Below are 57,671 nucleotides of genomic sequence, written 5' to 3' on the forward strand. Positions count from 1 at the left end.
GGTACACGGGACCGTTGAAGTCGGCGGCCAGCAGGTTGCGCAGAACGGTCTGCCCGACGCCGCCCGCCTCGCGGCCCGCGCCCACCACCACGACCGACGTGGGGCTCAGCAACCGCTCGATCGACCGGGCCTCGGCGCGGTGCTCGCGGGCCATCGTGACCTCGCGCGAGGTCTCCGTCGCCGCCAGGTCCAAGGTCATGCGCACGACGCCGTCCTCGAACTGGCTCTGCGCGGTGTACCCCGCCTGGCGGAAGAACGCCATCATGCGCGCGTTGTTCGGCAGCACGTCGGCCACGAAGCGCTTGATGCCGCGCTCCCTGGCCGCCGCGCGCAGGTGCTCCATCAGCACCGACGCCACTCCCCTGCCCTGGTGGGCGTCCTCGACCAGGAACGCCACCTCGGCGCTGTCGGCATCGTCGGTGTCGTCGGTGTCGTTCATGCGGTCGAACCGGACGACCGCCACCATCTCCGTGCCGAGCGTCGCGATCAGCGCGACCCGGTCGACGTAGTCGACGGTGGTGAACCAGGTCACCTCGCGGTCCGAGAGCCGCGGGTGGGGGCCGAAGAAACGGAAGTAGATCGACTGGTCGGAGAGCCGGGAGTAGAACGCGCGGAGGATGCCCGCGTCCTGCGGGCGGATCGGCCGCAGATGCGCCGTGCCCCCGTCCGCCAGGACGACGTCGGCCTCCCAGTGGGCGGGGTAACGAGGTTCCACAGACCTGAGCGTAAGGGCGCTCGTGTCTGGTTTGTTGGGCAACGCTTGTGCATCGACTATGTCCGGGTGTCCGCTGTATGCCCCACGCCCCCGCTTGAAGCTGTTAGGTTTTCTGTCAGCAGCCTCCTGTAGTGCCAACAAGGTGGTGACATCATGACGCGGGTTGTCGTGGTGGGCGATCTGATGACCGATGCGGTCGCACGTGCCCGCTACCCTCTCGCCAGGGCGAGCGACACTCCTGCCGTCGTCACCATGCACGGTGGCGGCTCTGGGGCCAACGTCGCATCCTGGCTGGCCGTCGAGGGCGCGGAGGTGGCCTTCGTCGGCCGCAGAGGCGCCGACATCACCGGCCGCAACCGCGACATGGAGCTCATGGGCTACGGCGTGGACGCCCGGCTCGTCATGGATCCCGAGCGCCCCACCGGCACCTGCGTCGTGCTGGTCACGCACAAGGGCGAGCGCACGCTGCTGTCCGACCCCGGCGCCAACGCCGCCCTGTCTCCCGAGGACCTTCCGCGCGACCTGTTCCATCAGGGCGGCCACCTCCACATCTCCGGGTACACGCTGCTGAACGAGGGCTCGCGCGAGGCCGGCCTCGCCGCGCTCGACCACGCGCGCCGGGCGGGCATGTCGATCTCCGTGGACTGCGCATCCGCCGCGCCGCTGGAGCGCACCGGCGCCGAGCCGTTCCTGGAGTGGACCCACAGCGCCAAGCTGTTGTTCGCCAACGAGGCCCAGGCCAAGGTGCTCACCGGCCGTGACGACCCCGCCTCCGCCGCCAAGGTGCTCACGGCATGGTTCCCCCAGGTCGTGATCAAGCTCGGGGCCGAAGGCTCGCTGTGGTACACCAACAACCGCGCCGAGCCCGTCCGGGCGCCCGCCGAGCACATCGAGCGCGTGGTCGACGGCACCGGTGCCGGGGACGCGTTCGCCGCGGGCTTCCTCCAGCCGTGGCTCGAGGGCAAGCAGCCCGCCGACGCCCTCGCCGCCGGCAACGCCCTCGCCGCCCGCGCCATAGCCAACCTCGGCGCCCGTCCCCGCCTCTAACTCCCTCCCCCGCTGCCGCCTCCGGTTCAGGGGCCGACGGGACGCCGATGGCACCGCATCGGATGGGGGATCGAGGGGATCGTTCACCGGTACCGGTGTGCGCTGAAGATTGGCTGCCAATGGCGCGCCTCGGAAGATGCGATCGGTCCGACCTGCGACTTGCCGACGCGGGCGGCTCACACTTGCCGAAGTCGGCCCCCAGCAGAGCCTCGCGTTGGGCACCATGACACCCATCTGATCATCGTCGGCTCTACGGTGTTCTTCTGCATGCCGGGCCCGCGCCCCGGCCTCGGCTGCGATTCAGTCGGGTCGGACGGCGCGGTTCAGCAGGACCATGAGCTGCCGCAGTTCGCTGTCGGTCAGCACCGCCAGCGGGGTCTTCTCCAGCGCCGTCCGGACCAGCTCGTCGCGGACCCGGCGGCCCTTGGCGGTCAGGACCAGGACGCGGGAGCGGCGGTCGGCCGGGTCCACGGCGCGCTCCACCAGGCCCCGGTCGGCGAGCTGGTTGGTGATGAAGGTCAGGTTCGGGGCGTTGCAGTACAAGCGCTCGGTCATCACCTTCATCGAGGGTGGCGGCTCGGCCGGGTCGATGGCCCACAGCGCCTGGAACGTCGCCGATGTCAGTTGGTGCCCGGCCAGCGCCTGCACGATCAGGGCGTTGGTCCGCATCCAGATGTCGTGGGTCGCGGCGACCACCGCGATGAGCTCGGGCGTGGTCATGCCGCCATTCTATCGACGTTTCGAGTATCGAAGGATCATGCTACGTTGATGCTTCGAGATTCGAAACAATGGTGGACAGCTGGTCGGTGGACCTCAGCTTGTGACGGCCAGGGCGAGGGGGAGCACGGCAGGGGCGCCGGAGCGGCGGAGGAGGGCCGTGGCCATGGTCATGGTCCAGCCGGTGTCGATGCGGTCGTCGACCAGCAGGACCGGACCGGCGGACAGCCGGGCCCGCGCCGCCGGTAAGAGGCCCCGGGCGTCGGACGGGTCATCGTGTGCGACCGCCAGGGTGTGTTCGAGGGCGCGGACGCGCTGGGCGCTGTTGTGCTGGCGGCCGGGCGGGCCGGCGGTGTAGGTGAGAGAGCCCAGGTAGTCGAGCCTGCCGACGGCGGCCAGCCGTTCGCCCAGGCTGGTGATCAAGATCGGGCGGGCGACCGAGGGAAGGGTGACCACCGACACCGGGCGTCGCGCCCACGCCCAGGCGGACAGCACCTTGACCACGGCGTCGAAGACCTCGCCGGGCACGGGCCCGTCGGGGGCGCCCTCCGCCAGCAGCCGTCTCAGCGTGGTGCCCCAGCCGATGTCGGTGAGCCGCCCGAGCGCCCGCCCGGGCTCTGCGGCGATCTCGGGGCGGACGCGCCCGGACAGGCCGAGCTCCTTCAGCCCGACGGGCCACTGCCGCCGGGGCTCGACGTCCACCCCGGGACGTTGAAGCCGCTCGCGCGCCCGGCCCACGGCCTCGGCAGGGATGTCCGCCGAGGGGTGCGCCCCCGTGCAGTTGTCGCAGCGCCCGCAGGGCCGGGCCGTCTCGTCGTCGAGATGGCGCCGCAGGAACTCCTCGCGGCACCGGTCGGTGGCGATGTAGTCGAGCATGGCGCGCTGCTCGGCGGCGCGCTCGGCCGCGACCCGGGCGTACCTGCCCTCGTCGTACCGCCACGGGCGGCCGGTGGAGCGCCAGCCGCCCTTGACCCGCTCGACCGCGCCGTCGACGTCGAGGACCTTGAGCATCGTCTCCAGCCGGGCACGGCCGAGGTCGACCCGCGTCTCCAGCGCGGCCGTGGACATCGTGCCCTCTTCGGCCAGGACGCGGAGCGTCGTCCACACCACGGACTCGGGGGGAAACGCCAGCGACGCGAAGTACGCCCAGATGTCGCGGTCTTCGGGGCCGGGAAGCAGGATGACCTCGGCACGCTCGACGCCGCGGCCCGCCCGGCCGATCTGCTGGTAGTACGCCACCGGAGACGCGGGGGCGCCGAGGTGGATCACGAAGCCGAGATCGGGCTTGTCGAAGCCCATGCCCAGCGCGGAGGTCGCGACCAGCGCCTTCAGCCGGTTGTCGAGCAGGGCCTGCTCGGCGGCGAGGCGGTCGGCCTGCTCGGTCTGGCCCGAATAGGCGGCCACCTCCTGGCCCTGGTCGCGCAGGTACGCCGCGACCTCCTGCGCGGCGGCGACGGTGAGCGTGTAGACGATGCCGGAGCCGGGCAGGTCGCGCAGCGCCTCGGCGAGCCAGGCCAGCCTGCGCTCGGCGGTCGGATGGCGGACGACGGCGAGACGCAGGCTGTCGCGTTCGAGCGGCCCCCGCAACACGAGCGTGTCACCGAAACCGCTCCGCGGGACGTCGCCGCCGGACGCCGATGGCCGGACGCCGCCCGACGTCCCCGGATCGCCGCCCGGTCTCCCCGCTCGGTCGGCGTCCGGCGACTGCCCGAGCCCCGCCGCGGGAGAGGGGACGTGGCCGAGTTGCTCGGCGATGTCGTGGGTGACGCGGGCGTTGGCCGTCGCCGTGGTGGCGAGGACGGGCACTCCGGACGGCAGGCCGGCGAGCAGGCTGCGCAGCCTGCGGTAGTCAGGCCGGAAGTCGTGGCCCCAGTCGGAGATGCAGTGGGCCTCGTCGACGACCACCAGCCCGGCGCTCGCCGCCAGCTTGGGCAGGACCAGGTCGCGGAAGTCGGGGTTGTTGAGCCGCTCCGGGCTGACCAGCAGGACGTCGACCTCGCCGCGCTCGACCGCGGCGTGGATGAGATGCCACTCGTCCACATTGGCGGAGTTGATCGTGGCGGCGTGCACCCCGGCACGGGCCGCGGCGGCGATCTGGTTGCGCATCAGCGCGAGCAGCGGCGAGACGATGACCGTGGGGCCCGCGCCCCGCGCCCGCAGGAGGGCGGTGGCGATGAAATACACCGCCGACTTGCCCCAGCCGGTGCGCTGCACGACCAGGGCGCGCCGCCGCTCGACGACCAGCGCCCGGATGGCCGACCACTGGTCGTCGCGCAGCCGGGCCCCGTCACCGGCGAGGGACCGCAGCCGCTGTTCCGCCTCGGCCCGCAGGCCGCTCTCGTCACGCATGGCTCCTTGGTATCAGGTCCGGGCGACGGTTTGCGGACGCCGGCGCCCGGCTGTGGATAACTTCCGCCCGTCCACAGCCGGGCCGCCCCGCCAGGACAGGCGCCACAGCGGGCGCGCGTGACCGTAAGGGCGTAAAAGGTCTTCGAGTCGCGGAGCACCTTGAACCTTCGGCACAATGTTCGATATGGCCCGACGCACCACCACACCCCCGCTGGAAGACGACTTCGAGGAGCGCATCGTCGACATCGACGTGTCGACCGAGATGCGCACGAGCTTCCTTGAGTACGCCTATTCGGTGATCTACCAGCGCGCGCTCCCCGACGCGCGCGATGGTCTGAAGCCGGTCCAGCGCCGCATCCTGTACTCGATGAGCGAGATGGGCCTGCGGCCCGACCGCGGGCATGTGAAGTCCTCGCGCGTCGTCGGTGACGTGATGGGCAAGCTCCACCCGCACGGCGACACCGCGATCTACGACGCGCTGGTGCGCATGGCGCAGCCGTTCTCGATGCGGCTGCCGCTGGTGGACGGCCACGGGAACTTCGGCTCCCCCGACGACCTGCCCGCCGCGATGCGGTACACCGAGGCGCGGCTGGCGCCGGCGGCCATGCTGATGGTGCAGTCCATCGACGAGGAGACCGTCGACTTCAAGCCGAACTACGACGGTCAGGAGACCGAGCCGACGGTCCTGCCGAGCGCCTTCCCCAACCTGCTGGTGAACGGCGCCGCGGGCATCGCGGTCGGCATGGCGACCAACATGGCGCCGCACAACCTCGTCGAGGTCATCGCGGCCGCGCGGCACCTGATCAAGAACCCGGACGCCTCGCTGGACGAGCTCATGCGGTTCGTGCCCGGCCCCGACCTCCCCACCGGCGGCTCGATCATCGGCCTCTCGGGCGTGCGGGACGCCTACGAGACCGGGCGCGGCACGTTCCGCATGCGCGCGAGGGCCACGATCGAGCAGGTCACCCCCCGCCGCAAGGGCATCGTTGTCACCGAGCTGCCCTTCAACGTGGGCCCCGAGCGCGTGATCACCAAGATCAAGGAGCTCGTGACCGCCAAGAGGCTGTCCGGCATCTCCGACCTGAAGGACCTCACCGACCGGCACAAGGGCCTGCGCCTGGTCATCGAGGTCAAGAACGGCTTCCACCCCGAGGCCGTGCTGGCCGAGCTGTACCGCCTGACCCCGATGGAGGAGACCTTCGGGATCAACAACGTGGCGCTGGTCGACGGCCAGCCCCGCACGCTCGGCCTGCGCGAGCTGCTCCAGGTCTACGTCGACCACCGCGTCGACGTCGTGCGCCGCCGCTCCGCCTACCGCCGCCGCAAGCGCGAGGAACGGCTCCACCTGGTCGACGGCCTGATCGTCGCGCTGCTCAACATCGACGAGGTCATCGAGGTCATCCGCTCCTCGGAGGACTCCGCCGAAGCGCGCACCCGCCTGATGCAGGTCTTCGAGCTGTCGGAGACCCAGGCCGTCTACATCCTCGACACGCCGCTGCGCCGTCTGACCAAGTACGACAAGCTGGAGCTCGAACGCGAGCGCCAGACGCTGAACGACGAGATCGCCGAGCTCACCGCCATCCTCTCGTCGGAGGACAAGCTGCGCCGGGTCGTGTCCGGCGAGCTCGCCGACGTCGCCAAGACCTACGGCACGCCGCGCCGCACGGTCCTGCTGGAGGACGGCGCCGCGGTGACGGCCGGGGCCATCCCGCTGGAGGTCGCCGACGACCCGTGCCTGGTGCTGCTCTCCTCGACGGGCCTGCTCGCCCGCACGGGCGACGCCTCGCCGCTCGGCTCGGGCGACGAGCGCTCGGCGCACGACGTTCTGGTGGCGGTGGTGCGGTCGACGGTGCGGGGCGAGGTCGGCGTGGTGACCTCCGCCGGGCGGGTGATCCGGGTCTCGGTCCTCGATCTGCCCACGCTGCCGCCCACCGCGAACCCGCCGTCCCTGTCGGGCGGCCACCCGGTCAGCGAGTACGTGACGCTGAACGCCGGCGAGGTCGTCGTGGGCCTCGGCTCGCTCGATCCGGAGGGGCTCGGCCTCGCGCTCGGCACCGCCCAGGGCGCCGTCAAACGGGTCGTGCCCGAGTATCCGGTGAACCGCGACGACTTCGAGGTCATCGGCCTGAAACCCGGCGACAGCGTGGCCGGGGCCGTCGAGGTGACCTCCGAAGACCACGACCTGGTGTTCATCTCCTCGGACGCACAGGTCCTGCGCTACCCCGCCTCCTCGGTGCGGCCCCAGGGGCGTCCCGCCGGCGGCATGGCCGGCATCCGGCTGAACGACGGCGCCAAGGTCATCTGGTTCGGCGCGGTCGACCCGGCCGTCGAGTCCCGGGTCGTGACGATCGCCGGCTCGGCCACCGCCCTGCCGGGCACCGAGGTCGGCGGCGGCAAGGTGTCCGACTACGCCGACTTCCCGCCCAAGGGCCGGGCCACCGGAGGTGTCCGCGCGCAGCGCTTCCTCAAGGGCGAAGACCTGCTGGTGCTCGCGTGGGCCGGCCCCGCGCCGGTCAAGGCCGTGACCTCCACGGGCAAACCGATCACGCTGCCGGCCGAGCTCGGACGCCGTGACGGCTCGGGCGTTCACGTGACCTCCGACATCGCCGCGATCGGCGGGGCGCTCGGCGGCGGCGCGATCGAGGCCGCCGCCCCGCCCGAGGTCCCTGACGAGGAGTAGCGAGGGGCCACGTCCGAGAGGCCACGTCGCGAGGGGCCTTGGCGGGCGGCGTCACGCCCTCGCGGGCCCGCGCCGATCACGGGACCCCGCGACGCTCAGAGATCCCCGTCGGCCTGGGATCGCCGAGCGTCAGGGATCCCGGACGATCAAGGGTTGCGGCCGGTCCGAGGCCGCGGCCGGTCCGAGGCCACGACGGCGGCCGGGGTCAGCCCCTGGTGGGGACCGAGCCGCCGCGCGCCACGAGCGGGATCGCGGTGAGCAGCTCCCACGGCTCCCCCGAGTCCCAGAAGTCGATGAGCTTGGCGACCGCCTCGCCCGGCTCGAAGTCGCCGACCCCGTACTGGCCGAAGCATCCGGCGTCCTTCAGCGCGGTGATCAGTGGGTCGTCGTCCGGGAGGGACTCGGCGTAGGAGGCGGCGTCGAGCAGCGCCAAGGCGCAGCGCGCGTTCCAGCCGCCGTCGGCGCTCTGGACCCGGTCGAGCCGCCACCTGGCCCGGCCGCGTAGATAGCCGGCGAGCGAATCCGTCGTCCCCACCCTGAACCCTCTCCACGATCGTCCACACACAGTAAGGCAATCATCACCAACGGTGACGCCAGATCGCGGGCTCTTTACGAAGCCCATTACGTCCACCCTCCGTGTACTGACGAAAGGGGCGTAAGGGAATATGAACAACATGACGGGAGCCTTCGACGATCTGCTGACCGCTAACGAGGACTTCTCACGGACCTTCGAGTACTCCGGCCTGAGCGGGCGCGCGGCGCGCGGCCTGGCCGTGGTCACGTGCATGGATTCTCGAATCGACCCGCTGAAGTTGCTCGGCCTCAAGCCCGGGGACGCCAAGATCCTGCGCAACGCCGGGGCGCGGGTCACCGACGACGTGCTGCGCACGCTGATCCTCGCGGTCTACCTGCTCAACGTGGACCGCGTCCTCGTGATGCCCCACACCGACTGCCGGATGGCCAAGTCCACCGACGAGGACGTCCACGAGCTGATCAGCCGGGAGTACGGGATCGACACGCGGAGCCTGGAGTTCCACACCGTGGCCAACCAGGACGCGGCCCTGCGCCGCGACCTCGTCCGCATCCGAACCTATCCATACCTGCCGGACCGGCTGAACATCGGCGGCGCGGTGTACGACGTGCACACCGGCAAGCTCATGCCCGTCGAGCTGTGACGACGGGCCGCTTACCACGGCCAGGTGAACGGGGGCCCGGACGCGACCGCGTCCGGGGCCCGTCAGGCGTCGATCGCGTCGCGGTCGACCTCCGCCGCGCTGCCGACGATGAACTCGCGGCGCGGGGCGACGTCGCTGCCCATCAGCAGCGCGAAGATCTGCTCGGCCGTCTCGGCGTCCTCGATGCGGACGCGCCGCAGCGTGCGGTGGCGCGGCTCCATCGTGGTCTCGGCGAGCTGGTCGGCGTCCATCTCACCGAGGCCCTTGTAGCGCTGGATCGGGTCCTTCCAGCGCTTGCCTCGGCGCTCGAGGTCGCGCAGGACCTTGAGCAGCTCGGCGTCGGAATAGGTGTAGATGTACTTGTCCTTGCCGCGGCCCGGGTTGGTGACCTCGATGCGGTGCAGCGGCGGGACTGCGGCGAACACGCGCCCCGCCTCGATCATGGGCCGCATGTAGCGGTGGAACAGCGTGAGCAGCAGGCAGCGGATGTGCGCGCCGTCGACGTCGGCGTCGGCCATCAGGATGACCTTGCCGTACCGCGCGGCGTCCAGGTCGAAGCCGCGGCCCGAGCCCGCGCCGATGACCTGGATGATCGCGGCGCACTCGGCGTTCTTCAGCATGTCGGCCACGGAGGCCTTCTGCACGTTGAGGATCTTGCCGCGGATCGGCAGCAGGGCCTGGAACTCCGAGTCGCGCGCCGCGCGGGCCGTGCCGAGCGCCGAGTCGCCCTCGACGATGAACAGCTCGCTGCGGTCGACGTCGTCGCTGCGGCAGTCGACCAGCTTGGCCGGCAGGGCGGAGTTCTCCAGGGCGCTCTTGCGGCGCTGGTTGTCACGGTGCTCACGGGCCGCGATGCGGGCCTTGGCCGCCGCGACGATCTTCTCCAGGACGGCGCGGAGCTGCAGCTTGTGGGCCCGCTTGGTGCTCGCGAAGAGCTGCTTGAGCTCGCGCGACACGACGTGGGCGACGATGCGGGTGGCCGCGGAGGTGCCCAGGACCTCCTTGGTCTGGCCCTCGAACTGCGGCTCGGGCACCCGCACGGTGACCACGGCGGTGAGGCCCTCGAGGATGTCCTCCTTGGTGACCGGGTCGTCGCCGTTCTTGAGCAGGCGCGTCTCGCGCAGCTGCTCGTTGATCGTGCGCACCAGGGCTCGCTCGAAGCCGCTGACGTGGGTGCCGCCCTTGGGGGTGGCGATCACGTTGACGAACGAGCGGACGGTGGTGTCGTAGCCCTTGCCCCAGCGGACCGCGACGTCGACCGTGAGCTCGCGCTCGACCTCGGTGGAGGTCATGTGGCCCTGCTCGTCCAGGACCGGGACGGTCTCGTGGAAGTGGCCGAGGCCCTGCAGCCGCATGACGTCGCAGACGGCCTCGTCGCGGGCCAGGAACTCGGTGAACTCCGAGATGCCGCCCTCGAAGCGGAACTCGTCCTCGACGACCTCCTCCAGGCGGCTGTCGCGCACCGCGATCGTCAGGCCGGGGACCAGGAACGCGGTCTGCCGGGCGCGGACGTGCAGCTCGTCCAGCGAGACCTCGGCGTCGGGCAGGAAGATCTGCTTGTCGAGCCACCAGCGGACGCGGGTGCCGGTGACCCGGGCGCGCAGGGCGCCGCCGTCGCGCAGGCCGGACTTCTTCTTGAACTTGGCCGTCGGCCCGTCACCGTCGAACACGCCGGGCACGCCACGGCGGAAGCTGATCTCGTGGACCCGCCCGTCGCGGTCGACCTCGACGTCCAGCCGGGCGGACAGGGCGTTGACCACCGAGGCGCCGACGCCGTGCAGGCCGCCGGAGGCGCCGTAGGACCCGCCGCCGAACTTGCCGCCCGCGTGGAGCTTGGTGTAGACGAGCTCGACGCCGGCCAGGCCGCTCTTGGGCTCGATGTCGACCGGGATGCCGCGCCCGTCGTCGCGGACCTCGATGGAGCCGTCGGCGAACAGCTCGACCTCGATGCGCGTGCAGAAGCCGGCCAGGGCCTCGTCGACGGCGTTGTCCACGATCTCCCAGAGGCAGTGCATGAGGCCGCGGCTGTCAGTGGACCCGATGTACATTCCGGGGCGCTTACGGACGGCCTCAAGGCCCTCCAGCACCGACAGGTGACGGGCGGTGTAGCCCGTCTCCGTGCTGACTGCGGTCACTCCCACTCCCACCGAGCATCGAACATGTGTGCGTAGCCTACCGTCTTCTTGATGTTCCTCCGTGCCTAGAGTGCCACCATCAGGCGGTTCCGCGGCAGCCGGAGGTTCATTGCCATCACCTAACGACACATTCTGCTCTCGGCGTATCCCGAAGGCGATTGGGAACGTCCGCATCGGGTTAGATGTTGAGCCAAGTGACTGACGCCAAATCCCCACGTCAGTGGGGTGACCCGAAAGGCGATACGTGACTGGAGCTCTCGCCCCCACCAAGCCGCTTACCGCCGTGGACCGCTGCGACCGGTGCGGCGCCCAGGCGTACATCCGCGCGTCCCTCCCCATGGGCGGGGAGCTGCTGTTCTGCGCCCACCACGGGCGTCGGCACATCTCGGCCCTCCGTGAGAAGGGCGCCGACATCCAGGACGAGTCGGCCCGCCTCAGTGAGACCCCGACCTCGAACACCAACGAGCGGTGAGCACCCGCCCACCACTCTGACCCCCATACGGACAACCTCATACAGCGAACGCGGCGGCCTCGGCGGCGCCTCTGATCGGCCCGCCCGAGCCGCTGCGCGTATCCCCCTGATGCGCGGCGTGAGGGCGCCCCTGAGCCTCACGCGGCCGTGATCCCGGTCACGCCGGGGACTAGGCTGCCGCCCGTGAGTGCGGCGAGTCCCGATTTCGATCTTCTTGTTCATCAGGCCTGGCCCGCGCCGTATCAGCGCACGATCGGCGGCTGGGTTCTCCGTCACGCCGACGGGGTGACCAAACGGGCCAACTCCGTCCTCCCGCTCGGGGAGCCGGCGGACCTTGACCAGGCGATCCGCGCCGCTGAGCGCTTCTACGCCGAGCACGGGCTGCCGTGTGTGTTCTCCACATGGGGCCCGGCGCGCTTCGGGGCCTGGACGAGCGTCTGGAGGCGCGCGGATACCGCGTGGTCGACCGCACGACGTACATGACCGCCTCCCTGCAGAGCCCTCTGGACGGGCCCTCCGAGAAGGCCGCCCAGGTTGGTCTGTCCGGCGAACCGTCACAGGAGTGGCTCACCGCCTGGTGGGCGGTGGACGGACGCTACGACGGCGAGGGGCCGGCCTCCGCCACGTGCATCCTGCGCGGCGTGCCCGCCACGTACGCGGAGGTCCGGCAGGACGGCAGGACGCTCGCCGTGGGTCGTTCCGTCCTCCAGGGCGACACGCTGGGGATCTACTGCATGGCCACGCTGCCGGAGGCCCGCCGGAGGGGGCTCGCCGGGGCCGTCCTGCGCGCCCTGACCGCCGACGGCCGCGCGCGCGGAGCCGTCCGCGCGTACCTGGTCGTGATCGCCTCCAACTCGCCGGTCATCGCCCTCTACACCCGGCACGGCTTCACCCCTACCGGCGCGTACCATTACCGCGTCCGCTGAGCCGCCCCGAGGGCCGCGACGCCCCGTTCCCAGGGGTCCCCCCTGCGTTCCCTGGCCGCCCCCGACCGCGCCGTGATCCACCCCGGCCGCGCCCGGCGCGCCCACGCCGGAGGGCGCAATAAGCTCGGGTCTCGTGCTGATTCTGTTGCCGCCGTCCGAGGGGAAGGCCTCCGAAGGAGACGGGCAGAAGCTCGCGCTGGGGCGTCTGAGCTTCCCGGCGCTGACGTCCGCGCGGGAGAAGGCCCTGGACGCGCTGACCGCCCTGGTCCACGGGCCGGAGGACGAGGCGCTGGCGGTGCTGGGGCTGACGCCGGGGCAGGCCGGTGAGCTGCGGCGGAATCAGGTCCTGCGCACCGCACCCACGCTGACCGCCGGCGATCTCTACACCGGCGTGCTGTACGACAACCTCGGCCTGCCGGCGCTGAGCGCCGCCGCCCGGCGCAGGGCCCAGCGTTCGGTGATCGTGTTCTCGGGGCTGTGGGGGGCGCTGCGCCTCTCCGATCGCGTCCCGCCGTATCGCCTGTCCATGGGCGTGCGGCTGCCGCCCCTGGGCGGGCTGGCGGCCTACTGGCGGCAGCCCCTCACCGAGGCGCTCGCCGAGCAGGCCACGGGCGTGATCATCGACATGCGTTCCTCGACGTACGCGCAGGCGTGGCAGCCGGGCTCGCGGGCCGTGACCGTCCGCGTGCTGCGGGAGTCCGGCGGAGCCCGCACGGTGGTCAGCCACATGGCCAAGGCCACGCGCGGCACCGTCGCGCGGTCGCTGCTGGAGTCCGGGGAGAACCCCCGCACGCCGAAGCGGCTGGCCGCGCTTCTGGCCGATCTCGGCCATGTCGCCGAGCTCGGCCCGGCCCCCCGTGACGGCAGGCCGTGGACGCTGGACATCGTCGTCCCCGCGTGACGGCGGTTACCCGTTCGTGATCACATTCAGCCGGGAACACGCCTCGTGGTACTCCCTGCCGGGATCGCCCAGATAGGACCACGGCGTGGTGCCGAACCGGCCGTAGGTGCGGGCCAGGTGCCCGCGGGCCTGGCCCTCTGCCCGCAGCGCGCGCACCTCGGGTTCTCCCCGGGTGGCCACCAGCGCGGGAATGGCGGGTTCCAGATATCCACGCCCGAGGGCGTCCACCGCGTCGTCGAGCACGGTGTCCGCCCAGGGACGGCTTGCGATCAGTCGTGGCCCCCGAGCACGCGCCCGATCCACTTCGATCACACCCATGCCGCGTGAGCCTAGGGATCGTCAAGACTCTTACGGCTACCGCCGCGTTACGCTCGCGTTAAACGGCTTATTACACAGGTTTTACGACCGTGCGGGACGGGGACGCGCGTCGGCCCCCGCCGCGGGACGGCGGGGGCCTGGAACGCCCGTCAGTCGAGGTAGTCGCGCAGGACCTGCGAGCGCGATGGGTGGCGCAGCTTGGACATGGTCTTGGACTCGATCTGGCGGATGCGCTCGCGCGTCACGCCGTAGACCTTGCCGATCTCGTCCAGGGTCTTGGGCTGGCCGTCGGTGAGGCCGAACCGCATGGACACCACGCCCGCCTCGCGCTCCGACAGCGTGTCGAGAACGGAGTGGAGCTGCTCCTGCAGCAGCGTGAAGCTGACCGCGTCGGCGGGGACGATCGCCTCGGAGTCCTCGATGAGGTCGCCGAACTCGCTGTCGCCCTCCTCCCCGAGGGGGGTGTGCAGGGAGATCGGCTCCCGGCCGTACTTCTGGACCTCGACGACCTTCTCCGGGGTCATGTCGAGCTCGCGCGCGAGCTCCTCAGGGGTCGGCTCGCGGCCGAGGTCCTGGAGCATCTGGCGCTGCACGCGGGCCAGCTTGTTGATCACTTCGACCATGTGGACCGGGATGCGGATCGTGCGCGCCTGGTCGGCCATGGCGCGGGTGATCGCCTGGCGGATCCACCAGGTGGCGTAGGTCGAGAACTTGTAGCCCTTGGTGTAGTCGAACTTCTCGACCGCGCGGATCAGGCCCAGGTTGCCCTCCTGGATCAGGTCCAGGAAGAGCATGCCGCGGCCGGTGTAGCGCTTGGCCAGCGAGACCACGAGGCGGAGGTTGGCCTCCAGCAGGTGGTTCTTGGCGCGGCGGCCGTCCTCGGCGATCCACTCCAGCTCGGCGCGGACGTCGACGGGAAGACGCTCGCCGTCGTTGGCGAGCTGCTCCTCGGCGAACAGGCCGGCCTCGATGCGCTTGGCCAGCTCGACCTCCTGCTCGGCGTTGAGCAGGGGGACCTTGCCGATCTGCTTCAGGTAGTCCTTCACCGGGTCGGCGGTGGCGCCGGCGGCGGCGACCTGCGCCACGGGGGCGTCGTCGTCGTCATCGGAGAGGATCAGGACCTCGTCGTCGCTCTGGACCTCGGCGCCCGGCTTCGGCTCCTCTTCGGCCTCGGCCTCGGTCTCGGCTTCCGCCTCGATCTCGGGCTCGGCGTCGGCGTCGGCATCGGCGTCGGCATCGGCCTCCGCCTCGACATCGAGGTCGAAGTCCTCGAGCTCGATGTCGCCCTCGATGTCGAGGTCCTCGTCGTCTTCGGAAGAGGCCTTGGGCTTGGTTTCGATCTTGGGCGTGGGCGACGCGGGCACGGCGACCTCCGGCTTGGCCTTCTTGGCGAGGGCGGCAGGGGTGGCGACCTTGGCGGGAGCGTCAGGGGCGGGCGCGGCCTTCTTCACCGGCGCGGCCTTCTTGGCCACGGGCTTCTTGGCGGCCGGCTTCTCGACCGGCGCGGCTGCCTCGTCCCCGGCACCGCTCACCACGGCCGTGACGGTATCGGGCTGCTCCTTGGCCGCCGCGGTGGTGGCGGTCTTTGTCTTCTTGACGGGGGCGGCTGTGCGACGCTTGGCCGGGCCACGCGACCTCTTGGGCGCAGCCGAGTCCGCAGCGGTCACCACGACGGTCACACCCTCTTTGCTGAGGTTCCGGAGGAACACAGCGGCGTGCGACATCGGGATGTCCGCCTCCTCGAAGGCCTTGCGGACATCCTCAGACTCGAGGAAACCCTGCGAGCGCCCACGCTCGATGAGCCGCTGAATGACGGGCTCGTTCAGCTCAGACGGCTTCGAGCGAGTCGAACTTGCAGGCGACACGAACACCTCTCGAACGAACGCATGGTGAGAATGGACCCAGGTGCCCGCTAGGGGCGCTTGCTTCTTTCGTGGTGGGCCGTGCGAACCGCGACGTACCTGCCCAGCATTGTGGCATGACCCCGCAGTCCATACGGCCGCCTCACAGCGGTTGCCTTCCACCCTAGGCCGACCGGAACAGTAGTGCGTACGGAAGCGGGTCACCGATACCCGAAAGCAACCCTTATGACTGTTTCATTCAGTCACTCTTTGTGGCGGCCGGCACGTGGACGGCGAGCACCGTGACGTCATCGTCCTGCTCATACCCCGCCAGCATCCTGTCCACCAGGAAGTCAAGCAACATATGCGGATTTCCTAGGACTTCGGGGGGTGCCTCGGCGACGACCGACGAGAGTTCCGCCAGCCCGGCGTCCAGGCCGCGCTTGCGGTTCTCGACCAGGCCGTCGGAGTAGAGCACGGCCGTGTGCCCCGGCGGGACGCAGAACCGGAACTGCTTGCGGACGGCGGGCCAGCCCAGCGGCGTGCCGGGCTCTCCGTCGGACAGGACCGCGGTACCCTGCGGCGACACCAGCAGGGGCGGCGGGTGACCGGCCAGCGCGAGGGTGCCCTCGCCGGTGCCGGGCTCGACGACCATGTAGGCCAGGGTGGTGACCTGCTCTTCTTCCTCGGTCGCGTCGAAAACCCTGTCAAGGCCGGTCAGGACGGCGGCGGGCGGCGGGTTGGTCAGCGCCAGGGCCCGCATGGCGTTGCGGATGCGGCCCATGCCCGCAGCGGCCTTGACGCCCTTGCCCATGACATCGCCGACGACCGCCGCCACCCGGGCGTCCTGCAGGACGAAGGCGTCATACCAGTCGCCGCCGACCTGGACGTGCCTGCTGCCCGAGCGGAACCGCTGGGCCAGCACCAGCCCGGGGATCACCGGCAGGCGGTCGGGCAGGAGGCTGCGCTGCAGCGTCTCGGCCGTGCGGTGCTCGCGCTCGAACAGGGTGGCCCGCTCCACGGCCAGCGCGCACTGGCCCGCCAGGGCCTCCAGGAACACCCCGTCCTCCTGGGAGATCTTGTACGGGCGGGTGAAGGCGAACCGCAGCGCCCCGAGCGCCCGCCCCGCCGCCAGCAGCGGCAGGCCGACCCAGGCGCGCTCGTCGCTGTGGGCGAGGAACCCGCCGATCACGGCCTCGTCGGCGCCGGCCTCGACGAGCTGGGCCTTCAGGCTCTCGGGGGACTCGGCGAACACCGGCCTGCGGCTGTTGACGGCCATGGTCATGATGCTGGTCTGCGAGAGCGGGATCTCCTCGCCGTCGGACGGCACGTCCGGGAGGCCACCGCTGTTGGTCAGTTTGAGGGCGGCGCGGTCGGTGTCGAGCAGGGCCACCGACGACCTGTCGGCGGCCAGCGCGGTGCGGCCGACGTCGATGATCACCTGGACGACCTGCTCGACCGTCAGGGCCTCGGCCAGCATGGCGGTGGCGCCCTGGAGCCGGGCGGTGCGCAGGGCTGCGGCGCCGAGCTGGTCGGTCAGGCGGCCGCGCATCTCTTCGGCCTCGCGCTGCGGGGTGACGTCGCTGTTGGCGCCGACCCACTCGATCACGCGGCCGAGCCGGATGATCGGGACGGCGCGCACCTCGAAGTGGCGGTAACCGCTTGCCCGCGTGCGGACGCGGTAGCTCCACTCGAACATCGTGCGCCCGCGCAGGGCCTCGCGCCACGCCTCGTCGGCGGCCGGGCGGTCGTCGGGGTGGACGGCGTCGAGCCAGCCGTAGGCGAGGTATTCCTCCAGGCTCTGGCCGGTGATCGCGCGCCACTCCGGGGCGTCCTCGACGACGGCGCCGTTGGGCAAGGTGATCCACACGAGCTGCTGCTGGGACTGGACCAGCGAGCGGTAGCGCTCCTCGCTGCGGCGCAGTTCCTCCTCGGTGAGCTGGCGCTCGGTGACGTCCACGCCGAACACGGCGACCCCGACGACGGCGCCCTTGTCGCCGTGGACGGGGTAGAACGAGAGGTTCCAGTGGCGCAGCTCGCCGGCGGGAGACATGCCGCGATAGCGCTGGTCGCCGCCCGAGACGGCCCGGTGCTCGTCGACGACTCTGCGCAGGGCGCCGTCGACCAGTGCGGAGAGATCGGCGGAGAGCAGCTCGGAGGCCGTTCGCCCGGCGTGCTCCTCGGCCGCGACGCCGCTCAGGTCGGCGAAGCTCTGGTTGACCCTCAGGAACCTGGTGGACGTGTCGAAGAACGCGAAGGCGAACGGGGCCTCCGCGAGCAGGCCCTCCAGTAGGGCGGGGTCTGAGATGTCCACACCCGACTCCCGGGGACGGGGCACGGAGGTTTCGGCGCTCATGGTCGGCACCTCCGTCGCGTGCCAGGGTCTCCCACGAGGCACATCTCCATAACTGTGATTGGTAGCGCAGAACTGCACTACATCATCGGTGATGGGCACGCGCGGACGGAAGCCCCGGCCGCGATGCGGTCAACGCATCCTGTCAAAAACGCGCCACGGTGCGCAGCGAGATCGGCCCACTTTCTCGGCCCCCGGCACATCGCGCGCCGGGCGATCACCTGCTCGATCAAGCCGCCACCTTCCCGCCGTCCCCGCCGTCGTCGAGCGAACGGTACCGTTTCCGTGCCGGGCGGCACGAGGCCCGCCCGAAGTCCGGACGCGCTGGGCACCAGCTTCCCACGATGAGGGGGTCCATGGTGCCGGATGTGCCGGGTAGCCCTTACGGCGCAAGGGGTTGACACCTGCGTGATACAGGATGGAATGAGTACGCACGCTCCCTCAGAGGCCTGGTCCGGGGGATGGATGCCCCCCGGCTCACCGGAGGATGCGAAACCGCCCATGCCTGCTCTTGCGACGCGCCAGACCGGACCCACCGCCGAGTCGCGACCCGCCGGACCGCGCGAGATCCGGTCCCGGGCGTCCGGGCCGCCGGGGCACGTGAGCGAACGCCTTTTCCACGAGTTCGTGACCATCCCCGCCGAGACGGTGGACCGGTGCGTGGAGGACGTCTGGGCGTGCGCGGCGCACCTCGGCGTGGACGCCACTCCGACCGTCGTGGAGCGCATCGCCCGCGAGCGCCTGCTCGCCGTCGCCGGCTCGGCGCCGCTCATCGCCTCGCGCGGGTAACGCGGGGCAAAGGGCCGCGGGTGACGGGCATCAGTCCCCGAGGTGACACTCCTGGGCCCTGGAGGGCCGTAACCGGGGCCTTCGGGTAACAGCGGGGTCACCACACGGCGTTCCGTGCATCGTTCGGGCCCGGAATGCGAGAAGGTAAGGGGCGTGAGCCGCCGACGACGCCGAGACCCCAGGGGGACCCCGCCGCCGGACGACGTGTTCGCCGAGATGCTCGTGGCGGCGCGCGAGCTGCTGGCCGTCCGCAGCCCGCTGGACGCCGAGCTGATGGTGTCCGACATGCTGGGCGCCTGGTGGGGCCGGCGGCTGCGCCGGGGCGACGTCGAGGAGTTCCTCGGCGAGGGCCTCGTCGACTACGCCGCCAAGGCCGGCACGCCCGCCGCGCTCACGCTGCTGGTCGCGGTGGCCTATCTGGGCACCGCCCGGCAGGCCGCCAAGGCCGAGGGTGCCGCGCTGGCGCTGATGGAGTCGGACGTCGCCAGGCCGCGGTGGGCCGAGCGCGTCGGGGCGGTCAAGCCGCAGGGCTGCTACGTCTCCAGGGACGCCTACGGCGACCAGGACACGGTGGTGTGCACGTTCGCCTACCGCGGCGTCCCGCGGACGGCTCCTGGCGCCGTGGAGGCCGCGGGCGAGGGCGAGCGGGACGCCGAGGGCTGCGCGGCGCCGCAGTGCCCGGCCGAGGATCCGCACGCCCTGGTGGTGATCGTCGACTACAACATGCGGGGCATGGCCCGGGACGCCTGGGTCTCCTCCCAGGTGGACACGCTGCTGGAGAAGGCCGGCATCGAGGCGGCGGGCAACCCGATGCTGCGCTTCGAGGAGCTGGAGCCCCAGCAGGCGCGGGCGCTCCTGGAGTTCGCGATGAAGGCCACGGCCGAGACCCTGGGCCGCCGCAGGTCGACCAACGTCGTCAGCGACAGCTACAGCGCCTACCACGCCTTCGCCAGGGCCCGCATCAAGGCCCTGCCCCCGGGCCGCAAGCGTCCCGCCCCTCTGCTCAGCGAGGCCCCGTACAGCCGCGACCGGCGGGCGATGCTGGCGGCCGAGTTCCTGGCCTCCGACGCCGCCGAGCACCTGTCGGACCCCTCGGCGGCCTCGCGGTGCGCCGACCACATCATCGACTACGGCTGCGACCAGGACTTCAACCGGCCGCTGCGGGTCAGCCCGACCAAGTGCGAGACGTTCCTGCTGGACTGGCTGCCCCGCAAGGTGCTCCTGGACCCGGCCGAGCAGGACGCCATGCCGCACGTCCTGCTGTCCTGGGTGCGATTCGCGGCCCCGAAGACCGGCCTGCCCGACGAAGGGCTCAGGGCGACGCTGGACGCCGTCTACGAGGCGATGGGGCGCTTCACCGAGGCCTACCGCGACCCGACGACGTTCGGTCTGGACCGCTCCCTCGTGCGCAGACTGCTGCCGGACGGCGATCTGTCCGCGCTGCCGCGACGCGCGTTCGCCTTCCCGTTCCTGGACGGCACGCGCGGCGAGATCGACCTGTCGTCCCTGCACCCGGCCGAGGACGCCGACCGGCGCGTCCTTCTGGAGATCGACCACGCCGATGAGCGCGACCGGCCGGACTTCGCCGAGCACCTGGCCTGGCACGAGGAGATCGCGACCCGCCTGTGGAACGGCGATCCCGAGCAGCTGTGGGAGGCCGCGCAGCGGCTGCTCGACCTCGGCCACGACCGCCACGACGTGCTGCACGTGCTCATGGAGATCGCCGAGCGCATCGGCGACCACCCGGACGAGCTGGCCGCCGCGCTCGACGACATCGCCGACATCCCCGACGAGCCTCCGCCGGCGCCCTGAGGACGAAGCGGATCATCACCGGGGCCGTCGAGGCGCCCGCGCCGGCCCGCCGGGCCTGGAGGGGTTCACCTACATCCTCACTGTCAGCGCAGGAAGCCGATGTCGGCGTATTTCAGGGTGTAGAAGCCCGGGGCGCCGATGTTGGCCAGCGTGGACTTGACCCCCCAGTTCTGCGGCCGCTGGTAGAGCGGCAGGACGTTGACCTTCTGCCAGATCAGCCGGTCGGCCTCGTTGGCGTCGCCCCGGGCCCGCTCCGGGTTGAGGTTGGAAGACGCCCGCCGCATGGCCAGGTCGATCTCAGGCGAGCCGGTCCTGCCGAAGTTGGCGTTCCACTGGACCTTGCCGCCCGGGCCCTTGGTGGCGTCGGCGTAGGTGCCGTAGCTGCTGGAGATCGGGAAGGGCGTGCCGATGTAGGAGAATGGCGCGATGTCGAAGTTGCCGGGGATGATGTATTTGGCGAAGAAGTCGTCGCTCGGGACCGACTGGATCGTCACCTTGACGCCGATCTTGCCCAGCATCGCCTGGGTCAGCTCGGCCTCCCCCTTGCTGAGCGGCAGCCCGGACGGGATCACGAACCGCACGCCGAGCTCCTTGCCGGACTTCACGCGGGTCGGGCTCGCCCGGTGCCAGCCGGCGGCGTCCAGCATCTTCTCGGCCTTGGCCGGGTCGTACTTGCCGAGCGCGCCGGCGTTGTCCTGGTAGCCCTCCTGGGTGTTCATGTAGAAGTGGTTGTTGAGCAGGGCTCCGTTCCAGCCCAGCCCCTGCAGGTCGGACCGTGTGATCGCCGCCCGGTCGAGGCCGAGGACGATCGCCTGCCGCACGCGCGGGTCGGCCAGGGCCGGGCTCTCGCCGTTGAAGGTGAAGTGCCGGAAGTCCGGGCCGGCGGCCTGCCGGATGACCGCTCCCCTGGCGTTCCTGGCCCGGGCGTAGTCGGGGGCGGACGGGCCGACGTCGAACACGTCGAGCTCGCCGTTGGTGAACGCCCCGACCAGCGCGTCCGTGGCCAGTGACCGGTAAATGATCTTGTCGAGCTTGGCCCTCGCCCCCCACCACTGGTCGTCGCGGACGACGGTGATCGTCTTGGCGGTCGGGTCGAACCCGCCGAACTTGAACGGCCCGGCGGTCACCGGTACGCGGTTCAGCCAGCCGGTGTTGAACGCGTCGGGCGTGGCGTTGGTGGACCTGGGGTAGAGCGGCCAGAACAGCGACTGCCACTCGCTGAAGGGGTTGTCGAAGGTCACCAGCACCTCGTGGTCGTCCCGGCCGCGCTCCACCCTGCCGATGTCCTGGTAGCCGGTGGTCGCCGCGACGTGGAAGTCCAGGCTGCGGCCGCTCAGCGCCTTCCACTGCGCCTGGTAGTCCTGCCAGGTGATCGGCCTGCCGTCCGACCAGCGGGCCCTGGGGTTGAGGCGGTAGGCCACCACCTGGCGCGGGTTGGTGGCGATCACCCGGGCGTCCAGGACGTAGTCGGTGTTCGGCACCGGAGTGCCCTTCTTGTCGGAGCGGAAGGCGGCGGGCATCAGGGCGTCGATGACCTTCTTGACCTCGGCGAGGTTGCCGTCCACGTGGTTGAGGTTCCACTGGGTGGGCGACTCGGTGATGCCCCAGCGCAGCGTGCCGCCGTCACGGACGCGCTCGCGCGGCGCGGGGTTGATGTCGAAGGCCTTGATGACCTTGGGCATGCGGGCGGGGACCGCTTTTCCCGCGTCGCCGCCCCCGCACCCCGGAAGGGCGGCCACGAGCAGGGCGAGCGCGACGGGCGCGCCCGCCACCCTGACGCGCCCGCGACGGCCCGCCGGCGAGGGCCGGCCCGCGCGGGGCTTCGGCGGTACTTCCACGTTCTCCTCCAGAGATGGCCGGATCGGTAGGTCTCGCTCGCGCCGCCGGCTAGACGACGCGGAGCTTCTCCGCGTAGTGGCAGGAGGCTCCGTGGTCGCCCTCCATCGGGCGTACGGCGGGCTCCTCCTCGACGCAGCGGACCCGCTGCGCGTCCGTGAGGACCTTGAACTTCGGGCACCGGGTGCGGAACCGGCAGCCGGAAGGGGGGTCTGCGGGGCTCGGGAGGTCGCCGTCGAGCAGGATGCGGCGGCGCTCCCGCTCCTTGTCGGGGTCGGGGATCGGCACGGCCGACAGCAGGGCCTGCGTGTACGGGTGCATCGGCGACCGGTACACCTGGTCGGTCCCGCCGATCTCGGCGATCCTGCCGAGGTACATGACGGCCACGCGGTGGGCGATGTGGCGGACGACGGCGAGGTCGTGGGCCACGAAGAGGTAGGACAGCCCGAGCCGGTCGGCCAGGCCCGCGAGCAGGTTGATCACCCCGGCCTGGATCGACACGTCCAGCGCGGACACCGGCTCGTCCAGGACGATCAGCCGCGGCTCCAGGGCGAGGGCCCGCGCGACGGCGATGCGCTGCCGCTGGCCGCCCGAGAAGTCCTGCGGATAGCGGGCCGCGTGGGAGGGGTCGAGCCCGACGAGTCTGAGCAGGCGGCGCACCCGGGGCCCGGTGTCGGTGTGCCCGTGGGTGACGAGGGGCTCGCCGACGATGTCGTGGACGGTCATGCGGGGGTCGAGCGAGGCGAGCGGATCCTGGAAGACGACCTGCAGGTGACGGCGGACGGCGAAGCGGTCGGGCGGGGTGAGGGCGGCGGTGTCGCGCCCGAACACCACGACGCGGCCGTGCTGGGGCCGGGTGAGCTCCAGGATCTCCATGAGCGCGGTGGTCTTCCCGCAGCCGGACTCCCCCACCAGGCCGAGCGTCTCACCCTCGCGGATGTCGAAGGAGACGCCGTCGACGGCGTGGACGGTGCCGACGCGGCGCCGGAACACCGCGCCCTTCGTCAGCGGATGGTGCTTGACCAGCCCGTCGACCTCCAGCACCACGTCACTCGCCCGGCGGGGTCGCGGCGCGGGGACGGCGGCCGGGGCGGCGGGGACGGGCCGCGGCTCGCCGATCTCGCCGGCGCGGACGCACGCGGCGCGGTGGCCCGGGGCGACCTCGGCGAGCGGGGGCTCGGCCTCGGCGCACCGGGGGATCGCCATGGGGCACCGCGGCTCGAAGGGACAGCCCGGCGGCAGCGCGGCGGCCGAGGGAGGGCTGCCGTCGATGGGCACCAGGGGGACGTCCCGGCCCGTGTCCAGGCGCGGCACCGAGCCGAGCAGGCCGATGGTGTAGGGCATGCGGGAGCGGTGGTAGACGTCGCGGACGGTTCCGGACTCGACCGCGCGCCCGGCGTACATGACCAGCACGCGGTCGGCGAGCCCCGCGACGACGCCGAGGTCGTGGGTGATCAGGACGATGGCGGCGCCGGTCTCGCGTTGCGCGCTCTTCAGGACCTCGAGGACCTGAGCCTGGATCGTGACGTCCAGGGCGGTGGTCGGCTCATCGCAGATGATCAGATCGGGGTCGTTGGCGATGGCCATGGCGATCATCGCGCGCTGGCGCATGCCCCCGGAGAACTCGTGCGGGAAGGCGCGGGCCCGCTGCCGGGGGTTGGGGATGCCGACCAGGTCGAGCAGTTCGACCGCCCGCCCGGCCGCGCGTTCCCTGCTCACCCGCTGGTGGACGCGCACGGCCTCGGCGATCTGGTCGCCCACCCGGTAGACGGGGGTGAGCGCCGAGAGCGGGTCCTGGAAGATCATGGACATCGTGTCGCCCCGGACCGCGGCGAGTTCCCTCTCGGGCGCGCCGATCAGCTCTCTGCCGTGCAGCAGGACCGAGCCGCTCACCTTGGCGTGCCGCGGCAGCAGCCCCATGACGGCGAGTGCGGTGACCGACTTGCCGGCCCCGGACTCGCCGACGACGCCGAGCACCTCGCCGGGCTCGACGGTGAAGCCCGCCCCGCGCACCACCGGGACGTCGCCGAAGCGCACCTCCAGGTCGCCGACCTCCAGAACAGGCGGCGTCATGCCCGTCCCCCGGCGCCGGGGTCGAGCGCGTCCCGCAGGGAGTCGCCGACGAGGTTGACCGCGAGGATGGTGACGACCAGACCGCCGGCCGCGAACCAGAACGTCCAGGGCGCGTAGAGCGCCGTCCGGGAGCCGTCGGCGATCAGGCCGCCGAGCGAGACGTCGGGCGGCTGGATGCCGAACCCGAAGTACGAGAGCGTCGTCTCGGTGAGGATGGCCGCGCTGACGTTCAGCGTGGCGTCCACGACCAGCAGCGAGGCGAGGTTGGGGATGACGTGCCGGTAGATGATCTTCGCGGGCGGCACGCCCATGAACCGCGCCGCCGTGACGTACTCGCGCTCCTTGATCGCCTTGGTCATGCCCCGGACGATCTTCGAGGTGATCATCCACAGGAACAGCGCCAGCATGATGACGAACAGCAGCCACCGCCCGCCCGCCAGCAGCGGTGACATGATCGCGAGGATCAGGAACGCGGGAAGGACCAGCAGCAGGTCGGCCACCCACATGAGCGTGCGGTCGGTCCAGCCCAGGAAGTAGCCGGCGACCGAGCCGACGGCCGCCGCGACGCCGGTGGACACCACGGCCACCAGCAGGCCGACGATCAGCGACTTCTGCGCGCCACGCATGGTGACGGCGAAGACGTCCGAGCCGGTCTGCAGCGTGCCGAACCAGTGGGCGGGCGAGGGCGGCCGCATGAACGCCGAGAAGTCCATGTCGGTGTAGGACCAGGGGTAGGCCAGCGGCCCGGCGAACGCCAGCAGGAACATGAGCGCCAGCAGCGCGAAGCCGAGGCGTCCCTGACCGGTGGCGAAGAACCGCGCGGCCACGACGCGCGTCCTCGACGGGACGCGGCCCTGCCCGGCGCCGGCCGCGACCTCGGCGAACTCCTCCTCCGGGAGCGTCATCATCTAGGCCACCCTGACCCTCGGGTCGAGGACGGCCTGCAGGACGTCCGAGGCCAGCGAGGCGGTCAGCACGGCGAGCGCGGCGAAGCAGCTGATCGCCGCGACCATGTTGACGTCGTTGGAGCGGATGGAGGCGACCAGTTCCTCCCCCATGCCGTGCCAGCCGAAGACCGACTCGGTGATCGTGGTGCCCACGAGCAGCGAGCCGAACGTGAACGCGAAGTAGGTGACCGCGGGGATCAGCGCGGTGCGCAGGGCGTGCTTGACCAGGGCCGTGCGCCGGCGCAGCCCCTTGGCCATCGCGGTGCGGACGAAGTCTGCGTCCATCACGTCGAGCATCATGTTGCGCTGGTAGCGGCTGAAGACGGCGATCTGCCCGACCGCGAGCGAGAGCGTGGGCAGGGCGAGGTGCTTGACGCGGTCGAGCACGCCCGCGCCCAGCCCGCCCTCCAGGCCCGGGGTCTGCTCGCCGCTGACCAGGAAGACCTGGACGCCGAGGCGGTCGTTCAGCCACACGGCGGCGATGATCAGCATATTGGCCAGCACGACGGTGGGGATGGCGAGCACGACGAACGCGGCGACGGTGGACAGCCGGTCGAACCAGCCGTACTGCCGCACGGCGGCCAGCGCGCCGATCAGCACGCCCGCCACCCCGCCGATCACCAGCCCGAGCAGGATCAGCCGCGCGGTGACCCCGAGGCGGCGCCGCAGCTCGGCGTTCACGCGCTCGCCGTTCCACGTCCTGCCGAGGTCGCCGCGCGCGATGTCCCCGGCCCACCTGAGGTAGCGCTGGATCAGTGGGGTGTGGTCGTTGAGGTTGTACAGCGACAACTGGGCGTCGACCACCGCGGCCGGCGGGCGCGGGCTGCGCCCCTCGTAATTGGAGCGCGGGTCCAGGGCGAGAGCCGCCAGGACGTAGGCCAGGCTCGTGGCGACGGCGATCAGCACCCCGTAGTTGACCAACCGGCGGAGCAGGAAACCTGCCATCGCCCCCCTTCCGCCGATCTCCGTGTCTGTCCGGATCCGCAACCGTCAGGGCCGGTGTCACGACCCCGCGTGCCCATCCTGCTACATCGCGTAACCACATGGTGACAAGAATGTCGTCAGCCGGGCCGGGTGTCGGCCCGGGCCGCCTCAGAGGCGGCCTCGGGGACCTCGGGAAGGGGCTCCGGGGGAGCGGCGGTTCTAGCGGTCGGCCAGCTCGTCCACGGCGGTGCGCACGTCGGCGCTGGTGATCGTGGTCAGTTCCTCCGCGCTGGCGGTCCCTCCGCGGCCGGCCAGGCGGACGTCGCGCCCGAGCGCCGCCCGCTCGAACAGCGACCGCGCGAAGCGGCCGTTGCCCAGCTCGTCGATCAGGCCCTCGGCGCAGACCCACGCGAACACGTCGGCGACGTCGCGCTCGGCGGAGGCGTCGAAGCGGTCTCCCGCGCCCTCGGCGAGCAGGCCCGCGATCTCGGTCAGCTCGGCGGGGCTGTAGGACGGGAACGTCACGCGCTGGTTGAACCGGCTCGCCAGGCCGGGGTTGGTGGCGAGGAAGCGCTCCATCTCGGAGGCGTACCCGGCGAGGATGATGACCAGCCGGTCGCGGTCGTCCTCGGCGCGCTTGAGCAGGGTCTGCACGGCCTCGGCGCCGAAGGCGTCCCCGCCCTGGTAGCCGCTGTTGACCAGGCTGTAGGCCTCGTCCACGAACAGCACGCCGCCGAGCGCGCGGTCGACCAGCTCGTTGGTCTTGATGGCGGTCGCGCCGAGATGCTGGCCGACCAGGTCGGCGCGGGACGCCTCCACCACGTCGGGCCGCGAGAGCAGGCCGAGCGCGGCGAAGACCCGGCCGATCACCCGGGCCACGGTGGTCTTCCCCGTGCCCGGAGGCCCGACGAAGACGAAGTGCCGCATCTGCGGCGGCGCGGGCAGGCCCTGCTCCTGGCGCATCCGCGCGACGCGGAGCTGGGCCGCGATGGCGCGGACCTGCCGTTTCACCGGCTCCAGCCCGGCCATGCGGTCGAGGTCGCCGAGGGCCTCCTCCAGGCTCGGGGTGGCCTGGTAGCCGCGGAACCGCGCGGTGATCTCGTTGAACGCCTTGGTCAGGTCGGCTGTGGTGGTGGTGACGAGGTCCTCACGACTCGGCGCGCCGCCCGCGCCGACCACGCGGACGTCCCTGGCCTGGGCCGCCGCCTCGATCAGGCTGCGCGCGAACCGGGCGTTGCCGAGCTCGTCGATGAGCCCGCGCCGGTGGACGTCCTCGAACAGGCCGAGCAGCACGCCCGGGGCGTCCGGCGACAGCCGCTCGCCGCGGCGGACGCTCAGGAGCTGGACGATGCGCAGCAGCTCGGGCGGTGAGTAGGTGGGGAACTTGATGCGGGTCGAGAAGCGGGACGACAGGCCGGGGTTGGAGGACAGGAAACCCGCCATCTCCTTCTCGTAGCCGGCCAGGATGATGACGAGCCGGTCGCGGTCGTCCTCTGCGCGCTTGAGCAGGGTCTGCACGGCCTCGGCGCCGAAGCGGTCCGGCTGGCCGTCCCCGGAGTTGATCAGGCTGTACGCCTCGTCCACGAACAGCACGCCGCCGAGGGCCTGGTCGATCAGCTGGTTGGTCTTGATGGCCGTCGCGCCGAGGAACTCGCCGACCAGGTCCGCGCGCTGGGCCTCCACGACGTACGGGGTCTCCAGCAGACCGAAGGCGTAGAAGATCTTGGCGACGGTGCGGGCGACGGAGGTCTTGCCGGTGCCGGGCGGGCCCACGAAGACGAAATGGCGCATCGGCGGCTCGGTGGAGTACCCCGCCTCGGCGCGCAGCCGGGACGCCTCGATGGACGCGGCGATCGAGCGCACCTGCTCTTTGACCGGCTCCAGGCCGATCATGCTCTCCAGCTCGCCGAGGGCCTCTTCGACGGAGATGGGCGGCGGCGCGGCGGCCTCGGACGCGGAGGCCCGCTCGGGGGCGCCGTCGCGCGCGCGCTGCCTGACCTGCGCCGGGGCCTGCGCCTGCGCGGCTGCGGCACGGCGGCGCACCTGGCCGGCCTGCACCAGCCGGTACACCAGCACGGCCCCCGCCACGCCGTAGGCCGCCCACAGCGCGATCTGCGGCGAGAAGGTGGCGACGGCGAAGGTCACCATGGCGGCGGCGCCGAGGGCGGCGAGGGTGGTCACCCAGGGCGTGACCCACCGGATCAGGTGGGCGGCCACGCCCGCCAGCACGCCGAGCAGGATGAACAGCGTGGGCAGCGCGGAGTTCGGCTGCACGTAGCCGCCCATCACGACCATCACACACGACCACGCCACCACGACCAGGACGGTCGCGGCGGCGCGGGGAAAGCGCAGGGTCAGTTCCGCGTACCCCAGGAGTAAGAGAACGGCCACGAACGCCGGGAACGGCCAGCCGAGAAGGACCGTCAGGACGGCGGCGCCGATGAGAACGGCAGCGAAGATCGTCCGTCTCGTCCCACGGGAGAGCTGGAAATAACTTATTCGGACGCGCTCGAACGCGTCACGGGCCGCGGCGCGCCCCGCCGGCCGGGCCCTGTCGGAGTCCCGCATTTTGCCTCCCCGGTCGCCTCCCGGTTATACCGCACCGGGGCCCTCGGCGCGCGTCCCCGGCCTTGTGCCCTTCACCGCGCGCCGCGCGTCCATGCGCGCGGGCGGGGGCGGACCGGGTGGCGGGTGGGGCGGTCAGGAGCGACGGGGCGCGGCGCGGGCCTCGTGGCGGCCGGGGTACTCGCCGACCAGGACGTGTTTGGGGGTCACGCGCAGCACGTCCTCCGCGGGGTCGGCGAGGGCGATGCCGCGCACCTCGGCCCAGAACCTCCGTTCGACGGGGTCGGCGACGAAGACGGCCACCCGCGGGTCGCGCTCCGCGGCGGCCCAGGCGTCCTCGGCGGCGATCAGGCGCAGGTCGCCGGACGCGCTGACCGAGGTCACGGCGCCGACGGCGAGCGTGCGGGGGCCCGCGGCGTCGGCGTAGGACAGCACGACCGCGCGGGAGTAGGTGAACGCGCGCCGTACCTCGGGGCTGAGGCCGACCGACGGGCTGACCTCGCCCGGCAGGCGGGGGCCACAGCCCTCGCAGGGGATCAGCGAGGCCCGCCACGGCCCTGCCGAGCCCCGCCACCAGGCCCGCGCGGAGCGCGCCGCGAAGGCGAGGATCACGACGAGCAGGGCGATCGCGACCGCCCACCACGCCCGCTCGCCGGTCACCGGGCGCAGGCCGAGGGTCGCCGCGCCTCCCGCGACCGCCAGCGCGGCCGAGGCCGGCAGCAGGAACGCCAGGGCGGTCGCCAGTGACCAGTCCGCGCCGAGGATCGCGCGCAGCCGCGACCGCAGCCCGCCCCGCCTCCACACGTACAGCATCGCCGCGGGGACGAGCACCCCCGCCAGCGCGGCCCGCGGTTCGCCGAGCGCGGGCGGGACCACGGCGAGGGCGGCCACGAGGAACCACAGGCGGGCGGCGACAATCCACAGGGTGACGCCGGTGTCGCGCAGGCCGACCCGCTCGGGAGGGACGGCCGTGAACTCGGCGAGCGCCCGTACGGGCCTGCCCCGCCAGGCCTCGGCGAGACCGCGGAACAGCAGCACGGCGACGCCGTTGAACAGGACCAGGCCGAAGAGCCCGGCGCAGAACGCGCCGAGGACGTCGTCCCAGCGCATCAGGGGCGAGGCCGCGGAGACGAGCGGGACGGCCGCGTCGGCGAGCGACCAGGCCGGCAGGGTGGCCAGCGCGGCGACGTGAGCGGCCGTCGCCAGCAGTGTGACCGACACGGCCACCGCCAGCCACAGGTCGCGGGCGAGCATGCCCGGCACGTACCGCCACACCGTGATCTTCCTGGCCTGCCGCACGGTGACGGCCGCGGCGAGGACGAGCGCGGCGGCGCCGGCGAGGCGTGCCTCCGTCCGCAGGCCGTACCAGAAGGACAGGACCGCCACGGCGGCGAGGCCGAACACGAGCAGGGCGCGGACCTGGCGCGCCCACAGTTCCAGGGCGCGGCGGGCGCGGGCGGTCTCGCGCGGGTCGACCTCCCAGGTCGGGTCGTGGTGGTCGCGGGGACGGTCCCAGCGCAGGAAGGTGAGGCCGAGGTTGATCCGCGCGCCGGGATGGTCGTCGTCGCGCCGCAGCGCGGCGCGGTAGGCGGCGGCGGCCTGCTCGTGGTCGCCGCGGACCAGGGCGAGGTCGCCGATGAGGACGTGCGGGTCGGGTTGCTCGGGCGCGAAGCGAACGGCCTTCTGGGCCTGGGCCCACGCGTCCCTCCACCGGCCGGGGAGCCGGCGCAGGGCCGAGCCGAGCCTTAGCCGCGCGGCCCAGGAGCCGGGTGCGAGCCGGACGGCGTCCTGAGCCGCGACGACCGCCTCGGAGTCGCGGCCGAGGCGTTCTAGGGCGAGACTCATCAGCCGATGTCCCCATTCGCCGTCGGGATCACGTTCGACCGCCTCGCCGGCGGCCTCCAGTGCTCCCTCCGGCTGGTCGCGTGCCAGCCTTGCCACGGCCACCACGCACCATGCCCGGGGATCGGAGCGGTCTCGCGGGGATGGCACCGGAGAGGGATCGGACTCACTGGTGTTCCCCACGTCAGTCATGGTCTGTTGCGGATCACCGCTTGCCTAGATGCCGGACATATACCTATAGCTCTCTAGAGAGGTCTGGATCGCCCCAGGTTGATCAGGGTTCCCACAAGCCCCTGGAGACCGGGCGTCCGGCCGCGCCAGCTCCCCCGTCCGGACCGGCGCACCAAGATCATCGGGTGGAGGTCTCCCTGCTGGCCGCGTCCGACACCATCATGGCCTCGGCCCCCGCCTCGCGCGCCGGCGGCGCGGCCGCGATCGAGGAGACGGTGTACGAGCTCGGCGCGGGCCTCGGCGTCGCCGTGCTCGGCACGATCACCGCGGCCGTCTACGCGCCCGGTGTCGCCGCCGTACCCGGGGTGCCGCCGCGGGCGATGGGCCAGGCGCGGGAGTCACTGGCCTCCGCCGCGCACGTCGCCCGGGAGGTCGGCGGAACGGCGGGCACCGCGCTGCTGGACGGCGCGCGCGTCGCGTTCGTCTCCGCCCTGCACACGACCGTGACGGTGAGCATCGGGCTCCTGGGTGTCCCGCCGCCCCTCTTGCGTGCCTGTGTGCACCTCTGTGGGTGGGACGAAGGGCTCCTCCAGGCATAACAGGCGGGATACGGGGCAAGTGGCTGTGCAACACGGACAGACCCCTACAGAATGGCTACCGTGAGACGAGCCCTCCAGGATCTCGCTTCGCTGGCCGCCCGGCTGGGCGTCGGCGGGATCTTCTTCGCCAACGGCTGGCACAAGCTCGAGTTCGGGCTGACCGCGACAGGCGATCAGTTCGCGAAGATGGGCGCTCCCGGACCCGGCGTCTGGGCCGCCGGCACCATGCTCATCGAACTCCTCGGCGGGGCGCTGCTGGTCGGGGGCCTCGCCGTCCCGGCCTGCGGGCTCGTCCTGTTCGCCGAGGCGCTGGCGGTGTTCGTGCTCGTCAGCGGGGACACCGGCCTCCCCCTGACCGGCGGGGACATCAGCCTGATCGTCGCGCTCGGAGCGGCCTCGGTGCTGCTGGCGGTCGTCGGCGCGGGGCGGCTGTCCATCGACCACCTCGTCGTCATCCGGCGGCGCGAGGCCAAGGCCACCGACGAGATGGCCGCCGACGCGGAGGCGGACGACGTCATCTCCTCCTGGCGCGAGCCGGCCCGTCCTGCCCCGGCCGACGCCCGCCCGGCGGACGCCCCCTCTGCCGGCACGGACACCAAGACCCCCGGGACACCGGCGGGCCCCGTGACGTTCCCCAAGGTCAAGAACCAGCCCGGCGACAGTCCCGGCCCGGCCGGCACGGGCCCAGGAAGCCCGACCGGGCTGGGAAACCCGACCGGACCGGCAGCCACGGCGGGCCCGGCGACCCGTGAAGGCTCGGCGACCCGTGCCGCCTCCGCCGACTCGGCCGACTCGGCCGAGGTCACCGCGCCGCGGAAGCCCCCCAGGACCAGACGCCCGTCCAAGTCCGCCGACGCCCCGCGCGACGCGGCGGCCGAGCCCCCGGCGAACGCCCCGTCCACGCCCACGACCCGAGGCGACCGCCTCGTCGCCGGAGACCGCAAATCCGGCCCCTCCGACACCGAATAGCACCTTCGCCCGGCGAGCCGCCGTACAGAGGCGCCGATTTCGCCACACCACACCCCACCGCCGCGGCGCCTTTCGAGAAGCACCGTACCGAGCGCGAGAAAGCCGGAACCGCGGTGACGCGTCAGAGACGCTCACACCGCGTTATGGTGCTTCGCCACCTTGCGTCGATCAGGTGCCGTGTGCCGACCACCTGGCCGGCCTCGGCGAGCAGCCGGGCCAGGAGCACCCGTACTCCGGGGCCGCCCACGGCGACCGGGCGGCCATCGGGAAGCCCCGCCTGGGTGGAGCCGAGGATGCCGAACCGCACGCCCTGATTCTTCCTCACGCCGCCATCCGCCGAGCGGATCAGGGGGAGCGGGCCGGGCGGGCCAGAGAGGCGGTGGACAGGGCTACGGGCACCGCGCGAAACCGGCCCGGCGGGTGACCTGACCTCACCCGCCGGACCGGCATCCCTAACAATGTCCGCAACACCACCCATAAGGCAAGCGGGATGACCATAATTTCGCCGGACTGGAACCTGGACGGCGGGGCGCAGACCATCACGGAACGGGCACAGCCCCGCCCAGGGCCACCCCAGGGCCGGCACAGTGCCCGCGCGGGCCCGGCGTGCGGTCCGCGTGAGGTGGGCGCGCGGTGGGGGCGCGGTCAACCGGTCGCCGCGCCGACCCGGTCCACCAGCTCCGAGACACCCCGCTTCCGCGCGCAGTGGGCGCAGCAGTACCAGTGGCCGTTGGCCTCCACACCGTGACCGACGACGCGGACGCCGCAGTTCTCACAGGTCGGAGCCATGCCCTGGATGGCGCACTCGAAGCAGTCGTAGGTGTGGACACCGCCCTTGACGTGGACCTCGAAGCTCATGTCATAGTCGTTGCCGCATACTTCGCACTTTGCCATGATCCTCACCTCTTACTCGTCTCTAGCGAGTTACCCGCGAACACCCGCAAAGGACTCCCCGGCGGTGAACTCCGTACGCATAATTGGTGATCTAGGGACCCGATTTTGAAGGAGATCCCGGCATGCCGGAGGCTCTGCCCCTGCAATCGGACGATCCATCTGACTTAGGTCAATATCACCTCGTCGGGCGTCTGCGGACAGGGCGGCACGGCGTCGTCTACCTGGCACGTGGACCACAGGACGAACATGTCGCGGTCACCCTGCTCCACAGCGGGCTCACCGATCCCGCGGCCTTCCTCGACAAGATCGAGGATCAGCGGCGGATGTCCGCGTTCTACACGGCCCAGGTGATCGAGAGCGGCCTGGCCGAAGACCTGCCGTACGTCGTCAGCGAGTACATCGACGGTCCCAGCCTCCACAAGGCCGTCGAGGACGGCGGGCCACTGCGGGGCGCCGCGCTGCACAGGCTCGCCATCAGCACCATGACCGCGCTGGTCGCCCTCCACCAGGCCGGCATCGCGCACCGCGAGTTCGACCCGGGCAACGTGCTGCTGGGCCCGGACGGGCCGCGCGTGATCGACGCCGGGCTTGCCGAGGCGCTGAGCGTGGACTTCGACGGCACCACCCGCTCGATCGGCGGCACGGCCCATCTCACCCCCGAGCACCTGGACGGCGCGCCGATCGGCCCGCCCACCGACATGTTCGCCTGGGGCGCCACGATGCTCTTCACCGCCTCCGGCCGGGCTCCGTTCGACGCGGGGTCCATGTCCGCGACGATCAACCTCGTCCTGCGTGGCGAGCCGGATCTCGCCGTACTCGACGACGACCTCCTCCCCCTGGTCGCCGAGTGCCTGTCCAAGGACCCTGCGCGCCGCCCCACCGCCGCGGACGCGCTGCTGCGACTGGTCGGCCACTCGCGGATTCTCGCGACGCTGGACCCTCGCGCGGCGCCCGTCCCCGCCGCTCAACCCGCTGTTCCGCCCGCGCCGCCGCCCGTCCCCGCGGACCTGCGCTCCGCGCCGCCGCCCGATCCCGCCTCGCGTGTCGCCCTCCCGCCTCCCCCGGGCGCCCGCCTCCGCCCCCTGCCCATGGTCGCGGCCGCGCTCGCCATCGCGCTCCTGTCCGGCGGCACGGTGTACGCCGTGACCGGGCGCGACTCCCCCGCACCGGCCGCCGGCCCGGCCCCGACCCCCGTCCCCTCGTTCTCCGCCTCCCTCATCGAGGCCACGCCCACGCCTCCGCCGCCCGCCACCAAGGAGGTGAAGGTCCCCGGCACCAATCTCGTGCTGCACGAGAACCTCGCCGACCCGCTCCGCGTCGGCGCTTTCATGATCTACGACCCCGAGTCCGGCACGCCGAGGCTGGAGACCCTCGTCCGCGACCGGGGCACCGACACCTTCCGCGTGATCGGCAAGGACGCCCAGTTCGGCGATCCCAGCCTCTCCCCCGACGGCACGTGGGTCGCGATCAACCCGTGGATGAAGTACACCGGGTCCACCCACGACTACGTCACCTTCGTCAACCGCAAGACCGGCGAGAGGTTCTCGGTCGACACCCTCGACCAGCCCCTGCGCGGGCTCTCCGGCGTCTGGAGCGAGGACAGCACGCGCCTGCTGCTCACCGTCTACGAGTTCGACCTCACGAAGAAGGAGCAGTACCCGAGCGGATACGTCGTCGTCGACGTCAACACGCGCAAGGCGACGGTCGTCAAGACCGACGAGCGCGACGGGTACGGCAACTTCCTGTGGACCATCGACGGCCGGTACGTCGCGAACGCCTACTCCAAGGACGGCAAGCCCAGGTTCGGCCTGCGCCTGCGCGACCTGCGAGGCAACGTCGTGCGCACGATGCCGTGGGTGGGGCTCGCACCCGGCCCGGGCGCCTTCTCCCCCTCCGGGGCGTCCTTCTACACCTACTGCCCGCAGGACACGGCCAAGGTGAGCGCCTACTGCGTGTGGAACCTCACCACCGGCAACCGCACGGCCACCGTCCCGTCCGTCAAAGGCGACGACAGCGCGGTGATGGGCTGGTGGGACGAGCACCACCTGATCGTCTACAGCGACCGCAAGGACCGGCGCACGTACGAGGTGATCGACTTCCACGGCGAGGTCCGGCGCACGCTCGCCGAGTTGCCGAAGAAGGACACCGAGACGCTCGTCCTGCTCAAGACGGACACGACGGCCCCGTGACGCGGATCGACTCCCTGCGCACCGGCGACCCGCCGCGCATCGGCGGATACGAGCTCGCCGGGCGCATCGGCGAGGGCGGCCAGGGATCGGTGTTCCTGGCGACGGCGCCCTCGGGCGACCAGGTGGCGATCAAGCTGCTCGGCAGCGCCCTGACGGGAGCGGACGACGACCCGGGGCCGGGTTTCGCGCGCGAGAGTGAGATCCTGCGGCGCGTGGCGCCGTTCTGCACGGCGCAGGTCATCGAGAGCGGCCTGCTGGAGGACCGCCCGTACATCGTCAGCGAGTACATCGACGGACCGACACTGCAGCAGGTCGTGGAGGGCGAGGGTCCGCTGGAAGGCGCGCGGCTGCGCCGCCTCGCGGTGGGCACGCTGACGGCGCTCACCGCGATCCACCGCGCCGGAGTCGTGCACCGGGACTTCAAGCCGAGCAACGTGCTGCTCGGCAGGGACGGCCCGCGCGTCATCGACTTCGGGATCGCGCGGGCGCTCGACGCGGCCGCCACCGGGTCCGGCGTGGTGGGCACGCCGCCGTACATGGCCCCCGAGCAGCTGGAGGGAGCCCAGGTCGAACCACCCGCCGACCTGTTCGCCTGGGGGTCGACGATGGTGTTCGCGGCGACCGGCAGGCCGCCCTTCGGGATGGACTCGCTGCCGGCGATCGTCAACCGGATCCTGCACCGTGACCCCGACCTCGGCCTGCTGCGGGGCGACCTGCGCGACCTGGTCGCCGAGTGCCTGTCCAAGGACGCCGCGCGCCGTCCCACGGCCGGAGAGGCGCTGATGCGGCTGCTCGGCGCCCGGGACCGCCCGGTAGGGTTCCTGCTGTCCGCCGGCTCGGCCGCGGCCTCGGGCTCGCCGGCCCCGCCCCACGTCCCGGACTCCGGCGACGCCCCGGCCCTCTCGCCCGGCGCGTCCAGGCCCCCGCCGGGCGCCGGCGCTCGGAGCCGGGGGCGCAGGCGGGCGGCGATCCTCGCGGCGGGCGTCGCGGTGGCCCTGGCCTCCGGCGCGCTCGTCCACGCCCTCACCCGCGACGGCGCCCCCGCGCGGCCCGAGGCGACCGGACCGCCCCGGCCCCTGCCCGAGGTCACGTCCGCCCCGCCTCCGGCGACCACCGAGCTGCGGCTCCCCGGGCTCGGCACAACGCTGCACGAGAACCCCGGCGACACGGCGCGGATGGTCTCGTTCATGTACGACAGCAAAGGTGGGTCGAACCACTACGCGCGCGTCCGCGGCACCAACCGCTTCGAGGCGGTCGCGCCCTGGCAGGAACCCCTGCCCTCCCCGGACGGCACATGGCTCGCGCTCCTGCCCTGGCTGAAGGAGTCGACGCCGCAGCCCTACGACTTCGTCCGGCTGGTCCACGTGCCGAGCGGCCGCGAGTACATCGTGCGCCTGACCGACAAACCACTGCAGAACTTCAACCCGGTGTGGTCCCCCGACGGCACGCGGCTGCTGCTCACCACCTTCGACCTCTCGTCGGGGTCGCGGACCCCGGTCGGCTTCGCGATCGTGGACGCCGCCGCGGCGAAGGCCACTCTGGTGAGGGCCGACACGAGCGGCGCCCCCGCCGCAGCGCCCTTCGCCTGGAGTCCCGGGGAGCCGGCGGTCGCCCTGCCCTTCGGCGCGGGGCCGCGCGCGGGGCTACGGTTCTTCGACCTGAAGGGCAGGACGCTGCGCACCGCCGACGGCGTAGGCGAGGCCGCCGCCTCGGAGAGCCCGTTCGCGCCGGCCGGCAAGCGGTTCGCCACCGGGTGCCCCGGTGCCTTCGCGTCGGTGTGCGTCTGGGACACCGCGACCGGACGCGCCCTCGCGCGATTCCGCGTGCCCGCCCAGAGCGCGTTCATCGGCTGGTACAACGACGCCCACGTCCTGCTCACCGACAAGAGCGCGGACCCCCACAAGGTCGTCGTCATGGACATGAAGGGCAAGGTGCTGCGCGTGCTCGCCGAGATCCCGCGCGAGGAGCCCGGGGAGAACCGGGGCACGTTCCTGTTCCACTACATGCGGTGGTCCTGAGGACGGCGCAGGACGCGCGGGCCGCCGGCCTTCAGGACCCGGACGAAGGCCCCCCACGCGTCGCGGCTGACGACCAGCGCCGGGCGGTGCGGGTTCTTGGAGTCGCGCACGGCGACCGTGCCGGGCAGGCCGACGGCCACCTCGACGCACTCGCCGCCGTCGCTGCCCGACCGGCTGGACTTGCGCCACCGCGCGCCGCTCAGGTCCACTTCTGCCTCACCACTTCTTCGATCATCGAGATGGACAGGTGCTGGGGGTAGGCGTCGGCGCGGAGGGCGTCGAAGCCGTTGACCAGGTCGGCGATCAGGCTTCTGTCGGACACGGTGCGCCCGGAAGGCTGCGACTCGACCCGCACGACGTAGGGGTTGCCGCGCATCTCGGCGATGGCGTAGGCGCCGTTCAGCCCCGACAGCGCCTCGGCGCCGTAGGGGACGATCTGGATGGTGACCCTCGGGTGGCGCGTCATCGCCAGCAGATGTTCGAGCTGCCCGCGCATGACGGCGGGGCCGCCGACGGGCCGGTGGAGCACCCCCTCGTCGATCAACGCCGTGACCACCGGCGCGTCGTCGCGCGACAGGACGACCTGACGGCGCATGCGGGCGGCCAGGCGCTGCTCGACCTCGTCCTCCAGGACCCCGGGCAGGCGCGCCAGCACCCGCCGCGCGTACGCCTCGGTCTGCACCATGCCGGGGACGAGCATCGGCGCCCAGAACCGCAGCGCCGTGGCGCGCTGTTCTTCGACGGCCCAGTCGCGGAAGTGGGCGGGGACGGGGGGCGGGGGCGGCCAGACCTCGGCGTACAGGCGCGTGACCACTCCGTCCAGGCCGAAGACCTCGTCGCACAGCTCGGCGAAGCGCTCGGAGGGGCGGAACTTGGAGGTCTCGACCATCGCGACGGCGCTGGTGGAGAAGCCGATCTTCCTGGCGAGCTGTTTCTGCGTCAGCCTGGCCGCGAGCCGATGCCGGCGCAGTTCGTAGGCGAAACGAGCGCGCGGCGACTCCGCCGGGTCGATGTCGATCATTCTGGTCATGAGGCTCCCTAGACACCCGGCCAGACGACTCATCGATGCCAGAACGACGCCCAGGTCATTCTGCGGTCACCCTGTAGTCAACAGAACACCAAGAGTAATGGTACGGCTCGGGGCGCGGGGAGGGAAATCACGATGATCGGACGCGCCACCGTGAGCCGTTAATAGGAAGACGTCAAGCTCTCCGATGAATAGTCTGCTCAAGGACCGGTCACGGAAGGAGACGACGATGACGAGCAGCAGGATCACCCGGCCGCGCACGAGCCGCCACACGAACGCCCATGCGCTCCTCGACCTGCGCTCTCCCTCGGGTCGCCCCTCTGCCATACTGACGGCGTCCACGATCTTTACAATGGCCTTACGATCACATCTGTAGACAACTCGGTAACGAACGCATCACGGCGGGGGGTCCGATGAGAAGGCTGGCGGCGGTACCCGCGTACATACCACGGCACAAGGTGCGCGACATCCGCTCCGCGCACCGCCGGAAGCCGTCCCCCGATCCCAAGGTCGTCGACCTTCAGGCGTACACCGGCCGCAACGTGATCCGCTTCCCGCGCACCGGCGGCTCGACGCCCGCCGCGTGACCGTCTAGGCGACGCCCGAGCCCCGGCCGGAGGTACGCCTGGTGCTTCGCGATGGCGGCCAGCGTCGCCGGGCTCGCCGCGGCCTTCGGCTTCCTCAACCGGAGGCCGGGCCGCGCCTGACCGGCCCCCACCGGCGAGCGGACGGGGTCAGGGTCAGGCGAGCGCCGCCGCCCGGCCGAGCGCGTCGGAGGTGAACTCCGCCGGGTACGGCGAGCGGGCGAGCGCTTCCTCCGCCGGGATCTCGCCCTTGGTCACGGCCAGGCACAGGGCCGCGACCTCGGCGAGCTCGTCGCGCTGGCGTGCGACGAACGCCGCGTCCACCGGCTCGCCATGCCCCGGGACGACCGTGCGCGCGCCCGTGGCGAGGATGCGGTCCACGGCGGCGGGCCACTGCCCGGGGAAGGAGTCGTCGAAGGACGGAGGGGCACCCTGCTCCACCAGGTCCCCGGCGAACACCACGCCGCTGTCGGGAACGTGCGCGATCAGGTCGTGGCCCGTGTGCCCAGGCCCCGGGTGCGCGAGCCGGACGACGCGGCCGCCGAGGTCGATCTCGGCGGCGTCCTCGACGGCCCGATCCGGCAGGACGAGCCGCGCCGCCTCGATGCGCGCGGCGGCGTCCTTCATGCCCCGCTCTCGGTAGTACCGCGCCCACTGCGACCGCTGGGCCTCGCCGTGCTCGACCAGGTCGGCCCGGCAGCCGGGGTGCGCCCACACCGGGCAGTCGCCGAACGCGGCCGTGCCGAAGGCGTGGTCGAAGTGCGCGTGCGTCAGCACGACGGACCACGGAAGGCCGGTCAGCTCGCGCACGGCCGCCGCGAACCCGGCGCCCTGCGCCTCGTCGGCGCCGGTGTCGACCACCAGACACGCGCGCTCGCCCGCCACCAGGCCGAGCGACAGGTCCAGCGCGTCGTGGCGGCGCACCCACACACGGTCCGCGACCTCGGCCCAGCGGCCCACCCACCCACCTCCCCGCCCGGCGACCGCCTCAGTCTAGTGGCGGCCGGGTCCGTCATTCCGAGCCGGCGACGTCGGGGAGCCCCCTGGCGGGCTCGTGGATCCCCGGCCGGCCGAGGCCCGTGGAACGGCGAAGGGCGGACGTCCCCGGTGCGGGCCGGGGCGTCCGCCCTTGGAGGGCGCGTCAGCGGGTCGTCAGCCGCCGACGGTGGATGAACCGTGCTGCACCCTCGCATAGGCCGCATACGGTCACACCGGCCCCTGCCGTCCCTGCGACGTGCGGGTGGGGCACCGGCGCTCGCCGATGCCCCACCCGGGAACGGGTCTGTGCGGCGTCAGCTGCAGCCGCTGGTGCTGCCGCAGCCCTCGCAGACGTAGCAGCTGCCCGCGGGGCGCATCTTGATGCCGCAGGTCAGGCACAGGGGGGCGTCCGCCGTGTGGCCCTGGTGGCTCTCCAGGGCGTGGGCGGTGCCATTCTGGCGCGACGACGGGGCGTGCGTCTCAGGCGCGGGCGGGACGGCGGGCCGCGCTTCGAGCTTCTCCTCGATCGGGGCCGACTGGGCGAGGGCCGCCGTGTCGATGACCTCCTGCGGGGCGCCCGGATCCTCGCCGCGCTGCTGCGCCGCGCGCTCGGCCGCCGAGAAGACCCCGAGCGCCGCACGCTCGGCATACGGGAGGTGGTCGAGGGCCAGACGGCGGAAGATGTAGTCCACCACCGAGGCGGCCATGCGGACGTCCGGGTCGTCGGTGATGCCGGCCGGCTCGAACCGCATGTTGACGAACTTGCTGACGAAGGTCTCCAGCGGGACGCCGTGCTGCAGGCCCACGGAGATGGCCACCGAGAAGGCGTCCATGACGCCGGCCAGCGTCGACCCCTGCTTGGACATCTTCAGGAAGACCTCGCCGAGGCCGTCGTCGGGGTACGACGACGCCGTCATGTAGCCCTTGGCACCGCCCACCGTGAAGCGGGTGGTCGTGCTCGGACGCTGGTTCGGCAGCCGCCGGCGCTTCGGCCGGGGCACCTCGACGATCTGAAGGATCGGCTCGGCGGCCTTCGCCTCGGTCTTCTCGTCGGTCTTCTTGGCGATCGACAGCGGCTGGCCGACCTTGCAGTTGTCGCGGTAGACCGCCAGCGCCTTCAGGCCGAGCTTCCAGCCTTCGAGGTAGACCTGCTCGATGTCCTCGACGGTGGCCGACTCGGGCAGGTTGACCGTATTGTGGTTCATGATCCCATTCGCCACGAATGCATGCGTCTCCGGGACAGAAAGGTCGTAAACCTCGACCTCCCCAGCATCCACCACCTGAGTCACCGGCGAGAAGTGCAGGTCAACGTCAAGAACCTGCCGCAACCAGTTGGGCAGTTCCACACCCGGCAGGGTGGAGATCCGCTCGAGAGTGTCCCTGGTGACCTGCTTGGTGCGCGGGTCCAGCAGGAAGCCGAACTCGCTGCGCCAACTTCGCACGCCATTCCTGCCCGGCTTGCCTAGAGGGATCATCTCGTGGAGTTCCCGACCGGTGATACCAGGGATGACGTCAGCGGTTCCCTGCCTGAATTCCATCCGGAGGTAGTCCGCAGCCCGCTCCGCCTTGTCCGGCTCCAGGAAGTGCACGAGACTGACCAGCAGCTGTCCCTGCCGACCAGCGGCATAGACCTCGTCGTAGTCCTTCCCGTTGACGCTGTTGTGCTTCGTGATCCGCCCGTGCACGACACCCAGGTTGGTGAGGACGGCCTGAAGATCGTCCAAAAGTTTAGGGCTGTCGAGGCAGATCCCCCACTTGGCCGCTGTAGCAGTCGTGACATAGGCGTCCAGCCAGAGCCCCTGAAGGAAGGCGTGGACCATCGGCCACGGCGAGCGCAGAACCGGGTCAGGAATGCGCTTGTCGGAGGCATTGCTCCCGCAGCCGAGCGCCTGCATGAATTCGACGATCGTCTTTGAGGCGACCACGACTCCAGGGCACTTGCCAGGATCACGCGTGATGCGTGCCTCGACTCCGAAGACACTCATCCATGCGTCTTTGATCCGGCGCAGCACTTCGTCGACGGAGTTAGTGAGGACAATCGTCCAGTTGCTCCTGGAGATATGCCCCTCGGCGGCGTAGGCACCGAGAAGGAAGGCGAGATCTTCGGTCATCTCCTCGGGGAGTGTGACGGCCTTCTGGTTGCCGTATGCGGCGGAAACCCTGACGTGACGAAGACTGGCGGGCACAGCCGACCACATCATCGCGCCGTACTGTACGGCCACCTGGTCACCCTCGGCGATCTCGCTGAGAGTCTTCCAGACAAGCCCCCCCTTCTGTGCGGTCAGCAGACGGTGTGGGAACGTGCCCGTGATCGCGTGCCCTGACCGCAGACGGACACGACGCACCGGGCGAACGCCACCGTAGTAGAAGGCGTCAGTCTTCCGGTAGCCGTCCAGCGAGGCGATCACCAGCCGCTCTGCACGGAATGTGTCCTCGGCTTCCCCCTCGTAGAGGCTGCCGATCCGGACCAGACCCTCAGAAGAGGCGACAAGCGTCTCACCCGTGACGCACTTGGAAATGGCCCCCGACAGGAACGGCTGGGTGGCCGCCATCATGCGAACGTGGCCCATCGGGGCGATCGCCCGCTCGCCCATGGCGCAGTCGAAAACCTCGTAGTGCTCGTGCTTGAGACCAGGCGCGTCCATGACGTGGCCGTGCTCGGCGATGTAGTGGACAATGGCCTCGACCTGCTCGGACTGGTAGCCGAGCTGCTTGAGCGCGCGCGGGATCGTCTGGTTGACGATCTGCATCGACCCGCCGCCGACCAGCTTCTTGAACTTCACCAGCGCCAAATCGGGCTCAATGCCCGTAGTGTCACAATCCATCATCAAACCGATGGTTCCAGTCGGCGCGAGCAATGAGGCTTGTGCGTTTCTATATCCGTTTTTGTCCCCGAGGCGCAGGCACTCCTGCCACTGCCGGGTCGCCTCGGCGAGGATCGGCTCGTCGAGCGCGTCCGTGCCACGCAGGGCGTCGTTGGCGGCGGCGTGCTTGCGCATGACCCGCTTGTGCGGCTCGGCGTTGCGCTTGTACCCGTCGTACGGGCCGACGATGGCGGCCAGTTCGGCGCTGCGGCGGTAGGACACGCCCGTCATCAGGCTGGTGATCGCGGCCGCCGCGGCGCGCCCGCCGTCGGAGTCGTAGGCGTGGCCGGTCGCCATCAGCAGCGCGCCGAGGTTGGCGTAGCCGATGCCGAGCTGGCGGTACGCGCGCGTGGTCTCGGCGATCTTCTGTGTCGGGAAGTCGGCGAAGGTGATCGAGATGTCCATCGCCGTGATGATCAGCTCGGTCAGCTTGACGAAGCCGTCGACGTCGAAGCTGTCGTCGTCGCGCAGGAACTTGAGCAGGTTGATGCTCGCGAGGTTGCAGGAGGAGTTGTCCAGGTGGACGTACTCCGAGCAGGGGTTGGAGGCGGTGATACGGCCGGTCTCCGGGCAGGTGTGCCAGTCGTTGATGGTGTCGTCGTACTGCACGCCCGGGTCCGCGCACTCCCAGGCCGCCTGGGCCATCTTGCGGAACAGCGTCTTGGCGTCGACACGCTCGATCACCTCGCCGCTCAGCCGGGCGCGCAGGCCGAAGCCCTCACCCTCCTCGACGGCGTGCATGAACTCGTCCGACACCCGCACCGAGTTGTTGGCGTTCTGGTACTGGACGGAGACGATGTCCTTGCCGCCCAGGTCCATGTCGAAGCCGGCGTCGCGCAGCGCGCGGACCTTGTCCTCCTCGCGCGCCTTCGTCTCGATGAACTCCTCGATGTCGGGGTGGTCGACGTCGAGGACGACCATCTTGGCGGCCCGGCGGGTCGCCCCGCCCGACTTGATGGTGCCGGCGGAGGCGTCGGCGCCGCGCATGAACGACACGGGCCCGCTGGCTGTGCCGCCGCTCGACAGCAGTTCCTTGCTGGAGCGGATGCGCGACAGGTTGACCCCGGAGCCGGAGCCGCCCTTGAAGATCACGCCCTCTTCCTTGTACCACTCCAGGATGGACTCCATCTGGTCGTCCACCGCGAGGATGAAGCACGCCGAGACCTGCTGCGGCGAGGCCGTGCCGACGTTGAACCAGACCGGGGAGTTGAAGCTGAAGATCTGGTGGATCAGCGCGTGCTTCAGCTCGTGGTCGAAGATCTCGGCGTCCTCCTCGGACGCGAAGTAGCCGTTCTCGCGCCCGGTGCGCGTGTAGACGCCCACCACGCGGTCGACGAGCTGCCTCAGGCTCGCCTCGCGCTGCGGGGTGCCGACCGCGCCGCGGAAGTACTTGGTGGTGACGATGTTGGCGGCGTTGACCGACCAGAAGTCGGGGAACTCGACGCCCCGCTGCTCGAAGTTGATCGAACCGTCCCGCCAGTTGGTCATGACGACGTCGCGGCGCTCCCAGCGCACCTGGTCGTACGGGTGCACGCCGGGCGTGGTGTGGATGCGCTTGATCTTCAGGCCCTTGGGGGCCCGCTTGCCCCCGCGCCCCACTGAGCCACTCACCGTCTCCGTCATGATCTACCCCTTCCGGGACCCCGTGGAGCCCTAATGTTCGGAACACATCCGCGCGCCGGTCGCATCCCCTGGCGCCCGGGTCTCGGCGGATTTCCCGGCCTTCCCCGCGCCTTCGACCCGCCTGGTGTGTTGGTCGTCTCTGAAGTGTTCAGTCTTGTCCGGCGCCCCGGGAGGCGCGGAGTTGCTCGATCTCTTCCTCGAAATCGGCGAGGGTCTCGAAGCCCCGGTAGACGGAGGCGAACCGCAGGTAGGCCACTTCGTCCAGCTCACGCAGCGGGCCGAGGATCGCCAGCCCGACCTGGTGGGAGGCGATCTCGGCCGAGCCCGTGGCCCGGATGCTCTCTTCGACGCGCTGGCCGAGCTGGGCCAGCGAGTCCTCGCTGACGGGGCGCCCCTGGCAGGCGCGTCGGACGCCGGCGATCACCTTGTCCCGTGAGAACGCCTCGGTCACGCCGCTGCGTTTGCTCACCATCAGCAACACCGTCTCCTGGGTGGTGAACCTGCGCCCGCATTCGGGACACGTGCGGCGCCGCCGGATCGCCGCGCCGTCCTCGGTCGACCGGCTGTCGATCACCCGGGTATCCGGGTGGCGACAGAAAGGACAATGCACGTGTCGCCTCTCTTTTCTCGCGTTTCCCACTAGTTACCGGTCGACGGCCCCGCGAATGGGGAGGTCCGAGGGTCGAGCTCGGGGAAAGTCCGCCCCAGGTTTCCGTATTCGCCCCACGCTCGCGAGCCCTTTCCGGATTAACCGGAATAGGCTCGCGCACGCACTGCGGATGCCCGCAGCGCGCCGACGGAAACACAACTTATGGGTGACCGACAACGGTGTAAGTACTAGATGTTGTGGTCCAACCGTAGGAGTGACGCACCCATGAACGCAAGTTGGCGAGCCGCCCGACCGGAAACCGGCCGCCGATCAGGGCGAACGGCCGCACCCCGGCGTGTCGCGCCCCAGCCCAGAGCCGGCGGCCGGACGCGGGCCTCCGGACGGATCTCGCGCGCGAGATCGCTCACCTGATCGACTTTCCGGCCTCGCAGGCATAAGATCACGAAAGTCGAACACGATATCGATCGAACTCCCGTACGATGTCGTGCGTCGGCCGGCCAGAGAGTTCGTAATCTCTCGAACAGTTGTTTGATGACGATCTTCAACGGCGATATTGTCGCTGTGTGCGACATCGGGGATACGGACGGGGAGCCGGCCGGGCGGGCATGGCGTGACGTGGCGGAGCGTCCCACGGGCGCCCGGCGATGAGGAGTTGAACATGAGCGAGCAGGAAGAGACGGGCACGGTCGTCACCGACCTTGCGGTGCGCAGGCGTGACTCCCTGGGCCTCACCCCGCGGCAACGCAAGATCCTTGAGGTGATCCGCGATTCCGTGCAGCAGCGGGGCTATCCCCCGTCGATGCGCGAGATCGGCGAGGCGGTCCAGCTCACCAGCACGTCGAGCGTTTCCCACCAGCTCACCGCGTTGCAGCGCAAGGGCTATCTCCGCCGCGACCCGCACCGGCCGCGGGCGCTGGAGGTCCGTCTGCCGGGCGAGCCCGCGCTGTGGGTCGACCCGGTCGGCCCTGGCGAGGAGGAGCCGCTGGTGAGCCGCCCGACGGCCGCGTTCGTGCCACTGGTGGGCCGCATCGCCGCCGGTGGCCCGATCCTGGCCGAGGAGCGCGTCGAGGACGTCTACGCGCTGCCCAGGCAGCTCGTGGGCGAGGGCACGCTGTTCCTGCTCCAGGTCGCCGGCGACTCGATGATCGACGCCGCCATCGCCGACGGCGACTGGGTGGTCGTGCGCCAGCAGCCGGTGGCCGACAACGGCGACATCGTCGCCGCCATGATCGACGGCGAGGCCACCGTCAAGACGTTCAAGCGCAAGGACGGCCACATCTGGCTGGTGCCCCACAACCCGAACTACGACCCGATCCCGGGCGACGAGGCCACCGTGCTCGGCAAGGTGACGGCGGTCCTCCGCAAGCTCTGACCCTGCCTTCCGGCACGCTCCGCACCAGGGCCTTCGAGGAGCCGGGACACCGCATGCCGCCGTGTCCCGCTCCCGGGTGACCCGCGCGCTCCCCGGCCGCCGCGTCACGAACCCGCCTGAGCGTCACCCAGAGGTGACCGCTCGGGCGGGTTCAGCTCGTTTCGCGCCAGGAAGCCGTGGCGGCTCAGACCGTCCCGTCCCAGGACCGTCCGATAGCCCGGACGGTTCCGCCAATGACGTCCGATCGGCTCAGGGGACGATGTTGACCAGCTTGGGCGCCCGCACGATGACCTTGCGGGGGTCACCGGACAGGTAGGCCCGCACCTTCTCCGACCCCAGGGCCAGCGCCTCCAGCTCGTCCGCCGAGATCGACGGCGAGACCTCCAGCCGGTCCCTCACCTTGCCCGCGACCTGCACGACGCACGTGACCGACTCCTGCACCAGCAGCGCCGGGTCGGCCGCCGGCCACCCGCCGTGCGCCACCGTGGGGCCGTGCCCGAGGCGCTCCCAGCCTCCCTCGGCGCAGTACGGCGCGACCAGCGACAGCATGACCGCCAGGGCCTCGGCGGCCTCGCGCACGGCCGGATCGGCGGCGCCGGGACCGGAGTCGATGGCCTTGCGCGCGGCGGAGGTCAGCTCCATCATGCGGGCCACGGCGACGTTGAAGCGGTGGGACTCGATCAGGCGGGTGACCTCGTCGATCGTCCTGTGCGTGACCTTGCGCAGCTCCAGGTCGCCGGTGACTGCGTCCACGCCGGGCGCGGAGGCGGCGCCCGCCTCGGCCATGACGCGGAAGGCCCGGGCCAGGAACTTCTGCGAGGCGGCCGCCGACAGGTCGGCCCAGTCGATGTCGTCCTCGGGCGGGCCGGCGAACACCATGGTCAGGCGGACGGCGTCCACGCCGAAGGTGTCGATCTGCTCGCCCAGGTCGACGCCGTTGCCCAGGGACTTGGACATCGCCTTGCCCTGGTTGATCACCTGGCCCTGGTTCAGCAGGCGCAGGAACGGCTCGGTGAAGTCGACCATGCCCATGTCGTGCAGGACCTTGGTGAAGAACCGCGAGTACAGCAGGTGCAGCACGGCGTGCTCGACGCCGCCGACGTACTGGTCGATCGGCCCCCAGCGCCGCACCCGCTCGACGTCGAACGGGCCGTCCTCGAAGCCGGGCGAGCAGTACCGCAGGAAGTACCACGAGGAGTCGACGAAGGTGTCCATCGTGTCGGTGTCGCGCTGGGCGGGGCCCGCGCACTTCGGGCACTCGACGTTGACCCAGTCGGTGGCGCCGGCCAGCGGGGAGACGCCCTTCGGGGCCAGCGCCTCGCCGCGCAGGTCGGGCAGCGTGACCGGCAGCTGGTCGTCCGGGACGGGGACCTCGCCGCAGTCGGGGCAGTGGATGATCGGGATCGGGGTGCCCCAGAACCGCTGGCGCGACAGCAGCCAGTCGCGCAGGCGGTAGTTGACGGCCGCGTCGCCGGTCTCGCGCTCGCGCAGGATCTCGATGATGCGGGCGATGGCCTCGACCTTGGACAGGCCGTCCAGCGGGCCGGAGTTGACCAGCGTGCCCTCGCCGGGGGTCGCGACGCCGGTCTCGCCCGGGTCGGCCAGTCCGGTATGGACGACGACCTGCACGGGCAGCTCGAACTTCAGCGCGAAGTCCAGGTCGCGCTGGTCGTGAGCGGGGACGGCCATGATCGCGCCGTGGCCGTAGTCGGACAGGACATAGTCGGCCGCCCAGACCGGGATGCGCTCGCCGTTGACCGGGTTGACGGCGTACGTCCCCAGGAAGACGCCGGTCTTCTCCTTGTCGGTGGCCAGGCGCTCGATGTCGCTCAGCTTGGCGACCTCGGCGCGGTAGGCCTCCAGCGCCGGCAGCTGCTCGGGCGCGCAGACCTCTTCGGCCAGCGGCGCGTCGGCGGCGACGACGAAGAACGTCGCGCCGTACAGCGTGTCGGGGCGGGTGGTGTAGACGGTGACGGGCTCGTCGCGGCCCTCGACGCGGAACCGGACGTCGGCGCCCTCGGAGCGGCCGATCCAGTTGCGCTGCATGGTCAGCACGCGCTCCGGCCAGCCGCCCTCCAGTTGGGCCATGTCGTCCAGCAGGCGGTCGGCGTAGTCGGTGATGCGGAAGTACCACTGGGTCAGCTCGCGGCGCACGACCTCGGTGCCGCAGCGCTCGCAGCGCCCGGCGACGACCTGCTCGTTGGCCAGAACGGTCTGGTCCTTGGGGCACCAGTTGACCAGGCCGCCCTTGCGGTAGGCCAGTCCGCGCTCGTAGAAGCGGTTGAACAGCCACTGGTTCCAGCGGTAGTACTCGGGGTCGCTGGTGTGCAGGCGGCGGGACCAGTCGAAGGAGATGCCGTACCGCCGGAACGAGGTGGCCTGGGTCTCGATGTTGGCGTACGTCCACTCGGCGGGGTGGGCGTTGCGCTTGATCGCGGCGTTCTCGGCGGGCAGGCCGAAGGAGTCCCAGCCGATGGGGTGCAGGACGTTGTAGCCGCGCTGGAACCAGTAGCGGGCGACGACGTCGGCCAGGGCGAAGACCTCGCCGTGGCCCATGTGCAGGTCGCCCGAGGGGTAGGGGAACATGTCGAGCAGGTATTTGCGGGGACGCTCGTCGGCGGCGTCCTCACCTGCCCGGTAGGGGTCCAGTTCCTCCCACCGCGACTGCCACTTCGCCTGCAGCGCCTGCGGATCGTACTGCTCGTCACTCACGGCCCATGTCCCTCGGTTGACTCGGCGTGGATGGCTCGACCAATAAAAAACCCCCCGTGTCCACGAGGGGCAGCCGCGGCGACCGGTCTCAGCTCGGCCGACGCGGCCCGCCAAGAAGCAAGGTCCCGCCACGCATAGCTCAAGGGTAGCGCAGCCGACAATCTGTCTTCCTACCGTTTGTGCGGCACCCCCGCCGGCTCAGGGGGAACCCCGCAGGAAACAGTCACACAGCGACCCAACGATGATAGATCCGTTGTGACCTCATATGTCCCTTTAGTTTACCCTTTTCGCCGTGGCGAACTCGTTCGAGCGGGAGCGCGGCCCGCAAATCCCCCAAGAGGGCCTGCCGATGCAGGATCCGCCGACCGATCCGACCGGGCTCCGGCTGCCGGAGGCTTTCTCGCATTCTCCTGCGAAGACCCCCGCTTCACATGAGATCATGCCCAGCACCCCCAATCCGGGCATGATGTCGGGAGGTTCGCCAGCAATGGCTCCTGAGCAGACCAGCCGGCCTACGCACCCCCCGGCGTGGCCTGAGAACCCTCCCGCGTGGCCCGAGATGCCACCACCCCCGCCGCCGCCCTCCCCTTCGGTCTTCGACCCCCGGCCCACGGGGCCCCAGGCGTACGAGTCCCGCCCGACCGGCCCTCAGTCCTACGAGCCCCGGCCCACCGGCGCTCAGGGATACGAGTCCCGCCCGACCGGTCCCCAGACCTACGAGCCGCGGCCCACGGGGCCCCAGGGGTACGAGCCGCCCGGCGGATCCCGGCCGCAGACCGCGTCCTACGTGCCGCCCGGCACCGAGACCACCATGCGCGTCTCGGACCTGCAGGCGGCTCCGGGCCGGCGGAACGACGGCCCGGAGGGTCCCGCGCACCCGGCCCCCGCGCACCCGACCCTCTGGCAGCAGGCCCCCGGACACCAGCCCGCGCCCGCCTGGCCCCCTCAGGGGCAGCACCCGGAAGCACAGCAGCCTCAGGGGCACCAGCACGGGCAGCACCAGCGTCCCCCGGCTCCCCCGCAGGCGCCCATCGACCCGTACAAGCCGTTCGTCACCGCCGGGCAGATCAGCGGCCCGAAGACCCCGCCGCCCGAGCGCCAGCAGGAGCTGTGGAACACGGTCTTCGGCGAGAACTACGACGCCATGGAAGAGGACTCCGACGGCGGCGAGGGCGGCAGGCGCGTGTGGCTGCTCGCGCTGGTCGTCTCCGTGGTGGTCGCCCTGGTCCTGGCCCTGGTGTGGGCGTTCCTCGCCGGCCCGCTCAGCTCGGCCTCCGGCGACGCCGGCGCCGCGGCGAACCCCTCGGGGGACGCGGGCCGGAGCACGGCGAAGGCGTCGCCCTCGCGGACGCAGGCGAGCACCAAGCCGCAGTCCATCGGCAGGCTTCCGAAGTACCCGGGCGAGGCGTCCCCTCGAGCGGGCGCCCTCACCGATGCGGAGTCGGCCATCACCGTGGCCAGGCTCGGCGGCCCGTGGCGGCTGGACTCGCGCTCCGAGCACGTCCGCTCGACCTACGGCTTCGCGACGCGCCAGTACGTCGCCGCCGGGACCGACGAGTCGGGCGCCCCGGCGTTCGCGCAGGTCATGACCGGTCCGCTGGCGAAGGGGCTGGCGGCCAAGTACTCGGCGGACGACCCCTCCGACCTGACCCCGGTGATCAGCGCGGTCGCCTTCTCGGCGCGCAACAAGTTCTTCCCCGAGGGCAACAAGGTGGTGAAGACGGCCGAGCAGCGCGTGTCCGCCGGTGGCCGTCCGGCGCGCCTGGTGGCCTACGAGGTGCTCGCGGGCGGCGCCAAGACGACGCTGGTGGTGGCCGCGGTGAGCACGGGCGCCGACCTGCCGGTGATCGTCTACATGTCCGTGCCGGACAGCAAGAAGGAACTGCTGCCCGACGTCAACACGATCTTCTCGTCGATCCGCCCGGTGGCCGCCTCCTGAGTGAGGCCCGCGCGGGCGGTCAGCTCAGGCGGTAGCTCATGTGCTTGATGCCGTTGATGAAGTTGGAGAGAAGGTAGTCCGGCTCGCCCGTGGCGCGGATGCCGGGCGCGCGGGTGAACAGCTCGCGGAACATGACCGTGACCTCACGCCGCGCCAGGTGGGCGCCGAGGCAGTAGTGCGGGCCGGGGCCGCCGAACCCGACGTGGGGGTTCGGGCTGCGGGTGATGTCGAAGACTTCCGGGTCGTCGAACATCGCCTCGTCGCGGTTGGCCGAGTTGTAGAACAGCAGGACCTTGTCGCCCTTGACGTAGTGCTGCCCGTTCATCTCGTGGTCGCGGGTCACCGTGCGCCGGAACTGGATCACCGGGGTGGCGTAGCGGATGACCTCCTCGACGGCGCCGGGCAGGTGGGCGTCCAGGTCGCCGAGCAGCAGGTCGCGCTGGTCGGGGTTGTCGGTGAAGAGCTTGAGGCCGTGGGCGATGGCGTTGCGCGTGGTCTCGCTGCCCGCGACGACGAGCAGGATGAAGAACGAGCCGAGCTCCTGGGCGGTCAGGTGCTCCTCGCCGTTGACGAGCATGCTGGTGAGGTCGCCGGTCGGGCGGGCGCGCCGCTCGCGGCCGAGGCCCCGGGCCAGGCTGTTGAGCGCGTGCCCGGAGCGCAGCAGGCGGGCGATTCCCCGGGCGACGTTCAGGCGGCTCATGTCGGGCCGGATCCCGGTGTACTCGACGTCGGCGTTGCCGAGGATGACGTTGGTGTGCCGTAACACCATGTCCTGATATTTCGGCGGAATGCCCATCATGTCGCAGATGACCTGGACGGGCAGCCGCGCGGCCACCTGCGGGACGAAGTCTCCCGCGCCCTCGGAGATCGCCTGGTCGACGATCTCACGCGCCGCCCTGGCGACGTCCTCCTCCATCTTCTGGAGGATCCTCGGGGTGAACGCGCGCGAGACGATCCTGCGCAGGCGCGCGTGCCGCGGGTCGTCCATGTTGATCATCGAGCCGAAGTAGACCGCGAGCCACCTCGGCATGTCGGGGATGCTGTTGGACGTCGGCTCGCTGCTGAAGACGCCCGCGTTGCGGCTGGCCTCGGTCACGTCGGCGTGCCGCACGAGCGCGTAGTAGCCCTTGCCGCCGCCGATGAACGGGATGCGCTGCTCGGACATGAAGGCCGGCCTGTCCAGTTCGCGCAGGCGGCGGAAGGCGTCCGCGCGCTCCCGTCGCGGCAGCCCCCAGAAGGGCATGTCGGACAGGTCGATCTCCACCGCGCCAAGCGTCATCTGCGCACCTCCGGGTCCATGCTTCGGCGATCGTCTCCGCGCGTCAAGAGGACCGGATCAGATCGGCCGCCTTTTCGGCGATCATGACGGTCGGGGCCTGCGTGTGCCCCCGGTTGAGCGACGGCATGACCGAGACGTCGGCCACGCGCAGCCCCGGTACCCCGATCACCCGGAGCGTGGGGTCGACCACCGCGTCGTCGTCGATGCCCATCTTGCAGGTACCCGCCGGGTGGTACAGCGTCTCGGCCGCCTCGCGCGCGTACCGGGCCAGCTCCTCGTCGGTCGTCTCCCCTCCGTACGGCCTCATCGGCCTGCCCGCGTACGGCCGCAGGGCCGCGGTCTCGAGCAGCGCCCGCGCCCGCTTCAGCCCGGCGACCAGGCGCCGGACGTCGGCCTCCGCGGTGAGGTAGCACGGGTCCACGACCACGCCGCCGCCCTCGGCGAGGATGACCCGTCCGCGGCTCTCCGGCCGCAGCAGGATGGCGCCGATGGTCAGGCCGTGCCCGGACGGCGGGGTGAGCCCGTGATCCACGAACGGCACGGGCGCGAAGATCAGCTCGATGTCGGGGGCGGGCTCCTCCGGCGAGGTCCTGAGGAAGGCCACGGCCTCGCCCACGTTGGAGGACAGCGGCCCGCGCCGCCCGAACAGGTAGCGCGCGAGGTTGCCGGGCGTCTCGGCCGTGGCGAGGGTCACCGGCACCGGGCACTCCACGACCACGCCGGCGGCGAGGTGGTCCATCAGGTTGCGTCCCACCCCGGGCAGCTCGTGCCGAGGCTCCACACCGGCCGCCCGCAGCTCGTCGGGGTCGCCGATGCCCGAGCGCATCAGCAGCCTCGGCGATCCGACCGCGCCCGCCGTGACGATCACCTCCCGGCCGGCGGTCACGCGCCTGCCCTCGCCGTACTCGACCCCGGTCGCGCGACCGGTGCCGTCCAGCAGTACCCGGCGGGCCTCGGCGGCGGTCAGCACGGTCAGGTTGGGGCGGGACATGGCGGGCCTGAGGTAGGCGTCGGCGGCGCTCCACCTCCGGCCGCGGTCCTGGAGGACAGGAGTCTGGGAGAAACCCTCGTTGGAGGGGCCGTTCAGCTCCTCCAGCCGGGCCATCCCGGCCTCCTCGCAGGCGCTCAGGAACGCCAGAGTCGTCTCGTTGGGGTCGCGCAGCTCGGAGACCAGCAGCGGCCCCCCGGTGCCGTACACCTCGCCGCGGTTGGAGCCGACGCGCCGCTCCGAGCGCCTGAAGTACGGCAGGACCTCGTCGTAGGACCAGCCCGGCAGGTTCCAGCCGTCGTAGTCGGCCCGGTGTCCGCGCACCCACATCTGCGCGTTGATGGACGACGACCCGCCGAGCGTCCTGCCCTGCGGCCAGTACAGCTCGCGGCCGGACATCTCCGTCTGCTTGGCGGTGGTGTAGTTCCAGTCGTGGCGGGTCTTGAAAAGCTTGGAGAACGCGGCAGGCACCCGGATCTCCATCCGCCGATCGGCCCCGCCGGCCTCCAGCAGGGCCACCCGCACCGCGGGGTCGGCCGAGAGCCGGTTGGCGAGCACGCAGCCCGCCACGCCCGCGCCGACGATGACGTAGTCGTAGTCCATTGGTGTCTCCGGGGTGTACGGCGGCCTTTCCCGTACTTACGCCGTTCGCCGCCCCGCGTCCACGCCTGTTACCGATACGTAGCGTTACTGACGCCGTGCCGCGCGGGGGACGGCGGGGACACCGGTGAGCGGCCGGTCTTCCGGTGACCGGCCGCCCGTTATCGTCAGGGCCAGGTGAGAGCCGGCCGCAGCGGGACGCCCGCCTCGCCGTGCTCGCCCAGCTTGACGCCGAGCACCTGGTGGAGCTGCACCTTGTTGCGCTCGAAGCCGACGATGCTCCCCGCCATGTACAGCCGCCAGACGCGGGCCGTGCCGGGGCCGACCTCGGCGACCGCCTCGTCCCAGTGGTCGTCGAGGTTCGCGCACCACTTCTCGAGGGTCTTGGCGTAGTGCTCGCGCAGGTTCTCCTCGTGCCGGATCTCGAACCCGAGGTCCTCCATCTGGCGGATGAGGTGGCCCACCGACTCCAGCTCGCCGTCGGGGAAGACGTAGCGGTTGATGAAACCGCCCTTGTTGATCGTCCGCTCCGTGCCGGTGGGCCGCGTGATGCAGTGGTTGAGCATCCGGCCGCCGGGCTTGAGCTTGCCGTAGAGGAAGCCGAAGTAGCCCGGGAGCTGGTCCTTGCCGATGTGCTCGGTGAGCCCGATCGAGCTGACCGCGTCGAAGCCGGTCTCGGGCACGTCGCGGTAGTCCAGGTGGCGGACCTCGGCGAGCTCCGACAGCCCGGCCTCGGCGATGGCCTTCTGCGCCCACTCGGCCTGCTGGCGCGAGAGCGTGACCCCGAGGCCCTTGACGCCGTAGTGCTTGGCCGCGTGCATCACCATGCCGCCCCAGCCGCAGCCGACGTCCAGCAGGCGCATGCCCGGCTTGAGGTCGAGCTTCTTGGCGACCAGGTCGAACTTCGCGTACTGCGCCTCTTCGAGCGAGGAGTCCTGCTCGGGGAACACCGCGCAGGTGTAGGCCATGGACGGGCCGAGCACCCACTCGTAGAACGTGTTCGAGACGTCGTAGTGGTGGTGGATCGCCTCGGCGTCGCGCTGCTTGGCGTGACGGCTGCCGAGCCTGGCGAGCGCGCTGCGGCGCACCTCCTGCGGCGGCGGGGGGACCCGCATCAGCAGCGGCTTCAGGCCGAGCGAGCGCGCGACGGAGAACTTCTCCTTCGCCGACATGTCGTTCAGCGTGATGCGCGCCATGCCCGACAGCAGGGCGTACATGTCCCCCTGCACGTCGACGTGCCCGGCGATGTACGCCCGTGCCAGCCCCATCTCGCCGGGCGACTGGGCGAGGTAGGCCACCGCGATGGGCGACTTCACCTCGATGCGCACGATGGCGTCCGACCGCCCGGCCTTGCTGCCGTCGTACGCGGCGAACGCGACGTTCGCCTCAGGCCCGACGATCTTCTCGAAGATCTGGGCGAGTGTCATCGAACCAACCTCCTCAACGCCCCCGGACGCACTTGTCATAGAGGTCGAGCAGCCGTCCCTCCGGGTCGTAGGCCCGTTTGACCGGCCAGTAGGCGTCGCCGTTGTAGAGACGCCAGAACTCATCACGGGGGTAGAAAGATGTCGAATACAGGGACTTGTGGCCGCCGAGCTCGTGGACCGAGTTCTCGATGAGCCGGTTGTGGTAGCCGTCGAACTGCCCGCGTGGCAGGGCCACCATTCCCCAGAATCCGATGTTCAGGTAGAGCCTTCCCGGCTCCAGGGGGTAGATCGGCCACTCGCGGGTGGCCTTGAGCGGGCACATCCAAACAGGGGTCATGCCCACCTTGTCCTGGAAGAATTCCAGGAAATCGGCGCCACGCTCGACCGGCACCTCGACGTCCTGGATGACCGACTCGTGCATGGGGTTGTCCCGCCACCGGTCGATGCGCGCGGTCACGCCGTACTTCTGGTTCAGGCCGACGAGCTTGCGGTAGACGTCCGAGCGCAGCCAGCGGCGCGGCATCAGCGAGCGGACGAGCGGCTGCTGCACGCCGAACGCGCGCGAGCACCAGAACCAGTCGGTGTCCCAGCGCCAGAGGTAGTCGCGGACGGTCAGCCAGTCGCGGGTGCGGGTGCGGATCGACTGGTAGTAGATGCGCATCCCGGTGTAGTCCGAGGCGTACGGCGCGCGGTCGGCGAACTGCCCGATCGTGATGTACATCTCGCCGGGCTCGAAGTACGTGCCGTCGACGAAGTCGACCGCCTCGCCGTCGTACTGCCCGCTGTCGCAGATCTCCTGCATGGCGAGCATGCACTTGTCGGCGTCGGAGAACGGGATGTGCGTGAGCCGCACGTACGGCTTGACGGGCAGCAGCTTGATGCGCAGGCGCAGGGCGTAGCCGAGCGTGCCGTAGCTGTTGGGGAACGACCGGAAGAGGTCCGCGTGCTCGTTGTCCTCCCGGGCGACCACGACGCGGCCGTCGCCGGTGAGGATCTCCATTTCCTCGACCGACTCGTGCGGCAGGCCGTGGCGGAAGCTGGAGGACTCGATGCCGAGGCCCGTCACCGCCCCGCCGAGGGTGATCGTCTTGAGCTGCGGGACGACGTAGGGCATCAGCCCGGACGGCAGCGTGGCGTCCACCAGGCGCTCGTAGGTCGTCATACCCTGGACCTCGGCGGTCCTGGTCTCGGGGTCGACCTGGATGACCTGGTCCAGGTCGCGCGCCGAGAGCTTCGCCGCCGCCCTGCCCGAATCCCGGAAACGGAACAGATTGGTGGTCGGCTTGGAGAGCCTCGGGGAGGCGCCCTCCGGGAGGGCGGTGAAAGACTCCCTGATCTGCTCCACGGCCCTGCGGTGGGCCGTCATCTGGGCGGTCGTCTTTACCGTGTCATCTGGCATGCCACCACCCCCTGGAAGTTAAGTGTCGGAGATCGTCGCTAGCACGCTATCTCCTGAGTTGACCAGCGACCAGAGTAGACACGTTAAACACGCGCAAACTCAGGGGCCCCCTGTAAAGCCCGGTGGGACAAGGGTTAGCGTCGTCTTTCCAGGTGGACACCGTCCCACTCCGGGCCGACTCCACCAAGCGTTTGCTCGCCTTCGCGAGGGCGTCCGGGCGCCGTACCCCTAGGAGAAGATCATGAGCCGCGACGGAGCCCGCGAGAACCCGGGCACGGAGGCCTCGCAGGACGGCGGGGGCAGGCGCACCGGCCCGCTGGCCGGGATCCGCGTGCTGGAGCTCGCCGGGCTCGCCCCCGGGCCCTTCGCGGGCATGATGCTGGCCGACCACGGCGCCGAGGTCCTCAGGATCGACCGCGTCTCCGCCGTCACCGCCGCCGGCGACCGCCCCCGCCCCGACGCGATGGACCGCGGCAAACGGACGATCGGCCTGGACCTGAGGTCCGCCGAGGGCGTCGCCGCGTTCAAGCGCCTCGCCGCCGGCGCCGACGTCGTGATCGAGGTGTTCCGCCCCGGCGTCGCCGAACGGCTCGGCATCGGACCGGACGACCTGCGCGCCGTCAACGAGCGGCTCGTCTACGGCCGCATGACCGGCTGGGGCCAGGACGGCCCGCTGGCGCGCACCGCCGGGCACGACATCGACTACGTCGCCGTCGCGGGCGTCCTGTCCATGCTCGGCAGGGCCGGGGACAAACCGACCCCGCCGATCAACATCATCGGCGACTTCGCGGGCGGCGGCCTGATGCTGGCCTACGGCGTCCTGCTCGCCCTGTTCGAGCGCGAGCGCACCGGCCGCGGGACGGTGATCGACGCGGCGATGGTGGACGGCGCGGCCCTGCTGTTCGCGATGTTCGCCCACAGCGCCCAGGCCGGGCTCTGGGGCCCGCGCGGCACCAACCTGCTCGACACCGGCGCCCCCATGTACGACACCTACGCGACCGCGGACGGCGGG

At 71.3% G+C, this 57,671-nt stretch carries 42 protein-coding genes (2 of these 42 only partly in view); 16 read left to right on the forward strand and 26 right to left on the reverse strand.

Annotated elements, in window-relative coordinates; all coding sequences use genetic code 11:
• Nucleotides 1-715 carry the start of a GNAT family N-acetyltransferase gene (locus tag AB0M95_RS08040; protein ID WP_363761058.1) on the reverse strand. 1,934 nt of this gene lie to the left of the window's left edge, so the window shows 715 of its 2,649 coding nt (coding positions 1-715); it begins with the start codon at nucleotides 713-715; the stop codon falls past the left edge of the window.
• Nucleotides 716-868: 153 nt separating this feature from the next.
• On the opposite strand from AB0M95_RS08040, the gene AB0M95_RS08045 reads away from it, so the two are divergent.
• On the forward strand, nucleotides 869-1,762 hold the full coding sequence (locus AB0M95_RS08045; protein ID WP_358511070.1) for a sugar kinase: 894 nt from the start codon (nucleotides 869-871) through the stop codon (nucleotides 1,760-1,762).
• Nucleotides 1,763-2,062: 300 nt separating this feature from the next.
• Here the strand turns inward: AB0M95_RS08045 and AB0M95_RS08050 are convergent, their stop codons facing one another.
• Together AB0M95_RS08050 and AB0M95_RS08055 are read right to left on the reverse strand one after the other, a co-directional pair.
• Nucleotides 2,063-2,482, reverse strand: a complete 420-nt coding sequence (locus AB0M95_RS08050; RefSeq protein ID WP_363761060.1) for a MarR family winged helix-turn-helix transcriptional regulator — start codon at nucleotides 2,480-2,482, stop codon at nucleotides 2,063-2,065.
• A gap of 93 nt (nucleotides 2,483-2,575) precedes the next feature.
• Complete coding sequence (locus AB0M95_RS08055) at nucleotides 2,576-4,828, reverse strand: DEAD/DEAH box helicase (protein ID WP_363761062.1); 2,253 nt, start codon at nucleotides 4,826-4,828, stop codon at nucleotides 2,576-2,578.
• A gap of 184 nt (nucleotides 4,829-5,012) precedes the next feature.
• Between AB0M95_RS08055 and AB0M95_RS08060 the strand changes: the two genes are divergently transcribed.
• Nucleotides 5,013-7,508 carry a DNA topoisomerase IV subunit A gene (locus AB0M95_RS08060; RefSeq protein WP_363761064.1) on the forward strand — a complete coding sequence of 832 codons (2,496 nt, stop codon included), beginning with the start codon at nucleotides 5,013-5,015 and terminating at the stop codon, nucleotides 7,506-7,508.
• Between the two features lie 205 nt (nucleotides 7,509-7,713).
• On the opposite strand, the gene AB0M95_RS08065 is transcribed toward AB0M95_RS08060, so the two are convergent.
• Nucleotides 7,714-8,043: a hypothetical protein gene (locus tag AB0M95_RS08065; protein WP_363761066.1), complete on the reverse strand. Its 330-nt coding sequence runs from the start codon at nucleotides 8,041-8,043 to the stop codon at nucleotides 7,714-7,716.
• 130 nt (nucleotides 8,044-8,173) lie between these two features.
• On the opposite strand from AB0M95_RS08065, the gene AB0M95_RS08070 reads away from it, so the two are divergent.
• Nucleotides 8,174-8,683 carry a carbonic anhydrase gene (locus AB0M95_RS08070; RefSeq protein WP_363761068.1) on the forward strand — a complete coding sequence of 170 codons (510 nt, stop codon included), beginning with the start codon at nucleotides 8,174-8,176 and terminating at the stop codon, nucleotides 8,681-8,683.
• 62 nt (nucleotides 8,684-8,745) lie between these two features.
• On the opposite strand, the gene AB0M95_RS08075 is transcribed toward AB0M95_RS08070, so the two are convergent.
• Nucleotides 8,746-10,818 carry a DNA topoisomerase IV subunit B gene (locus AB0M95_RS08075; protein ID WP_363761070.1) on the reverse strand — a complete coding sequence of 691 codons (2,073 nt, stop codon included), beginning with the start codon at nucleotides 10,816-10,818 and terminating at the stop codon, nucleotides 8,746-8,748.
• Between the two features lie 244 nt (nucleotides 10,819-11,062).
• Here AB0M95_RS08075 and AB0M95_RS08080 point away from each other — a divergent pair, with 244 nt between their 5' ends.
• From AB0M95_RS08080 to yaaA, 3 genes are all read left to right on the forward strand, one after another.
• Nucleotides 11,063-11,290 carry a hypothetical protein gene (locus AB0M95_RS08080; protein ID WP_358511089.1) on the forward strand — a complete coding sequence of 76 codons (228 nt, stop codon included), beginning with the start codon at nucleotides 11,063-11,065 and terminating at the stop codon, nucleotides 11,288-11,290.
• Nucleotides 11,291-11,691: 401 nt separating this feature from the next.
• A complete protein-coding gene (locus AB0M95_RS08085; protein ID WP_363761072.1) occupies nucleotides 11,692-12,216 on the forward strand; it encodes a GNAT family N-acetyltransferase in 525 nt (174 codons plus the stop codon).
• A gap of 133 nt (nucleotides 12,217-12,349) precedes the next feature.
• Nucleotides 12,350-13,117: a peroxide stress protein YaaA gene (gene yaaA, locus AB0M95_RS08090; RefSeq protein WP_363761074.1), complete on the forward strand. Its 768-nt coding sequence runs from the start codon at nucleotides 12,350-12,352 to the stop codon at nucleotides 13,115-13,117.
• 6 nt (nucleotides 13,118-13,123) lie between these two features.
• Here the strand turns inward: yaaA and AB0M95_RS08095 are convergent, their stop codons facing one another.
• The 3 genes from AB0M95_RS08095 to AB0M95_RS08105 all read right to left on the reverse strand — a co-directional run bounded on the left by AB0M95_RS08095 (nucleotide 13,124) and on the right by AB0M95_RS08105 (nucleotide 17,632).
• Complete coding sequence (locus AB0M95_RS08095) at nucleotides 13,124-13,435, reverse strand: hypothetical protein (protein ID WP_363761076.1); 312 nt, start codon at nucleotides 13,433-13,435, stop codon at nucleotides 13,124-13,126.
• A gap of 149 nt (nucleotides 13,436-13,584) precedes the next feature.
• The gene (locus AB0M95_RS08100) at nucleotides 13,585-15,300 is read right to left on the reverse strand and encodes an RNA polymerase sigma factor (RefSeq protein ID WP_363761078.1); all 1,716 of its coding nucleotides are present in this window, start codon (nucleotides 15,298-15,300) and stop codon (nucleotides 13,585-13,587) included.
• Nucleotides 15,301-15,535: 235 nt separating this feature from the next.
• Nucleotides 15,536-17,632, reverse strand: a complete 2,097-nt coding sequence (locus AB0M95_RS08105; protein WP_363761080.1) for a SpoIIE family protein phosphatase — start codon at nucleotides 17,630-17,632, stop codon at nucleotides 15,536-15,538.
• Between the two features lie 498 nt (nucleotides 17,633-18,130).
• On the opposite strand from AB0M95_RS08105, the gene AB0M95_RS08110 reads away from it, so the two are divergent.
• Together AB0M95_RS08110 and AB0M95_RS08115 are read left to right on the forward strand one after the other, a co-directional pair.
• Nucleotides 18,131-18,418 carry a hypothetical protein gene (locus AB0M95_RS08110; RefSeq protein WP_363761082.1) on the forward strand — a complete coding sequence of 96 codons (288 nt, stop codon included), beginning with the start codon at nucleotides 18,131-18,133 and terminating at the stop codon, nucleotides 18,416-18,418.
• Nucleotides 18,419-18,634: 216 nt separating this feature from the next.
• Nucleotides 18,635-20,230: a hypothetical protein gene (locus AB0M95_RS08115; protein ID WP_363761235.1), complete on the forward strand. Its 1,596-nt coding sequence runs from the start codon at nucleotides 18,635-18,637 to the stop codon at nucleotides 20,228-20,230.
• Nucleotides 20,231-20,313: 83 nt separating this feature from the next.
• Here the strand turns inward: AB0M95_RS08115 and AB0M95_RS08120 are convergent, their stop codons facing one another.
• The 6 genes from AB0M95_RS08120 to AB0M95_RS08145 form a co-directional block, all read right to left on the reverse strand.
• Nucleotides 20,314-22,068 carry an ABC transporter family substrate-binding protein gene (locus tag AB0M95_RS08120; protein ID WP_363761084.1) on the reverse strand — a complete coding sequence of 585 codons (1,755 nt, stop codon included), beginning with the start codon at nucleotides 22,066-22,068 and terminating at the stop codon, nucleotides 20,314-20,316.
• A gap of 49 nt (nucleotides 22,069-22,117) precedes the next feature.
• Nucleotides 22,118-24,139 (reverse strand): ABC transporter ATP-binding protein, encoded by a 2,022-nt coding sequence (locus tag AB0M95_RS08125; protein ID WP_363761086.1) that lies wholly within the window; start codon nucleotides 24,137-24,139, stop codon nucleotides 22,118-22,120.
• Complete coding sequence (locus AB0M95_RS08130; RefSeq protein ID WP_363761237.1) at nucleotides 24,136-25,044, reverse strand: ABC transporter permease; 909 nt, start codon at nucleotides 25,042-25,044, stop codon at nucleotides 24,136-24,138. The genes AB0M95_RS08125 and AB0M95_RS08130 overlap by 4 nt, the downstream gene beginning before the upstream one ends.
• A gap of 3 nt (nucleotides 25,045-25,047) precedes the next feature.
• Complete coding sequence (locus tag AB0M95_RS08135; RefSeq protein WP_363761088.1) at nucleotides 25,048-26,031, reverse strand: ABC transporter permease; 984 nt, start codon at nucleotides 26,029-26,031, stop codon at nucleotides 25,048-25,050.
• A gap of 198 nt (nucleotides 26,032-26,229) precedes the next feature.
• Nucleotides 26,230-28,578: an AAA family ATPase gene (locus AB0M95_RS08140; RefSeq protein WP_363761090.1), complete on the reverse strand. Its 2,349-nt coding sequence runs from the start codon at nucleotides 28,576-28,578 to the stop codon at nucleotides 26,230-26,232.
• A gap of 132 nt (nucleotides 28,579-28,710) precedes the next feature.
• Entirely contained in the window at nucleotides 28,711-30,516 is a 1,806-nt protein-coding gene (locus AB0M95_RS08145) for a hypothetical protein (protein WP_363761092.1), read from the reverse strand.
• 257 nt (nucleotides 30,517-30,773) lie between these two features.
• Here AB0M95_RS08145 and AB0M95_RS08150 point away from each other — a divergent pair, with 257 nt between their 5' ends.
• Together AB0M95_RS08150 and AB0M95_RS08155 are read left to right on the forward strand one after the other, a co-directional pair.
• Nucleotides 30,774-31,187 carry a hypothetical protein gene (locus AB0M95_RS08150; protein ID WP_363761094.1) on the forward strand — a complete coding sequence of 138 codons (414 nt, stop codon included), beginning with the start codon at nucleotides 30,774-30,776 and terminating at the stop codon, nucleotides 31,185-31,187.
• A 60-nt stretch (nucleotides 31,188-31,247) separates the two neighbouring features.
• Complete coding sequence (locus tag AB0M95_RS08155) at nucleotides 31,248-32,156, forward strand: DoxX family protein (RefSeq protein ID WP_363761096.1); 909 nt, start codon at nucleotides 31,248-31,250, stop codon at nucleotides 32,154-32,156.
• 121 nt (nucleotides 32,157-32,277) lie between these two features.
• On the opposite strand, the gene AB0M95_RS08160 is transcribed toward AB0M95_RS08155, so the two are convergent.
• Both AB0M95_RS08160 and AB0M95_RS08165 read right to left on the reverse strand, forming a co-directional pair.
• Nucleotides 32,278-32,481 (reverse strand): hypothetical protein, encoded by a 204-nt coding sequence (locus tag AB0M95_RS08160; RefSeq protein WP_363761098.1) that lies wholly within the window; start codon nucleotides 32,479-32,481, stop codon nucleotides 32,278-32,280.
• Between the two features lie 320 nt (nucleotides 32,482-32,801).
• Nucleotides 32,802-33,050, reverse strand: coding sequence for a hypothetical protein (locus tag AB0M95_RS08165; protein ID WP_358511124.1), 249 nt, complete (start codon nucleotides 33,048-33,050; stop codon nucleotides 32,802-32,804).
• A 122-nt stretch (nucleotides 33,051-33,172) separates the two neighbouring features.
• Here AB0M95_RS08165 and AB0M95_RS08170 point away from each other — a divergent pair, with 122 nt between their 5' ends.
• Nucleotides 33,173-35,239 carry a serine/threonine-protein kinase gene (locus AB0M95_RS08170; protein ID WP_363761100.1) on the forward strand — a complete coding sequence of 689 codons (2,067 nt, stop codon included), beginning with the start codon at nucleotides 33,173-33,175 and terminating at the stop codon, nucleotides 35,237-35,239.
• Nucleotides 35,236-37,257 carry a serine/threonine-protein kinase gene (locus tag AB0M95_RS08175; protein ID WP_363761102.1) on the forward strand — a complete coding sequence of 674 codons (2,022 nt, stop codon included), beginning with the start codon at nucleotides 35,236-35,238 and terminating at the stop codon, nucleotides 37,255-37,257. Before AB0M95_RS08170 ends, AB0M95_RS08175 begins: the two co-directional genes overlap by 4 nt.
• On the opposite strand, the gene AB0M95_RS08180 is transcribed toward AB0M95_RS08175, so the two are convergent.
• Entirely contained in the window at nucleotides 37,239-37,466 is a 228-nt protein-coding gene (locus AB0M95_RS08180; RefSeq protein WP_358511133.1) for a DUF397 domain-containing protein, read from the reverse strand. The genes AB0M95_RS08175 and AB0M95_RS08180 overlap by 19 nt on opposite strands.
• A complete protein-coding gene (locus tag AB0M95_RS08185; RefSeq protein ID WP_363761104.1) occupies nucleotides 37,457-38,287 on the reverse strand; it encodes a helix-turn-helix transcriptional regulator in 831 nt (276 codons plus the stop codon). Before AB0M95_RS08185 ends, AB0M95_RS08180 begins: the two co-directional genes overlap by 10 nt.
• Before the next feature lie 410 nt (nucleotides 38,288-38,697).
• Between AB0M95_RS08185 and AB0M95_RS08190 the strand changes: the two genes are divergently transcribed.
• Nucleotides 38,698-38,871: a hypothetical protein gene (locus tag AB0M95_RS08190; protein WP_363761106.1), complete on the forward strand. Its 174-nt coding sequence runs from the start codon at nucleotides 38,698-38,700 to the stop codon at nucleotides 38,869-38,871.
• 153 nt (nucleotides 38,872-39,024) lie between these two features.
• On the opposite strand, the gene AB0M95_RS08195 is transcribed toward AB0M95_RS08190, so the two are convergent.
• The 3 genes from AB0M95_RS08195 to nrdR all read right to left on the reverse strand — a co-directional run bounded on the left by AB0M95_RS08195 (nucleotide 39,025) and on the right by nrdR (nucleotide 44,943).
• Nucleotides 39,025-39,828, reverse strand: coding sequence for an MBL fold metallo-hydrolase (locus AB0M95_RS08195; protein WP_363761108.1), 804 nt, complete (start codon nucleotides 39,826-39,828; stop codon nucleotides 39,025-39,027).
• Nucleotides 39,829-40,160: 332 nt separating this feature from the next.
• Nucleotides 40,161-44,333 carry a vitamin B12-dependent ribonucleotide reductase gene (locus AB0M95_RS08200; protein WP_363761110.1) on the reverse strand — a complete coding sequence of 1,391 codons (4,173 nt, stop codon included), beginning with the start codon at nucleotides 44,331-44,333 and terminating at the stop codon, nucleotides 40,161-40,163.
• Between the two features lie 148 nt (nucleotides 44,334-44,481).
• Complete coding sequence (nrdR, locus tag AB0M95_RS08205; RefSeq protein WP_358511148.1) at nucleotides 44,482-44,943, reverse strand: transcriptional regulator NrdR; 462 nt, start codon at nucleotides 44,941-44,943, stop codon at nucleotides 44,482-44,484.
• A gap of 658 nt (nucleotides 44,944-45,601) precedes the next feature.
• On the opposite strand from nrdR, the gene lexA reads away from it, so the two are divergent.
• Nucleotides 45,602-46,315, forward strand: coding sequence for a transcriptional repressor LexA (lexA, locus tag AB0M95_RS08210; RefSeq protein WP_363761112.1), 714 nt, complete (start codon nucleotides 45,602-45,604; stop codon nucleotides 46,313-46,315).
• A gap of 249 nt (nucleotides 46,316-46,564) precedes the next feature.
• Here the strand turns inward: lexA and leuS are convergent, their stop codons facing one another.
• A complete protein-coding gene (gene leuS / locus AB0M95_RS08215; protein WP_363761114.1) occupies nucleotides 46,565-49,027 on the reverse strand; it encodes a leucine--tRNA ligase in 2,463 nt (820 codons plus the stop codon).
• A gap of 559 nt (nucleotides 49,028-49,586) precedes the next feature.
• Between leuS and AB0M95_RS08220 the strand changes: the two genes are divergently transcribed.
• On the forward strand, nucleotides 49,587-50,966 hold the full coding sequence (locus tag AB0M95_RS08220) for a hypothetical protein (RefSeq protein ID WP_363761116.1): 1,380 nt from the start codon (nucleotides 49,587-49,589) through the stop codon (nucleotides 50,964-50,966).
• Nucleotides 50,967-50,985: 19 nt separating this feature from the next.
• Here AB0M95_RS08220 and AB0M95_RS08225 read toward each other — a convergent pair whose 3' ends face one another.
• The 4 genes from AB0M95_RS08225 to AB0M95_RS08240 form a co-directional block, all read right to left on the reverse strand.
• Complete coding sequence (locus AB0M95_RS08225; protein WP_363761118.1) at nucleotides 50,986-52,245, reverse strand: cytochrome P450; 1,260 nt, start codon at nucleotides 52,243-52,245, stop codon at nucleotides 50,986-50,988.
• 43 nt (nucleotides 52,246-52,288) lie between these two features.
• Entirely contained in the window at nucleotides 52,289-53,836 is a 1,548-nt protein-coding gene (locus AB0M95_RS08230) for a GMC family oxidoreductase N-terminal domain-containing protein (RefSeq protein ID WP_363761120.1), read from the reverse strand.
• A 164-nt stretch (nucleotides 53,837-54,000) separates the two neighbouring features.
• Entirely contained in the window at nucleotides 54,001-55,260 is a 1,260-nt protein-coding gene (locus AB0M95_RS08235; RefSeq protein WP_363761122.1) for a cyclopropane-fatty-acyl-phospholipid synthase family protein, read from the reverse strand.
• 13 nt (nucleotides 55,261-55,273) lie between these two features.
• A complete protein-coding gene (locus AB0M95_RS08240; RefSeq protein ID WP_363761124.1) occupies nucleotides 55,274-56,659 on the reverse strand; it encodes an FAD-binding oxidoreductase in 1,386 nt (461 codons plus the stop codon).
• Between the two features lie 241 nt (nucleotides 56,660-56,900).
• On the opposite strand from AB0M95_RS08240, the gene AB0M95_RS08245 reads away from it, so the two are divergent.
• A protein-coding gene (locus AB0M95_RS08245; protein ID WP_363761126.1) for a CaiB/BaiF CoA-transferase family protein crosses the window boundary here: on the forward strand, nucleotides 56,901-57,671 show its 5' portion. 423 nt of this gene lie beyond the right edge of the window; only the first 771 of its 1,194 coding nucleotides appear in the window; it begins with the start codon at nucleotides 56,901-56,903; the stop codon falls past the right edge of the window.

This window comes from Sphaerisporangium sp. NPDC051017, assembly GCF_040683095.1.
GTDB lineage: Bacteria > Actinomycetota > Actinomycetes > Streptosporangiales > Streptosporangiaceae > Sphaerisporangium.

Bases quoted from the DNA above. Each gene is read 5' to 3' on its own strand.
- AB0M95_RS08045 (WP_358511070.1), top strand. From the start codon at position 869: ATGACGCGGGTTGTCGTGGTGGGCGATCTGATGACCGATGCGGTCGCA.
- AB0M95_RS08050 (WP_363761060.1), bottom strand. From the start codon at position 2,482: ATGACCACGCCCGAGCTCATCGCGGTGGTCGCCGCGACCCACGACATC.
- AB0M95_RS08055 (WP_363761062.1), bottom strand. From the start codon at position 4,828: ATGCGTGACGAGAGCGGCCTGCGGGCCGAGGCGGAACAGCGGCTGCGG.
- AB0M95_RS08060 (WP_363761064.1), top strand. From the start codon at position 5,013: ATGGCCCGACGCACCACCACACCCCCGCTGGAAGACGACTTCGAGGAG.
- AB0M95_RS08070 (WP_363761068.1), top strand. From the start codon at position 8,174: ATGAACAACATGACGGGAGCCTTCGACGATCTGCTGACCGCTAACGAG.
- AB0M95_RS08085 (WP_363761072.1), top strand. From the start codon at position 11,692: ATGGGGCCCGGCGCGCTTCGGGGCCTGGACGAGCGTCTGGAGGCGCGC.
- AB0M95_RS08095 (WP_363761076.1), bottom strand. From the start codon at position 13,435: ATGGGTGTGATCGAAGTGGATCGGGCGCGTGCTCGGGGGCCACGACTG.
- AB0M95_RS08105 (WP_363761080.1), bottom strand. From the start codon at position 17,632: ATGAGCGCCGAAACCTCCGTGCCCCGTCCCCGGGAGTCGGGTGTGGAC.
- AB0M95_RS08110 (WP_363761082.1), top strand. From the start codon at position 18,131: ATGCCTGCTCTTGCGACGCGCCAGACCGGACCCACCGCCGAGTCGCGA.
- AB0M95_RS08115 (WP_363761235.1), top strand. From the start codon at position 18,635: ATGCTCGTGGCGGCGCGCGAGCTGCTGGCCGTCCGCAGCCCGCTGGAC.
- AB0M95_RS08125 (WP_363761086.1), bottom strand. From the start codon at position 24,139: ATGACGCCGCCTGTTCTGGAGGTCGGCGACCTGGAGGTGCGCTTCGGC.
- AB0M95_RS08130 (WP_363761237.1), bottom strand. From the start codon at position 25,044: ATGACGCTCCCGGAGGAGGAGTTCGCCGAGGTCGCGGCCGGCGCCGGG.
- AB0M95_RS08135 (WP_363761088.1), bottom strand. From the start codon at position 26,031: ATGGCAGGTTTCCTGCTCCGCCGGTTGGTCAACTACGGGGTGCTGATC.
- AB0M95_RS08140 (WP_363761090.1), bottom strand. From the start codon at position 28,578: ATGCGGGACTCCGACAGGGCCCGGCCGGCGGGGCGCGCCGCGGCCCGT.
- AB0M95_RS08165 (WP_358511124.1), bottom strand. From the start codon at position 33,050: ATGGCAAAGTGCGAAGTATGCGGCAACGACTATGACATGAGCTTCGAG.
- AB0M95_RS08170 (WP_363761100.1), top strand. From the start codon at position 33,173: ATGCCGGAGGCTCTGCCCCTGCAATCGGACGATCCATCTGACTTAGGT.
- AB0M95_RS08185 (WP_363761104.1), bottom strand. From the start codon at position 38,287: ATGACCAGAATGATCGACATCGACCCGGCGGAGTCGCCGCGCGCTCGT.
- AB0M95_RS08190 (WP_363761106.1), top strand. From the start codon at position 38,698: ATGAGAAGGCTGGCGGCGGTACCCGCGTACATACCACGGCACAAGGTG.
- AB0M95_RS08200 (WP_363761110.1), bottom strand. From the start codon at position 44,333: ATGACGGAGACGGTGAGTGGCTCAGTGGGGCGCGGGGGCAAGCGGGCC.
- lexA (WP_363761112.1), top strand. From the start codon at position 45,602: ATGAGCGAGCAGGAAGAGACGGGCACGGTCGTCACCGACCTTGCGGTG.
- AB0M95_RS08220 (WP_363761116.1), top strand. From the start codon at position 49,587: ATGCCACCACCCCCGCCGCCGCCCTCCCCTTCGGTCTTCGACCCCCGG.
- AB0M95_RS08225 (WP_363761118.1), bottom strand. From the start codon at position 52,245: ATGACGCTTGGCGCGGTGGAGATCGACCTGTCCGACATGCCCTTCTGG.
- AB0M95_RS08230 (WP_363761120.1), bottom strand. From the start codon at position 53,836: ATGGACTACGACTACGTCATCGTCGGCGCGGGCGTGGCGGGCTGCGTG.
- AB0M95_RS08235 (WP_363761122.1), bottom strand. From the start codon at position 55,260: ATGACACTCGCCCAGATCTTCGAGAAGATCGTCGGGCCTGAGGCGAAC.
- AB0M95_RS08240 (WP_363761124.1), bottom strand. From the start codon at position 56,659: ATGCCAGATGACACGGTAAAGACGACCGCCCAGATGACGGCCCACCGC.